Origin of the sequence: Bacillus sp. REN10 (assembly GCF_016820555.1) — a bacterium.
GTDB lineage: Bacteria > Bacillota > Bacilli > Bacillales > Domibacillaceae > Bacillus_CE.
Map to the genome: position 1 here is coordinate 574,280 of NZ_JADHDW010000001.1, position 47,988 is coordinate 622,267.

Sequence of the window (47,988 nt, forward strand, 5' to 3'; positions counted from 1 at the left end):
CTCCTCATATTTATCATGCGTTGCAGACAGGAAAAGCTCTTATGGAACAAGGAGAGAAGGACCCTGTACAAGTGACAAATACAACGATCGCCTATTTAAACGAGCATGCAGGGACTGAGGTTGACTATGTGGAGTTGCTATCGTTCCCAGATTTAACACCTGTTCAAACGATCGAGGGACAAGTGATTCTTGCAACAGCCGTTAAATATTCAAATGCACGCTTAATCGATAATATCATCTTTGAATGTAAATAAAGGGGAGACGAAAGATGTTTCGAACAATGATGAATGGCAAAATTCACCGAGCAACGGTGACAGAGGCGAACTTAAATTATGTAGGCAGTATTACGATAGATCAAGATTTAATTGATGCGGCTGGCATGGCGGTCAATGAAAAAGTGCAGATTGTCAATAATAACAATGGCGCGAGATTAGAAACGTATATCATTCCAGGAGAGCGGGGGAGTGGGGTGGTTTGCTTAAATGGAGCAGCTGCTAGACTTGTACAGCCTGGAGATATCGTCATCATTATCTCCTATGTGATGATGCCAGAAGAAAAAGTGAAAGATCATCAGCCGAAAGTAGTGATTGTTGGAGAGAATAACAAAATTGAACAATTACTTCATTATGAGCCAGCGGGAACGATCTTATAATTTATGGGGCTGTCCTTTGTACAAAGGACAGTTTTTTTGTGCAGTATTTGTGAAAAAAGATGTGGATTTTTTCCTATTCATGTACAATAAACAAAGAAATTTTATTCTATTCAAAGATCAAATATTTTAAGAGGGTATAAAAATGAATATTGAAGTAGCTAAAAGTATTCGAGCAAGCTTAACACCAGATTGTACGAATTGTTTTGGACTTTGTTGTACAGCGTTGAATATAGCGGCATCCAATGATTTTGCCATCAATAAAGCGGCAGGAACACCTTGTCCTAATTTGCAGGAAGATTATCGATGTAAGATTCATAAGAATCTAAGAGAAAAAGGCTTTAAAGGATGTACAGTGTTTGACTGCTTAGGAGCTGGTCAACAAGTGTCTCAAGTTACGTTCAATGGACAAAGTTGGCGAGAGCATCCAGAGATAGCTGAAGAGATGTTTCGTACATTTCCCATTATGGAGCAATTATATGAAATGATGGCCTTTCTCACTGAAGCATTAACTTATGAGCTGTCACATACATTGCGTGACAAATTACAGCAACAATTAGCTCATTTACAAAGCTTGACGGAGATGGATGCGGAGCGTTTATTGTCATTGGATATGAGCATGTGTCGGTTCCCTGTCAATGAATTGCTTTTAGAAACAAGTGAATATGTTCGAAGTGAATTAAGCTTAAAAGTGTTTGTCATTAAGAAGGGGAAAAGTTGTAGAGGTGTTGATTGGGTTGGAAAAAATTTAAAAGGAAAAGATTTACGAACAATGGATTTGCGAGGCGCTTATTTAATTGCAGCTGACTTGCGATATGCCGACTTGCGTGGTGTTGATTTTATTGGAGCGGATTTGCGTGACGCTAATTTAAGCGGAGCCGATCTTTCGACTAGTATGTTTTTAACTCAAATGCAAATTAATTCAGCTAGAGGTGACAATCGAACGATCTTACCTCCCCACTTGCAAAAGCCTGTTCATTGGCTCAGTTGATTTCGTTCCAGTCCATACGTCGCTAAACAGCGCCTTTCGCTTTTCTTTGTCCAGCTCCGCCTCCTAGACACTCGAGTCAATTGCCAGCCTGACTGCATGGCTGAAGAGCGCCATTCCGTCATTCTGTCATTTGCTTGTCGTGTCTAAACAGTCGGCTCCGCTTTTCGGTTGTCCAGCTACAGGCGCTAGCGACTAGTGTACTTCCACCAACCTCCTTACGATAAGTCAACATCGATTCACTGTCGTTCATCGTGTTTCCTTTATCTCATACGGCTGGTTCTAGTCCATACGTCGCTAAACAGCGCCTTTCGCTTTTCTTTGTCTGGCGGCATCAGAAGGTGATATGGTACACTTGAGAAAGATTTTACGAGAAAAAGGGTGTAAGCCGTGATGACATATCCACGTTTTGTCGTTACTGATTTGGAAACGACGGGTCATGCTGCCAAAGGCGGAGACCGAATGATTCAAGCTTCATTTGTGATTATTGAAAACGAACAAATTATTGATCAATATACAACTTTTATTAATCCGGAACGTTCGATTCCGGTTTTTATTGAGGAATTAACAGGCATTAATGATGAAATGGTGAAGGATGCGCCTTTTTTTCATGAAGTGGCGCCGAAAGTGTTGCCTTTATTAAAGGATGCGGTATTCGTTGCCCATAATGTTCAATTCGATCTTCAGTTTTTACAGGCGGAGCTAGAGGAGGCAGGATATCGGCCTTTTTCGGGGCCTTCGATTGACACTGTTGAACTAGCCCGCGTTTTACTGCCGACATCTGACAGCTATAAGCTTTTTGATTTGACGTCCAGTCTTGGCTTTGAACATGACCGGCCTCATCAAGCGGACAGTGATGCGTATGTGACGGCCCAATTGTTATTGATGATGATCGACAAGTTGAAAATGATGCCGCTAGTGACGTTAGAAAGTTTAGCGAAAATATCTACCCATTTAAAAAGTGATATTTACTTATTAATCCAGTCGGTGATTGCACAGAAACAGCTGCATATGGAGCAATTGCCTGAGCAGATTGAAGTGTATCGCGGATTGGGATTGCGCAAGAAAATGATTCAAAAAAGATGGACGGATCAAACTTCGTTAACTTATCCAGCAAGTAAAGAAGAAAAAATTCAGCTATTGGCCCAACTGCCTCATTTCGAACGAAGAGACAGTCAAATGGACATGATGGATCAAGTGTATCAGTCGATGCAACAATCCGTTCATTTAGCAATTGAAGCAGGGACGGGAACAGGAAAATCACTCGGTTATTTACTGCCAGCAGTATATCGGAGTAAACAAATAGGCGATCCGGTGATTGTGAGTACGCACACGATTGTTTTGCAGCAACAGCTATTAAATAAAGAAATTAAGCAGTTACGGAATATGCTTCCCTTCCCATTGTCTGTTATGGTATTAAAGGGAAGAAGCCATTATTTAGACCTGTATAAGTTTTTTCAAAGTTTGCGAGACACAAAGGATAATTACGATGTTGCTTTAGCGAAAATGCAAATATTGACTTGGCTATTAGAGACAGAAACCGGTGATGTCGATGAATTAAATTTATCATCTGGCGGCTCGCTCTTTTGGAATGAAGTCAAGCAAGATGGCGATTATATGAATAAAGGTCGAAAAGCATGGCTGGATAAAGACTTTTATTTATTTGCCAAAAAGCAAGCGAAGGAATCGGACCTTGTCATTACAAATCACTCCTTATTGGTGGCAGACTTAATGGCTGCATCGCCGTTATTGCCGCTATATACCAATGTAATTATTGATGAAGCACATCATTTCGAACAGGCAGCAAGAGATCGAATGGGTCTTTCGATCGATTTGTCTAATTTCAAATATTTAACCGCTAAATTAGCATGTGACCAAGCAGAAGGCTTATTTATCCAATGTGAACAACTGCATGAGAAATTCGAAGAAAATGAACAAGAGAATAAGCGGGAAGTGATTGAACGTACATTTAATGAACTGCTGTTTGAAGGAGAGGAATGGTTTAAAGTTCTTCAAACATTCTTTGAACAGCATACGAAAAAATGGTCAGGAAACGGCCATCGCCGACAGCTGCGCTTGACGGAACATGTTCGCCAGTTAAAAATATGGGAAGCGGTAGAATACGGAGCAGAACGGCTATATGAGAGAATGGAAGCGCTCAGTCGCCTATTGCAGCAACGAGTGGCTCAAATAAAGCCATACCGAGAGCAAATGGCGGCCAAGGAGCAACTGAAGATCGATGACTTGCAAGCGCTGATGGCTCAATGGGAATCTTTTTTATTTAGTATTGAACGGATCATTTTCCGCCCGGAGCAGGATGAAGTCATTTGGATGGAAGGAGATAGTCGCTCTTTTGCCAATACTTTTGTGATGAGGGCTCATCCTGTTTCAAGTGCAGAGTTGATTAAAGAAAAGCTATTAAATCAAAAGCAAGTAGTGTTTACTTCAGCGACATTAACGGTGAATCGCTCGTTTCGCTTTTTTGCTGAAGAAGTTGGTTTAACTTCGCAAACGTATCAACAAGTGATGCTTCCTTCTCCTTTTGATTATAAAGAAAACTGCCGAATGATCATTCCTAATGATGTGCCAGAGATTAACGAAGTAAAGACGGAGGAGTATATCGAAGCGTTAGCCAATCACTTAATGGCAGTAGCTGAGGCAGCGAAAGGACGGATGCTTGTGTTGTTTACGTCCTATGATATGATGAAGAAAACGCATGACTTAATGAAAGATAGCGGTCTGTTAGATGATTATGTCCTGCTAGCTCAAGGAATTACAAATGGGAGCCGCGCTCGCTTGACTCGCAATTTTCAAAAGTTTGATAAGGCTATTTTGTTTGGAACGAACAGCTTTTGGGAAGGGATTGACATACCAGGAGAGGATCTTTCTTGTTTAGTCATCGTTCGACTGCCGTTTTCTGCACCAGACGAACCTTTTACGCAGGCGAAAAATGAGCAGTATGCGAAAGAGGGAAAGAATGCGTTTTCAGCGTATTCTTTGCCACAAGCGGTTCTGCGCTTTAAGCAAGGGTTTGGGCGCTTAATTAGAAGCAATCGAGACAGGGGCATTATTATCGTCTTTGATCGTCGTATTCAAACGAGTATATACGGCAAAACTTTTTTAGCGTCTATTCCTCCAGTGACCGTGCAAGAAGCTTCACTAAGCGAGACAGTTTCTGTCATTGAAAACTGGCTGTGACAGCTGATTAATTTTAAGGCGAATAACATACTCTAACGGTAAAGAAGGGAGAAGCCAAAATGAGAATGTTATTCGCTGTTTGTTTGTCGCTTTCCATTGCTTGCAGCAGTTCTAATGTTCAAGCAGAAACGATTGATTTGAACTTAAAGGAAGATGAATTGGCGATCACTTTTTTGCCGTTGCCAGACGGGGAAGCCGCTTTTTTGCACACGGCAGATGGACATCATTATTTAATAAATACAGGTACGAGAAAGAGCCGTCCGCTTATTCTTTCGTATATGAAAAAGTTTGGAATTGATCAGCTTTCAGGAGTCATCATTACTGAAAAACAAGAAGAAGTTGATTCATTTATTGTCCGTTTAAAAAGCGGTTATGATTTGCGGCATGTTTACGGAGAGTACATGCGCGTGGGTGAGGTAAGACAGTTGCAGCCGGGATTAGAACTGAAAATTTTGTATAATGGCAGTGGACAAAAAGAAGGCATCGATTTTTCCCTCAAGCACTTTCATTCGCAATTTTTATGGATGTCATCAGCCTCCAAGCAAGCAGAGAAAAGTTTGTTAAAAGAAGAGTTAAAAGATATTAATATTGTTAAGATACCAAACTTTGCTCAAAATGATAGTATGTCCTATCGTTTACTAAAACATATCGATCCTCAAACCGCGCTTATTTTTACGAAAAAAGAAAGTCTCCCAGCATCGGAATTAATGGAAATGCTTCATCAGATGTGGATTGATGTATATTACACAAAGCAGCACGGGCTTGTGATGATCAAGTTTAACAAAATTGGCTATGAAGTATTTACAATTACTGATTGAAAGAATTCGCATTTTTCAACAAATTAATTGATGCGAATGTCGGATTTCTTGGTATAATAAGTGAGAATAGGAGGAGTAATAAATGGAAAGTAAGATCGAAGTATTATCTACCGTTACGGTTGACAACCATGCTGATTTGTATAAAATCGTCGATGCGTTAAACCGCACATTAAAACGGGAAAATTTAATGTTTGGACTGGCATTAGATCAAGAGGATCAAAATAAAGCCGTCTTTACGATTTATCGTACATAGGGCAGAAGATGAAGAAAAAATGGATATGGCTAGCAGTCACAGCAATCCCACTCCTGCTTATTTGTACATTATTGCTAAGTGTGTATAATCATGCACAAAAGCCGCATGAAAAAGCGAAAGAGTATGCTGTCTCGGTGGCTAAGCAAGAAAGCGCCATTACCTCTGTCGTAGATTTTAATATATATAATAGTAAAGAGACCTATTATGCGGTCATAGGGAAGACCGATAAGAACAAACAGCTCGCTGTATTTGTACCAAAAGAAACAAAGAAACAGCCGGTTACTAAAGATATTACAAAGGGAATTTCAAAAGAAGAGGCAGTGAAAAAGCTCGAAAATGACCCATTAGTCAAGAAGTTGCTTTCTGCGCGACTGGGTATTGAGAAGCCCGGCCCAGTATGGGAACTCGTGTTTTTGGATAAAAATGATCAGGTCAACTATTATTATCTTCGAGCGGACAACGGAGAATGGTGGAAGAAAATTAAACATATTTAAGAGTGGAGGAATTATTGATGGACATCGAATTAGCACAAAGAGTGAAGGCGCTAACTCCTTCAACGACTTTAGCAATTACAGCGAAAGCAAAAGAAATGAAAGCACAAGGCATTGATGTCATTGGCCTTGGTGCTGGAGAACCAGATTTTAATACACCAGAACATATTATTGAAGCGGCTTATGAGTCCATGAAAAAAGGACAAACAAAATATACGCCAGCTGGCGGACTACCTGAATTAAAAGATGCCATTATCGCTAAATTTCAAAAGGATCAAGGAATTACATATAAGCGCAGTGAAATTATCGTTACAATCGGAGCAAAGCATGCTTTATATACATTATTCCAAGTCATTTTGGATAAAGATGATGAAGTGATCATTCCAACTCCTTACTGGGTGAGCTATCCAGAACAAGTGAAACTAGCAGACGGAAAGCCTGTTTATATCGAAGGCAAGGAAGAAAACCAATTCAAAATTTCACCGGAGCAGCTTGAAGCAGCGATCACTGAGAAAACAAAAGCAGTGATCATTAACTCACCAAGCAACCCAACAGGTATGCTGTACACAGCTGAAGAGTTACAAGCATTAGGAAAAGTAGCTCTTCGCAAAAACATCTGGATCATTTCAGATGAAATTTATGAAAAGCTTGTATACGGGGACAACAAGCATGTATCCATTGCGGAGCTTTCCCCTGAATTAAAAGAGCAAACAATCATTATTAACGGAGTGTCCAAATCTCATTCCATGACTGGCTGGCGTATTGGTTACGCGGCTGGAAATGAGCAAGTAATTAAGGCGATGACGGACTTAGCGAGTCATTCTACTTCTAACCCGACAGCACCTTCTCAATATGGCTCCATCGCGGCATATGAAGGAACGCAAGAACCGGTAGAAGAAATGAAGAAGGCTTTTGAAGAGCGTTTAAATGTGATTCATGCGAAATTAAATGAAATTCCTGGTTTTTCTTGCTTAAAACCGCAAGGAGCGTTCTACTTGTTCCCGAACGTGAAGGAAGCAGCGAAATTAACAGGTTTTGCCGATGTTGATGCATTTGTAGCGGCTTTACTTGAAGAAGCGAAAGTGGCTGTCATTCCGGGAAGTGGCTTTGGTTCGCCTGATAACATTCGCTTATCTTATGCGACTTCTTTAGAAGCATTAGAAGCAGCCGTTGAACGTATGGCAACTTACGTAAAAGAACATATGTAATTTCTTTTTAACACCTTGACGATCGTCAAGGTGTTTTGTACTATGTTCCTTTCTTGCACTTATTTGCAAAAGACAGGTATAATATTAGACGATTAATAGAGGAAAGTTGTTGGAGGGAATCTCATATGAAAATAACAATTGCAGAAGTGGGCAAATTTGTTGGTCAAGAAGTAACGATTGGTGCTTGGTTAGCAAATAAACGTTCAAGTGGAAAAATTGCTTTTTTACAGCTTCGTGATGGAACGGGCTTTATTCAAGGAGTCGTTGTGAAAAGTGAAGTAGGGGAAGAATTGTTTCAACGGGCGAAATCATTGACACAAGAGTCTTCTATATATGTCACGGGGATGGTGCAGGAAGATGACCGCTCACCTTTTGGCTATGAGCTAACCGTCACTGGGCTCAAAGTGATTGCAGAAGCAGTGGATTATCCGATTACACCGAAAGAACACGGAACAGAGTTTTTAATGGATCACCGCCATTTATGGTTACGTTCTCGCCGTCAGCATGCGGTCATGAAAATCCGCAATGAAATTATTCGTGCCACATATGAGTTTTTTAATGAGAATGGCTTTACAAAAGTGGACCCTCCAATCTTAACAGGAAGTGCGCCAGAAGGAACGTCTGAACTATTCCATACACGTTACTTTGATGAGGATGCTTATTTATCTCAAAGCGGCCAGTTGTATATGGAAGCAGCAGCGATGGCACTTGGAAAGGTATTTTCTTTCGGTCCTACGTTCCGCGCGGAGAAGTCTAAAACACGCCGTCATTTAATTGAATTTTGGATGATTGAACCGGAAATGGCATTTTGTGAATTTGAAGAGAACTTACAAGTTCAAGAGCAGTATGTGTCTCACATCGTGCAATCTGTGCTGAAAAATTGTCGTCTTGAACTAGATCGCCTTGGTCGGGATACATCGAAGCTCGAAAACATTCAAGCCCCATTCCCGCGTATCACTTACGATGAAGCGATCAAGTTCCTTCATGAAAAGGGTTTCACTGATATTCAATGGGGGGATGACTTTGGTGCCCCGCATGAAACCGCGATCGCTGAAAGCTATGATAAACCGGTCTTTATTACGCATTATCCTACGACATTAAAGCCGTTTTATATGCAGCCAGCGAAAGATCGCGAAGAAGTGGTATTATGTGCGGACTTAATTGCACCAGAAGGTTATGGAGAAATCATCGGCGGCTCGGAGCGTATTCATGATCTTGAACTGCTCAATGAAAGAATAAAAGAACATCAATTAGACCCAGAAGCATATAAATGGTATGCGGAACTTCGTCAATATGGTTCTGTCCCTCACTCTGGTTTCGGTCTTGGCTTAGAGCGTACCGTAGCCTGGATTAGCGGCGTGGAGCACGTGCGTGAAACAATCCCATTCCCGCGCTTACTAAATCGCCTATATCCTTAATAGAAAAGCGTAGCCGACTGATCAGACACGACAAGCAAATGTTCTGGCGCTAGAAAGACGACAGTCTTGTAAGCGACAGGTTATTTGCCTCGAGTGTCTAGGAGGCGGAGCTGGACAATAAAAAAGCGTAGCCGACTGATCAGACACGACAAGCAAATGTTCTGGCGCTAGAAAGACGACAGTCTTGTAAGCGACAGGTTATTTGCCTCGAGTGTCTAGGAGGCGGAGCTGGACAATAAAAAAGCGTAGTCGACTGATTAGGGGATCGTTTCATGATATGGATAGAAAATCACCGCGCTGATGAAGCGCGGTATTTCTATGTTTGTAAATGTCAATTCTCATTTTTATCACGTTATCGTGATATACTAGCTATGAGGTGTACACAATGGAACAAAAAGAATTAGTAATGCAATGGATGGATGAAGGCATGATAAGTGTGCCTCAAGTGCTGCTCATGCATTATCGTAACTTAAATGTGTCTGAAATCGAACTGGTGTTGTTATTGCAAATTTTTGCTTTTAAGCAAAAAGGTCATCATTTTCCTACATTTGAAGAGTTAGCTAGTCAAATGACGATCTCTTCTAGCGAGTGTGCGGTTTTAATAAAAAAACTGATGCAGCATCAATTGATTACAATTGAACAAGGTAATTCGACGGGGTATGAGAGCTACTCGTTAAAGCCTTTATGGAAGAAGTTAGCTGAATCGATGTTGCAGCAGTCGAGACAATCAGCTTTACAGCAAACGATGAGCGATGAGCAAGACTTATACACGCTTTTTGAACAGGAGTTTGGTCGTCCTCTGTCGCCACTTGAATGTGAAACGCTAGCAATTTGGATTGATCAGGATCACCATGATCCAGTGATCATTAAAGCAGCTCTCCGAGAGGCAGTCATTTCTGGAAAGATGAACTTTCGTTATATTGACCGCATTTTATTTGAATGGAAAAAGCAAGGGATTGAAACGTTGGAACAAGCGAGAGATTATGGACAACGATTTCGAAAACAGCAGTCTTCTCCTGAACAAGTACAGCGCTCGAAAAAGGCTGTTCACTTTTATAACTGGCTAGAACAATAGAAGGGAGGAGAATCATTTTGTTAAATAAACAGCAAATTCGTTATTGTCTAGACCAAATAGCCGAAATGTTTCCGGACGCACATTGTGAGTTGCGGCATGCTAATCCGTTTGAGTTAGTGATTGCTGTCGCTTTATCCGCCCAATGTACAGATGCTTTAGTGAACAAGGTGACGAAGGAATTATTTCAAAAATATAAAACGCCACAAGACTACTTGGCTGTTCCGTTAGAAGAGCTGCAACAGGATATTCGCTCGATTGGACTTTATCGTAACAAAGCAAAAAATATTCAAAAATTAAGTAAGATGCTGATTGAAGAAATGGATGGAGAAGTGCCGCAAACACAAAGTGAATTAGTGAAACTTCCTGGTGTTGGTAGAAAAACAGCGAACGTTGTTGCATCTGTTGCTTTCGGTGTACCAGCCATTGCGGTCGATACCCATGTAGAGCGAGTTAGTAAACGATTAGGTATTTGCCGCTGGAAGGATTCTGTTACAGAAGTAGAAGAAACATTAATGAAAAAAATTCCGAAAGAAGAGTGGTCGGTGACGCATCATCGTCTCATTTTTTTCGGACGCTATCATTGCAAGGCACAATCTCCTAAATGTGAAGAATGTCCGTTACTGGATTTATGCCGTGAAGGAAAGAAACGGATGAAAAGGAAGGCTAGCTAATGAGCAAAGTGATTGTGCCAGCTAGCTTAAAGCATCCCTTGTTTTTTCCAGCGGAGACGGTCATCGTTCCTAGATCAGCTAGCTTAGAGACCCCTCCTTATTTTATATATGAACTTCAAGAAAATGAAGTTCCTTGGGAAAATCCTTCTCTTTATTTAAAAATGGTTGATGAGGCTTATCAATCCTTGCAGCCATTAATAGAGACGACATTTAAGGAGCAAGACCAAGCCGTACATTCCATGATGAAGGCATCACTGGCCTTATTTTTCATGAGTTTATTTTGGAGTAATCATAAGCCAGTTGTCTTAAATGGCTGGGAAGAAAAGGTGGCTTTATTCAACATTAAGCCGTTGAATGTGGAGGAGAGGCTTTCGTTTATCCTTGCTCGTCCTTTTTCTTATCAAGCTTATCGACAAATAGAGGCTTTAATGATTGAACAACAAAAACAATTGGCTAAACATAATTTGAGAAGGAACCATAAAAAATAAGTTTACAAACAAAAAAGGATGGTTAAATGACCATCCTTTTTTGTGTTTATGTTTCTGTTGGTTCCCCTTGCTGAGTATTTCCGCCAGAAGGAGGAGTACCGCCGCCGTTATTACCGCCACTGGTAGGAGGAGTACCGCCACCAGTGTTACCACCACTGGTAGGAGGAGTACCGCCGCCATTATTATTGCCACCGTCTGGAGGAGTACCACCACCGTTGTTGTTGCCACCGTCTGGAGGAGTACCGCCACCATTGTTGTTGTCGCCGTCTGGAGGAGTACCACCACCGTTGTTGTTGCCATCAGGATTTTCTCCATCAGGATTGTTTGGATCAACAGGTGGAGTTTCAGGCTCTTCTGGTTGTGCTTCACCTGGTACGGTGACAGAAGTAGAAGCTGTATCTACTACTTGGCCATTGACAGTCGCAGTCACACTAATATTATATGTTTGTCCCGGCTGTACATTGCTAATGACAGCGGATGTCCCATTTACTGCTTGTGAGCCGCCATTTGAAGAGACCGTAAAGCTTGGTGTGCCTTCTCCACTAAAGGACCAAGAGACAGAGATGCTCTGCGAGGCTGCATTATATGCGGCACTTAAGCCTGTGATTCCGCCTTTCGTCTCTTCTTTTTTCTCTTCTTCTTTTTCTTTGAAATCATTAAATACTTTTTTCGGTTCTTCTCCTTTAACGAACAGTTCATATACTTTTTCGCTATCAGGTGTCCCTTTTCCAGCAATAGCTGGCGGGTTCGAACCTTTTACAATTGGTAATTCGACGACACTTTTTGGCTTTTTGAAATTGTTCGTTTCAACGTCTGAAGACACTTCTTCCATTAAGTACTTAAAGAGCTCTTTTGAAATTTGCTGACTTTCCGTCGATAAATACTCTTTTTTACTTGGATAACCTGTCCAGATCGCCGCTGTGTAGTTCGTTGTATAACCGACGAACCAAGAGTCTGGTGAACCGCTATCCGGAATACCAAATTCGCTTTTCTCTTTCTCCGTATAGTTGGTCGTCCCTGTTTTTCCAGCAACAGGAAGCCCTGGAATATTCGCTTTTCTTCCCGTTCCTTCGTCTAATACATCTTTGAGCATATCTGTAATCATATAAGCCGTATAATCGCTCATTGCGGCTTTCGGCTTAATATTCGTTTTCACTTCTGTTTCCCCATCAGATAACACAATTTTCTTCACGGTATGCGGCTTATTGTATTGTCCTTCATTTCCAAATGCCGCATAGGCACCTGCTAAGTCTAGCGGAGAAATGCCGCTCATAGCACCGATGGAGTTTGACTCATTCTCAGACTCTTCTTTACTTAAACGAATGCCGACATTTCCTAAAAACTCATTTGCTTTTTCATGTCCAACTTCTTGATATGTTTGCAGAGCTGGTATATTGCGAGAGTAAGTAAGGGCTGTTCTCATAGAAATAGGCCCCATATATGATCCACCAGCATTGCGGATCGGTGCTCCGTTAGAATAGGAGTAAGGTCTGTCATCGAGCTGTTGATATGTAGACCATTTTAAATACTCAATAGCAGGACCGTAATCAATTAACGGTTTAATAACAGAACCAGGCTGACGCTGTTTTAAGTCGACCGCATAATTATATCCTCGTTCCACTGTTTGGTTGCGTCCGCCACCAATCGCGCGCACTTCACCTGTTTTCGTATCTGTCAGCGCAATTCCTGCTTGAAAATCATCGCTTGGATAGTTAATGATATCTTCTGTGTCTAACAGTTTATCCATGTAATCTTGAGCATCTTGATCTAGTGTCGTATAAATCTTTAAGCCATCTGAGTAAGGATTATACTCGCCCATTTCCTGTACTTCTTCGACAACCATATCAATGAAAGAGTTATATTTTTTATCCTCTGTTTCTTTTGGCTCCGTTAAGTAAGCGGTGATGGACTCTTGTTTAGCTGTTGCCATTTCTGAACTTGTAATTTTCTCATGCTGTTCCATTAGAGACAGAACCACATTTTTTCGCTTATCAGCGCGGTCAGGGTGCTTAAATGGATTATAATTATTTGGACTTTGTGGCATACCAGCGAGCAATGCCGCTTCGTTTAGCGTCAATTCATCTAACTCTTTATCAAAATAATAGTTAGATGCTGTTTTAATACCGTGGATACCGCCAGACATATACACTTTGTTAACATACATCTCAAAAATTTCTTCTTTGGAATATTTTCGTTCCAGCTGGAAAGCAAGCCAAGCTTCTTGTGCTTTCCTTTTTATCGTCTTCTCAGGTTTTAAGAAAGACATTTTGACTACTTGTTGGGTGATGGTGCTGGCTCCTTGAGAACCGAAGCCATTTGTAAAGTTACTGATCACTGCACCACCGATGCGGATGATATCAACGCCGTGGTGGTCGAAAAAGCGCACATCTTCTGTCGCTAAAATTGCGTCTCTGACCACTTGAGGGATATCTTCATATTTGACGTAGTCCCGTTTTTCTGAACCGACAGCTGTAATATATTTTCCATCTTTATCGTAAATTTTTGACGCAATTGGGTCTCTTAGCAACGCCTCATCTAAGTTAGGCGCATCTTTAACCATAAAAGCAAATGTGCCGACGCCAGCAGCAAGAGAAAGGAACATCAGAACGACAAGGGTAAAGAATATTTTCTTTACGATGGATCGTTTACTGCTTTTCGCTCCAGATGTTGCTGCTTGTTTCGGCCGTCTTGTTTTCTGTTGTTTTCGTCTTTCTGTACGTGATTTGTATTGATCAGACATTTGTCTAATATCCTCGCTTTCAAACGGAGTAAGCAATCAAACTTGCTCTCCTAAATTAATCTTTATTATCTAATTATTAAGGCAATGTGCTAACAGCGTGTCACAAAGCTAGCATTAAAAGTGCAGTTGATTAATAATAGATAAATAGGGAACCCGTGGATGAAGTCCTAATGGGATTTGAAAGGCGACACTTTCTAGTTCTGATTTTGAAATCGACTTTCTTCCACCGTTGTTCATCCGGTCCCAAAAGTGAAACAAGTGAGCAGCCGGAAGATAAAAGATTTCCTCTGACAAGGCAAAACGAAGAATAACAAAACTGATCCCATTTTGCTTTTCCACCATTTTCATATGCTCGATTTGATGGGCATGAAAATTTTTTAATGGAAAAGAGGTTACATTCCTTGTCTCCTTCGCTTCAAAGTCCAAATATTTTCCTCTATACACACCGTTGTAATCAGTTGTTGAGGCTTGCTTAAAATAAGCTTCTTTAATGACCGCTGCGCTTCTCTTTGGATAATCCACTTGAACAATCTGGACGGGGGTGGGCTTTTTGTGTACCACTGCCATCCCACGCTCTAAATAATACTTATTCGTTTCGTTTAAATCCTCCTCAAGCGTCATTCCTCTGTTACTATAGTTTTGTTGTTTCAATTTTGGGGGCATCGATAATGCCTGGGACTGTGGAGCATACTTTTTTCCATTTGGATATTTTATCACCATTGAATACACCTCACAAGATATTACATATCATAACAGAAAAATTTATTTATGGCGCATGAAAAACATTTGTTTTTGTGAAACATTCAAAGAGCGCACGAAAACAGCGATAGCTTCAGCACGTCTCATTTATTCTATTATACCCTCTTCTTTTAGATTCTGCATTTTTTCCAAAGGCTTTGTGGAATGGGGATGTTGATTTCAAGGCTTTTGGCTTCTTCATGTAAAGTAGGTATTTGGACTTTGTCGAAATACGGGATATTAGTTGTAAGCTAACTTCTTTCTTTGCCGAATGAGTACTAGTTTTGTCAGGTGTGAAGGAGATGGTGAATGGATGACCGAATATAGCTTACATAATTAAAAGTCCTGTCCTTAGAATGAAAGAACTATAAGAAAAGGAGTGGTGAACGTGACAAGAGAAGAGGTACTGCGTACTTTAATGGAGATTGAACAGGCAGTCGGGCAAATTGAGAAAGAAATGAAAAAGCGTGTGAGCATTTTGCATAAAGCTCATTGCAATCGTCTCTTAAGAAAAAAAGAACTCATTTTAGAACGACTGGAACACCTTGAAGAAGGTGCAGAGTATCTCTTGTCCGCTCCTTCTTCCTACCGAATGGTTCAGTCATTTAAAGTGACATATGAGCCTTTATGACTCCTTTACTTGAAGTCTCGAAAAAAAACTTATAGAATGTGTACATCTATAAGGAAAGCGCTGTAGCTAGAGGAGTATGTCTGATGGAGAAACTAAAAGTGTTCACAATAGAGTTGCTGAATATCGTCACAGAAGCAAATGATATTTATCTTCAAAAAAGAAAGACAAAAGAGAAAGGTGATTTTTATCAAGAAGTGAAGCCATTTGCTGATCGAGCAAGAGAAGTATGCATACAATGGCAACAAGAAATAGGTCCTTTTGTTCAACAGGGAGATTTTAAATATATCCATCCGCCGCAAGTGGAGGCAGTGGTTGAAAATATAGAGCTTGTATCTGTTCAGGCGTTCTTTCCAGAAACAAGTTATACTCGGTTTAAAAATTATATTGAATCGACGAGTTTTTTACTTGATAGTTTGTTGAATGAGTTGGGCTGATGCTCACTTTTTCCTTTGCTGTTTCATACGATAATATGAATAAACGGTAAAATAGGGGGAGAAAGAATGAATCCTTGGGAAGTGATGCCGCCTCGGCCTGATTATTATATGTATCACCCGTATAGTCCTTCTTATCCTGCTGTTCATCCACAAGCGCAAGCTTCATTTGCTGGTCAGTTATTTGATCATCCTTTGTATCAAGTACAAATGCCTGAACAAAAATACCCGCCTTATTCGCCAATGCCTGTTGCTCCATATCCTGCTTATGGCCAGCAAAAGAATACGGGTAACATGTTTATCCAATCATTTAAAAATGAAGATGGCTCCTTGAATATCAATAAAGCATTGGATACAGCGGGAATGATGATGAATACGGTTTCACAGTTAGGCAGCATTGTGAAAGGTGTCAGCGGATGGTTGAAAGTATAAGTGTGAAGAAAACCGCATGAGGATGCTCATCCTTTTGCGGTTTTCTTCATTTTCTACTGAGTGCGATTTCGAGCCAGCAGAGTCCTATTTTCATGTTATAAATTCCAACTGGCAAACCAAACGTTTATTCGCTAAACTATTACATAGATAAAAGGGGGCAGAAATATATGATCGGTAAGAAATCACTTTCAGAACTCATTCAAGAGCTGAAGCAGAATGAACATATTCTTCACTGGCATGAAATCGAACCTCAGGAGGCGAGGACGAGGCCGATACCTGAATGTATTGATGCCCGTATTAAGTTTGCTTTGCAAAAACGGGGGATTAGTGAGCTGTACAGTCATCAGCTGACTGCTTTTGAAACGGTACAAAAAGGAGAGAATATTGTCGCCGTTACACCGACTGCTTCAGGAAAAACGTTATGTTATAACTTGCCGGTTTTGCAATCGATTGTGGAAAGTGAGACGAATCGAGCTCTTTATATTTTTCCGACGAAAGCGTTAGCGCAAGACCAGAAAAGCGAAATGAATGAGCTGATCGATGAAATCGGTATGGATATTAAAAGTTATACATACGATGGAGATACTTCGCCTGCTATTCGGCAAGTCGTACGAAAAGCTGGACATATTGTTATTACGAATCCAGATATGCTACACTCGGCGATTTTGCCTCATCATACAAAATGGGTGAGTTTATTTGAAAACTTAAAGTATGTCGTGATTGATGAGCTTCATACGTATCGAGGGGTGTTTGGCAGTCATGTCGCTAATGTGATTCAGCGATTAAAAAGGATTTGCCGATTTTACGGAAGTGAGCCGATCTTTATTTGCACATCGGCAACGATCGCCAATCCGAGAGAATTAGCGGAGCAGCTGACAGGCAACTCCATGCGTTTAATTGATGATAATGGAGCACCGAGAGGAAGAAAGCATTTTGTCTTTTATAATCCGCCAGTCGTGAACAAACCATTAAACATTCGCAAAAGCGCCACTGTTGAAGTCAATCAATTAGCGAAGGAATTTCTTAAAAATCGTATTCAGACGATTGTTTTCGCTAGAAGCCGAGTGCGAGTGGAAATTATTTTAAGCCATATACAAGAGCTAGTGAAGCATCAAATCGCCACGAAATCGATTAGAGGATATCGCGGCGGCTATTTGCCAAAGCAGCGCCGAGAAATTGAAAAAGGTTTAAGAGAAGGAGACATTTTAGGTGTAGTGAGCACCAATGCCTTAGAGCTTGGAGTCGACATTGGACAGCTGCAAGTGTGCATCATGACCGGCTACCCAGGCAGTGTGGCCAGCACATGGCAACAAGCTGGGAGAGCAGGAAGGCGGCACGGGGAAGCATTGATTATTATGGTCGCGAGTTCAACACCGATTGATCAATATATTGTGCAGCATCCGTCTTACTTTTTTGAGCGTTCGCCTGAATCCGCTAGAATTAATCCCGATAATTTAATTATTTTAGTTGATCATTTAAAATGTGCGGCCTATGAGCTGCCATTTAAAAAAGGAGAGGCGTTTGGATCACTAGATGTTCATGATATTTTGGAATTTTTAGCGGAAGAACGCGTGATTTATCAAAATGGTGACACTTATTATTGGGCGAATCAGTCATTTCCGGCAGGAGAGATTAGCTTACGGTCGGCTTCTCAAGAGAATGTTGTCATTGTGGATCAGTCAGAAACAGGAAATGTGAAAATCATTGGTGAGATGGACCGTTTTAGTGCGATGACCTTATTACATGATGAAGCGATTTATTTACATGAAGGGGTTCAGTACCAGGTTGAAAAGCTAGATTGGGCACATAAAAAGGCATACGTTAGGGAAGTAGATGTTGAATATTTCACAGATGCGAATTTAGCGGTGCAGCTGAAATTGCTAGAAATCGATCAAACGAAAAAGAGAGAGCGGACAGCCGTTCACTATGGAGATGTGACGATCAATATACTCCCAACGATTTTCAAGAAAATCAAACTAACCACGTTTGAGAATATCGGATCAGGCCCTATTCATCTTCCAGAAGAAGAATTGCATACGAGTGCCATGTGGATCGAACTAACAGAAACAGATGATGAGATTGCAGAAAAAACGCTCGAGCAACTATTGTTAGGTATCGCTAATGTGTTGCAACACATCGTTCCCGTCTATGTGATGTGTGACCGCAAAGATATTCATGTCGTATCGCAAGTGAAAGCAACAAATTCAGGGTTGCCGACGATCTTTTTGTATGATCATTATCCGGGTGGCATCGGGCTAGCGGAAGAAGTATATAAACGCTTTGATGCTATTAAAGAAGCAGCGATCCATTTAATTCAACATTGCCCTTGTGAGGATGGATGTCCTTCCTGTATTGGAACGGAGATCGAAGGTATTCAGGCAAAACAAAGAAGTGTCCAATTGCTCGCTCAATGTTAAAGGTATCCTTTAAAACGGGAAGGAGGGAAGTAGATGAGTTTATCCAATAAGCTTCAGCGAATGAAGTCTCATTTAATTAAAGAAGAGCCTAAAGTGAATGTAGAAAAAGAAAGGACTATTTCGATAGAAGGATGGGGCGATGCTCATATCACTCCTTATGTGCTTGGAGAACAGCATTGTTTCATTCGGGAGGTTCGTTATCCGCTTAGTTATCAGCATGGTCGTTATTCTTTAATTGAAATAAAGAATGTGGTGAAAGATTGGAATGATTGGGACGGGAATCACCCTCTGTCCGCCAAAGGGATGCAAGCGGATGATTTGTTTTTCTTTGATACGGAGACGACCGGTCTTGGCGGAGGAGCAGGTAATACGGTTTTTTTGCTCGGTTATGCACGGCTAGCAGAAGATCAAGTAATCGTGCGCCAGCATTTTTTGCCGGAGCCAGGGAATGAGGTGGCGCTGTACGCCAGTTTTCTTGAACGCGTTGATTATACAACTCTTGTCACGTATAACGGAAAGGCTTTTGATTGGCCGCAAGTGAAAACGAGACATACGCTTGTTCGTGACCATGTGCCAAAGCTACCGACGTTTGGTCATTTTGATTTATTTCATGCATCTAGACGACTGTGGAAGCATACGATAGAATCGGTGAAGCTTGTGAATGTGGAGAAACATGTATTAAATATTGAGCGGCAAGAAGATGTTCCAGGGTTTTTAGCTCCGATGATCTACTTTGATTATTTAGAACGGAAAGATCCTCAAGGAATTTTGAAAGTGATGGAACATAATGAGAAAGATATTTTAACCTTGATTACGCTGTATACACATTTGAGCCATCAGATTTTGCAAAAAAGCGAAGAAAGCACAGAACGAGAGCGCATAGAAGTGGCGAAATGGCTAGATTATATTGGCGAGAAAGAAAAGTCGACACAAGCCTATGCACAGCTTGTACAGGATTCATCGGTCATCGGATTCGAAGCGAAACATGCCCTTGCTTTTCATTATAAAAGGAAGAAACAATGGCCAGAAGCGATCCCGTTATGGAGTGAAGTATGCCGTTATGGTTCGAACCGCTGTAAGAAAGAAGCTCACCTCGAATTAAGTAAATACTATGAACATCAAGCGAAAGATTATGACAAGGCGTTAAAGCATGCTCGACAAGCAGCGAATATGCTAGCTGAAACGAATGAAAAAGCCGCCAAAAGAATAAAACGCATCGAGAGAAAAATGGGTATCCAACCATAATCATCCTCTCGCTTTGCTTTTATACAAAAAATGAGTAATTTCTTATTAAATTCCCCAAATTCCAACTGTCTATTTATTGTATATCCGAAAAAAAGATAGTAATATGTAGAAGGATGTAGAAATATTAAGAAAATACTTTTGGGGTGGATTGACGGTGTATCGCGCAATATTTGTTCTGTTTTTTGTTTTTGTCTGTTTGACGGCCTTGGTGATGACGAATTTAAAAACAAGTTTTTATAGCTTTATGTAAAATAGGTGTTTGTAATAGTACATGTCCCCTTGTCCTGTCATACACTGCTTATGTAAACAGGAAAAGGAAAGGGGGAGCCGACATGTTTCCTTGCAGACCGCCTAGAGTGATGCCAGCTGTGGTTCATCCGCCAACATGCTGTGAAAACCACACGTTTGAGAATATTATTGTCCCACATATTCATCCAAGTCATACAACAAATGTGCATCATCAAATGTTTGAGCATCAGCATTATTTTCCGCATACAGAGTCCTTTGTTCAAAATGCCCAACATCAGCAACAGATGTGCGGAGGTCGTCCTAGACCGCCTTTTGGCTATTAATTGTAAATAAAAAGTAAGGGGCAGCCCTTACTTTTTATCATTGTATAGGGGGAAGATGTCTATGTCTGTTTGGGCGGTCACTGGCTATAAGCCTTATGAAATAGGCGTGTTTAAACAGCAAGATCCAGCTGTTGATTATATTAAGAAAGCGATTCGGCAGCAGCTGCTTCAGCTTGTAGATGAAGGGCTTGAGTGGGTGCTAATCAGCGGACAATTAGGTGTGGAATGTTGGACAGCAGAGGTGGTATTTGAGCTACAAGAGGAACAGAGAAACATTAAGCTAGCTGTTCTCACGCCTTTTCTTGATCAAGAGAAAAGCTGGAAAGAGGAAAACCGTACATATTATGAAACGATAATCAGTCGGGCGGATTTCGTCGCTGCTGTTTCTAAACAGCCGTATGTGAATCCGCAGCAATTTAGAAATAAAAATCAATTGATGCTGCAAAAGTCAGAAGGGCTTCTCGTGTTATACGATGAGGAAAAAGAAGGTTCGCCACAATACTTATATCGTATGGCCAAACAATGGAAAGAACAGCACTCCTATGAAATTTGGCAAATTGGCTTTTATGATCTTCAACTCATTGTTGAAGAAGAGCAATTAAATAATTTAGACTGGGAATAAGGACTGTTTCAATTGACAAAATAGGCTGTTTTTGAAAAAATGAATAAAACAGCTGCACTATATTGAGGTGATGACGAAGATGTTATCTGATAAAGTAAAATTAACGACAAAAGAAATTTTAGAAAAAGAATTTAAAACGTCCATGAGAGGCTATCATCCAGAGGAAGTCGATCAATTTCTTGACCTAATTATTAAAGACTATGAAGTGTTTCATCAAGCGATTGAAGAACTGCAACGAGAAAATCTGCGTTTAAAGAAGCAAAGTGAAACAACAACGACACGTTCACAGCCAGCTCCGGTTCCACAAACAACAGCCGGATCGACAAACTTTGATATTTTAAAACGTTTATCCAACTTAGAAAGACACGTTTTTGGGGACAAGCTATACAATGAATAAGCTTCCAAAAGAGGGAATTAAAATGAACCATTGCAATGAGTTTGATTTTCCTCTATAATGATTCAGGTGATAATAATAACGTTCGGGTAATCGCTGCAGCCGTTTGGCTGTAGAGGAAAGTCCATGCTCACACGGTGCTGAGATGCCCGTAGTGTTCGTGCCTAGTGAATAAATAAGCTAGGGCAGTTCGGTGAAAGTCCGATTGACGGCAGGGAAAATACCTAAGTCGGTCAGATATGGTATGAGTACCTTGAAAGTGCCACAGTGACGTAGCTTTATAAGAAATTATAAAGGTGGAACGAGGTAAACCCCACGAGTGAGCAACCCAAATTTAGGTAGGGGCACCTTCTTTAAGGAAATGAACAATAAGAAGGCCGGATGCTAATGGAAGCATCCGGAGATAGATGATTGCCACCGGAGTACAAGATCTCCCAGATCGCTTGTAGTACGATGGAACAAAACATGGCTTACAGAACGTTATTATTGGGAAACTAACTTCACATGCTCTCCTATTATAGGAGGGCTTTTATTCTATTTCGTACAATATTTAGTGGTGAAAGACTGTATACATAGGTGACATGTACCGAAAATAAAGGTAAATGGGAATTTACAAAGTGCAGGTGAAACGATGGCGACATATACATTAGTAGCTACAGCAGCCATGGGGCTAGAAGCGCTTGTAGCAAATGAAATAAAGCAACTTGGTTATGAAGGCCAAACAGAAAATGGTAAAGTGATTTTTAAGGGAGACGAAGAAGCGATTGCTCGCTGTAATTTATGGCTGCGCACAGCGGATCGCTTAAAGATTGTCGTTGGCGAATTTAAGGCAACCACTTTTGATCAATTGTTTGAAGCGACAAAAGCATTGCCTTGGGAGGAATATTTGCCGGTAGATGCAGAATTTCCGGTACAAGGTAAGTCTGTTAAATCGACGTTATTCAGCGTATCTGATTGTCAGGCAATCGTGAAAAAAGCGATTGTGGAACGGTTGAAATCGAAGTATAAAGTGCAAACATGGCTACAAGAATCAGGACCGCTCTGTAAAATTGAAGTGGCTTTATTAAAAGATAAAGCTACACTAACCATCGATACGAGCGGCGCGGGCTTGCATAAACGCGGATATCGGATTGCGCAAGGAGGCGCACCGTTAAAAGAAACTCTAGCTGCAGCGCTTGTTCAATTAACGAACTGGCATCCGGACCGTCCGTTTGTTGATCCGTTTTGCGGTTCAGGAACGATTCCGATTGAAGCGGCTTTAATTGGCCAAAACATTGCGCCAGGCTTCAATCGTGACTTTGTATCTGAAAGCTGGCCATGGATGAAACAAGCGGTATGGGATCAAGCAAGAATTGAAGTGGAAGACAAAGCGAATTATGATCAACCGCTCGATATCGCCGGTTATGATATCGATCATCGCATGGTTGAGATTGCTAGAGAGAATGCCTTTGAAGCAGGGCTTGGTGATTTGATTGAATTTAAACAAATGAATGTCGCTGATTTTACGACAGCAAAAGAGTATGGCGTGATCGTCGGGAATCCTCCATATGGAGAACGCTTAGGGGATCGTCCGGAAGTAGAGCAAATGTACAAAGCGATGGGGGCAGCTCTAGCACCATATGATACTTGGTCTGTGTACATGATGACCTCACATGAAGGATTTGAACAATTTTACGGCAAGCCGGCTACGAAAAAGCGGAAGTTGTTTAACGGTTTTATTCGAACAGACTATTATCAATATTGGGGTAAACGTCCACCGAGAAAAGAACAATAGAACAGAGGGATGGAGCGGAGTGATTAGTTGTCTTCGCTCTTTATCCTTTTGCTTCATAATAGGTCTATTTATTCGTGAAAAAGTTAGAATATTTTGTTATAGTGAATAATTAGGAAATGAATCGATTATTGTTTTGGTGAGGAGGTTATTTTTATAGTGAACGTCCATTTAATTTCTCACTACGGCTGGTTCAAATTTTGGGGCGTTGGCGTTTTTATCATACTTGTATTGGTATCGTTATTATATTTAAAATTAACGAGCAAATATAAAGTAACGAATCGGCAGCGCTTCTTTTTCTTCACGGCAGTTGTGCTATTTTATTTATTTAAAGGAAGTCCGATCGCTGTTGTGAGTGCTGACCAGCTATTTAGTGCCCATGTGTTGCAGCTAATGGTGATGTTATTCATTGTGCCGCCTCTTAGCATTATGAGTTTGCCTGTTGATTTTTTGCGTTCTTATTTTTGGTCCTATCAAAAAAGAAGAGTGATGAAGTGGCTCACTCATCCATTCTCATCTGCCTTATTATTTAATATTTCATTATCGGCTTATTTTGCTCCACCTATTTTTAATGGAATGATTGATCATTCATTCCTAGTGGTTGTTTGCCAAGGAGCATTGCTGGTGTTTGCTTTTATTATGTGGTGGACGATTATTACGCCGCTGCCGGAAATGACGAAGCTTTCAGAATCTGTTCGCGTGCTTTATATTTTTTTGGCATCGCTATTGCTTCTGCCAATTGGAATTTTTCTGCTCGCTTCAGGACACCCACATTACACATTATATCAAGAAGGCCAGCAAATTCTCCCGAGCCTATCTGCTTTAGGTGACCAGCAGCTAGGAGGCGGGCTTTTAAAGGGAATTCAATTAACGACGTATGGCATCGCTTTATTTGTGATTATGTCAAAATGGGCGAAGAAAGAAGAGGAGCCTGACGATCATTATCCGTATTACGCGAGAGAATCATTCAACGTACCGTATAAAAAGAAATAAAAGCTGTAGAGCATGTGCTCTACAGCTTTTATTTCTTTTGCTTGAAAGTTCAATAGATCTTTCCGCCTTTGAATATTACCAAAGTTTAAATCCTTTAGAACCGATTGGCCCGTATTGGAACATATCCATAACTGGGATGGTGTAAGCGATCAAAATTAATGCGACCGTTACTGTAATCCAAATTTTCCAGTTTTCGAAGACCATTGGTGTTTTTTCCGCACCTTCCGCTACTTCGCCGATCGGGAATTCTTCTTCTCCTTTTGGTGCAAACCAAGCAAGGTTCACGAAGATGATTAAGACTAAGATGATACCTAAGAATAGAATGGTTCCTCCAACTGCTTGAGCAATTTGATAAGGAATCCAATCTAGTGCTTGAGCCGCATCACCATAAGTGGAGAAGGATGAACGACGTGGTGCCCCTAGTAAGCCGGCCGCATGCATAGCCGCTGACATAATGGTCATACCTAGTGCCCATGTGAACGCTTGAACAATCGCTAATGTATTCATCGCAGGCGTTAGTACACGTCCTGTTAAATGAGGGATGAGCCAGTAAGCGATACCGAAAAATGTTAGTACAACAGAAGTAGCTAATGTTAAATGAAAATGTCCAGTGACCCAAATCGTGTTATGCACCACTTGGTTCATTTGGTTAGATGCGTTAACAATACCACCTGCTCCTGCAGGAATGAACGCGACCATACCGATAAATGGAACGGCGAAACGAGCATCTTTCCAAGGAAGCATTTTAAACCAGTCAAATAATCCTTTGGCTCCGCGAGAACGGCCATACAATTCAAATGTGGCAAATAAGCTAAACGCTGTCATGAGTGATGGAATAACAACCATCATTGTTAAAACAACTTGGAGGAACTTCCAGAATGGGCTGATTCCCGGCTCTGTCAACTGATGGTGGAAACCAACTGGTACAGAGAATAATAAGAATAAGATAAAAGACAAACGCGCTAATGAATCTGAGAAAATCTTTCCTCCAACGATTTTCGGAATGATCACATACCAGCACATATACGCTGGAAGTAACCAGAAGTAAACGAGTGGATGTCCGAAATACCAGAATAGTGTACGACTAACGAGCACATCTACACGCTCAACTAAACCTAAAGACCAAGGGAGTAATTGGAAGATGACTTCAACTGCTACTCCGAGCGTAGCTACGAACCAAAGAATCACATTGATCACAGCCATAAAGGTAAAGAGCGGTCCAGGTTGGCCAGGGTTTTGCTTGCGCCAAGAAATATATTTTGCCACTTGAGCAAAGCCAACTAACCAGCTACCAACGACAACAAAGGTTAAGCCAAGATAGAAAATCCAGTGAGCTTTTAATGGAGCATAAAATGTATATAAAACAGTGGCCTCGTTTAATAAAATCATCGCAGCCGCCATAGCTGTACCAATTAACATAACCCAAAATCCAATCCAGCCTGTTAACCGTTGTCCTTTAGATAAGGTACCGGCTGTACGGCTGACGCCAGCTGTTTGGAAACCAAGAATAAAGAATGTTGTTAATACAAGTCCGAGTAATACACCATGGGTCGTTAATACTTGATAATAGCCAATATTTAATGGTAATTCAAAGCGTCCAGAGCGGACTAACACTTGCAGTAAACCAGCGAGTCCACCTAGTGCAAGGGCTGCAAATGCCACATACATATGAGCCATTGCCAGCTTAGCATCGCGGCGATCAACTTTTGCTAATGGGCTGTTCATTCTTTTTCCACCACCTTAAACATCGATTTCATTGTGTGGTGACCAGTACCACAGTATTCATTACAAACAACAAGGTATTCGCCAGGCTTATCAAATGTGGTAACGATTTCATTGATATGACCAGGAACAAGCATCATATTAATATTCGTGCCAGCCACTTCAAATCCATGAACGACATCTTTTGTTGTAGCCATTACTTTCACTTTTGAACCGGCAGGAATTTCAACTTCGCCAGGGTTATAGAAGAAGGCTGATGCCAGAACGACTAATTCATAGTCCCAGTCTTTTCCTTCTACTTTCGTTAAACCTGGTTTATCAAAAGGTTTAATTTGTTCTACTTTCTCATGATTGATCACAGCATTAGCACTAGGTGGCTGATGGCCTTGGTGGAAGGCGCTAATCCCTAAAATGACAAGGAAGGCAACTAAGGACGAAATCCCAAAGGTTAGCCACCATTTTTCATAACGGTGAAGATGCATAATTTATAACTCCTCTCTTAATTGCGTTCTAAGAAAACAGAAAAAACAATAAGCCAAGTAATGATTAAGAAGATTCCTATTCCAAATACAGCATATAAAGTGCCTTTTAATGATGAAGAATCTTCTGGATTTACCTTGATTTCTGTCATTTCTTTCGTTTCAAGCTTTGCCATGGATCTCACTCCTTCTTTATGCTAGTGAATGACTTTCGTTACCCTTAGCATAAGGTCGAAACTGGATTTCCTCTGTGAGAATTATCACAAAAGAAGTCTGGATTTGTGAAAAAAGTGTGAAGAATGTATGAAGAGTCTATAAAGAAAAAATCAAGTGAATAAGAACCAAGAATGGAAAAATGTTCATTTTACGAATATTATTTCCGGAAATGTTTCTTAATGTTCGTGAATAAGCTTGAAATTCTTTGTTTTGCTGATATAATGTGAATACATTAAAAAATAGCATTCGCTCATATAATCGCGGGAATAGGGCCTGCAAGTTTCTACCGGATGACCGTAAATCATCTGACTATGAGTGAGCAGTGGCTGCCTTCATTATGAATGCGGCGAAAAACCCAAAGGGCATTGCTTCACTCTTTTTGAGGAATGTAATGATCTTTGGGCTTTTTCTATGCCCCAAAGATCAACTATTGTTGAGGGGGAAATATAGATGGATCGTTTAAAACAGAAAATTATCGAAGAAGGCAAGGTGCTTTCAAACGAAGTATTAAAAGTGGATGCCTTTTTAAATCACCAAATTGACCCGGTATTAATGAAAGAGATGGGACAAGAGTTTGCCCGTTTATTTGCTGAAGACGGCATTACAAAGATTTTGACGATTGAATCCAGTGGAATTGCGCCAAGTGTGATGGCGGGGCTAGAGCTGGGTGTACCGGTCATCTTTGCTAGAAAGCGTCAATCACTGACTTTAACGGAAGGGTTACTCACAGCGGATGTGTATTCCTTTACAAAACAGCAATCGAATCGCATTGCCGTTTCTAGTGTCTTTTTACATAAAGAGGATCGCGTCTTGATTATTGATGATTTTCTAGCGAATGGACAAGCCGCTTTAGGGTTATTAAACATTGCTGAGCAGGCAGGTGTGCACGTCGCTGGCATTGGAATTGTCATTGAAAAGTCGTTCCAAGAGGGAAGGAAGCTACTGGAAGAAAAGAATGTCCGCGTTGAGTCACTGGCTCGCGTGCAATCGCTTGAAAATGGCGAAGTGACCTTTGTCGAGGAGGCTCGCGTATGAAAACATCGGTGTTAAAAACCGCTTCACTCGGCTTGCAACATGTACTAGCGATGTATGCTGGAGCGGTCATTGTTCCGTTGATTGTCGGCGGAGCGTTAGGGTTAACAGCGGAGCAACTCACATACTTAGTATCAATTGATATTTTCATGTGCGGGATCGCTACCTTTTTGCAAGTGTGGAAGGGGCGTTTTCTAGGAATAGGTTTGCCAGTTGTATTAGGATGTACGTTTACTGCGGTCGTTCCGATGATTACCATTGGTGAATCATCTGGCATTTCAGCTGTATATGGGGCGATTATTGCTTCAGGCATTTTTGTTTTACTCGTGTCCTCTTTCTTTAGTAAGTTTGTTCGCTTTTTTCCTCCTGTTGTGACGGGCTCCGTTGTAACGATTATTGGGATTACATTAATTCCAGTCGCGATGAACAATATGGGTGGAGGCGTCGGCAGTGAAGATTTCGGCTCGTTATCGAATCTTGCTCTTGGCGGAGCGACATTATTATTAATCATTGTGTTATATCGTTTTTTTACTGGCTTTGTTCGCTCGATTTCCGTGTTGATTAGCTTGCTCGTTGGAACGGCGATTGCTTTCTTTATGGGCAAGGTCGATTTTTCACCTGTACAAGAAGCGTCTTACTTCCATATGGTACAGCCGTTTTATTTCGGTACACCTACATTTGAATGGACGGCGATTTTAACGATGATTTTAGTCGCGATGGTGAGCCTTGTAGAATCAACAGGTGTTTACTTTGCGGTAAGTGATATATGTGACAAGCACATCACAGAAAAAGATATTGCCAAAGGATATCGTGCAGAAGGATTTGCGATTATACTGGGCGGTCTCTTTAATGCTTTTCCTTACACCGCTTTCTCGCAAAATGTCGGTTTAATGCAACTGTCAGGTGTAAAATCGAAGCAAGTGATTTACTACACAGCGGGATTTTTAGTCGTGCTCGGACTCGTACCAAAAATTGCGGCGTTTACAACGATTATTCCGCTATCCGTTTTAGGTGGAGCAATGGTCGCTATGTTTGGGATGGTTGTTGCTCAAGGGATTAAAATGTTAAGCCAAGTCGATATGGCGAAACAAGAGAACTTATTAATTATTGCTTGTGCCGTTGGAATGGGGCTTGGTGTTACCGTTGTGCCGGACTTATTCGCGAACTTGCCGAAAGGCCTGCGAATTTTAACAGGAAACGGCATTGTGGCTGGTAGCATGACAGCGATCGTTTTGAATATCTTGTTTAATGAAATTGGTGGTAAACGCAAGCAAGTAGTGACGTTGAGTGGGGCTAAAGTGTCGTAATAACGGCAGGAATATACTAAAAATAGCATCAAAAACGAAAATCATCGTTTTTGATGCTATTTTTTATACTCAATCCTGATAGCGAGATTATTTATCTCCATAAATTACATGTTAAACAATGCTTGAAATAATAAAATAGTCCCGTTTTTATGATGCTAAGTCATTAAATAATTAAACAATTATTTGATTTTCTCTAAACATAATTAGCGCAGTTTTTTCTTTAAGTACATGGTTCAATTCATTAAAAAGATGTACTGCATCAGGTAAAGGTAATTTCTCGGCTAAAAAACGCCCTTTTTGAATAGACTTAGAAGCTTCTTCAAGTTTGTTTGCCTTTATTTGAGCATCGGCTAAACAATACCAATAAAACCAGGCATTCATTTTAGAGATTTTCTCTTTATAGAACTTTTTAATTGCTGGGTAGTATTTCAAATATAGTTCTTGATTGTAGACCAAACTTTCTCCATTCCACTTCGATACATCAACTAAATAACTATCACCAATGTACATATTCCAAGTAGCTATACCTATTTTTTTGTTTTTTATCACAATATCCATTATATGATAGGGAGCATCGGCAATTTTTTGGAGTGAATGATTGCTCCATTGGAAAATTTCAAGGTTACTTCCTATGGCAGCACCACGTGTAACACCAAATAAGTATTCTTTTGTACCGTCACCAGTTATATCAGCTAATCCTGAAAAATCTAAACCTACTCCTTGAGTTTTTATTTCCCTAACTTTTTTCCAACCGGTATTCTTTTTCTTTAATATCATTGCTCCGATTTGAGAAGGAGAGGGCTGTTCTTTGGCTTTTATTTCAAAAGTAAAAATGATTTCATTCTGTCCATCTTGATCAAAGTCATAAAGTTGAATTGATGAGGTAGAGGCAGGCTTTTCAGGGCTTATAAGTAGGGAGTTCGGTGGCTTAAACTTCTGAACAATTTTTGATAAGTCTTCTTTGGCCTGGACAAATACCGGAAAGAGGATTAAACCCCAAAATGTTAGTAAAGTAACTAGTGTGGTCCGCATTCCAATACACTCCTTTAAAATCGTGTCAAAAGTTATAGTCCCCTTTATCGTCGAAGCACTCTCGTTTTTCATGAATAAGTTAATGGCTAAATAGGTAAAATAAGCCTATCAATCAAAGTGGAGAGTTGACTATGTCAAAAATTATTGCGGTTCAAACGGCTTTACCTCATTATGTTGTTCATCAGCAAGAGGCGAAGGAGATGATTTATCAATTATTTCAGCCTACCTATCCGAAAATTGAGCGGTTGTTATCAGTGTTTGATAACGGAGGCATCGATACGAGATATTTGGCGAAACCGTTGGAATGGTATCAAGAGAAGCATAGCTTTGAAGAGAAAAACGAGTTATTTTTAGAGGCGGCGGTGGAGCTTGGAGAAGAGGCGATCAAGGGATGCGTAGACAAAGCTCAAGTGCGATATGAAGACATTGATGCCATCATTACCGTTTGCACGACAGGTTTGGCTGCTCCTAGCTTAGAAGCGCGCTGGATCAATCGCTTGCCTTTTTCCAAAAAAGTGACAAGGCTACCGATTTGGGGGCTAGGGTGTGCAGGTGGAGCGTCGGGGTTGGCCCGGGCGCATGATTATTGCTTAGCCCATCCGAAAGCGAATGTGTTAGTGGTGGCAGTAGAATTGTGCAGTCTTACTTTTCAAGTAGAGGACTTATCAAAAAGTAATTTAATCGGTACGTCTTTATTTGCCGATGGAGCGGCTTGTGTGCTTGTCACTGGTAAGGAAAGTTCGTTGTTTAAAAACGGATCACGCTCGCTCCCGGTGATTCAAAAAACCGAAACCGTTTTGATGGAAGATTCCGAGGAAGTAATGGGATGGGACATTAAGGACAACGGCTTTTATGTGATTTTTTCAAAAGATATTCCTGCGATTGTCCACCAGTGGTTGGAGCCGCAAGTGACAGAGTTTTTAGCGAGCCAACAAACAAAAATAGAAGAAATCGGTCATATCGTCGCTCATCCGGGTGGTAAAAAAGTATTAGAAGCGTATGAACAGAGTTTACGGCTAGCGCCGGATCAGTTGAATGTATCAAGGAGCGTGTTAAGCCAATATGGCAATATGTCATCCGCTACTGTGCTGTTTGTGTTGGAACAATATGTACAAAGAGATATACATACAAATAATTTAGGTTTGATGCTGGCTCTTGGGCCGGGGTTTAGTTCGGAAATGCTGTTAATGAGGTGGGAGTAGTGTTCTTTTATGCGTTTATTATATTGGTGGTGGCGCAACGGTTAGTGGAGCTTGTCCATGCGAAACGGAATGAAAAGTGGATGAAGGCAAAGGGAGCGGAGGAATTCGGGCAAGGGCATTATCCGTTTATGGTGCTGATGCATATGACGTTTTTTGTTGCTCTAGTGGTCGAAGTGAGCATAAAACAGCCAACGCTTCATTCATTATGGCCTGTTTTACTCATTCTTTTTCTTGGCTTACAGTGGATGCGGGTGTGGACGATTCGCACGCTCGGCCGCTACTGGAATACGAAAATTATTGTGTTAAAAGGTGAGGAAGTTGTTGTTAAAGGTCCATTCCGCTTTTTAAAACATCCTAACTATTTCGTTGTGACGGCTGAGCTGATCGTCATTCCGCTAATGTTTCAAGCATATTGGACATTGGTGGCTTATTTCTTTTTGAATCAGTTCATTTTAATGATTCGTTTAAACGAAGAAGAAAAAGCGCTAGAGCAACTGACCAACTATCAAGAGGCATTTGCCAAAAGGTGAATTTTTTATTAAAAAATAATTGACAGAAAATTGCGAGAGGGTTATAATTGTAACCAATAACAATAAGAACTGAAGCAGATATGCAAAGTCACTTCCTTAAAGACTTCCTCTTTTTGATCAAGTGAAAAAGCATGCTGCTAGAGATAAACCGAAACTGTCAAATCTGCTAAATTCTCTAGAAAAAGAGACCTGTGCGCAGATCGAGCCAGTGATACCTTCCTTGTTTGGAGTGGATATCACTGGCTTTTTCGTTTCCTAGCCCACCATAAAAAATTGGAGGAATGAAAGATGTGCAAAAAAACAGGTTGCGGGAAATGTTCAAATTGTCCACTTGCTAATACAAAAAAAGAAAAGTAAATAAGGAAAATCATGACCGGTATTGAAAATCATTATCGTTCATGATAAAGTAGAAGTGAAGATGAATATTATTATCAACCGAATGATAAATATATAAGGACTGAACAAAAAAGGACGGTGTGGAGATCATGGTATGGATGTTTGTTGGAGCCACAGTAGTGGTGTACGGTGGAGTCATGAAATATGTGGTCGATCACGTAAATAAAGCGCAGGCATAATTTGGAAAGAAGGCTGATAGAAAGCCTTCTTTTTTCTTTTTTACGATGGGCAATAAAGCGGAAATCAGATACAATAGAAAAAAAGAATCCGCTTCCTAACGTAAGGACAGTGTATAAGGAGTTTTGAGATCATGTCATTAGAAACACAGCAACAAACATTATCAGAAACCATTGCTAGAACTGCCTGGCTTCATGATTTATTTGAACAATATGGAGATGAAGAGCGGGCGAGAAAGGCCAAATTGTTTTTAAAGAAGTTGCACGACGAAGAGTTTATTGTGGCGTTTTGCGGACACTTTTCAGCCGGAAAATCGACGATGATCAATGAACTGACGGGTGAGAAGCTATTGCCGTCGAGTCCGATCCCAACGAGTGCGAATTTAGTGAAAATTCATAAAGCTCCTGAGGACTTTGCGAAAGTGTATTATAAAGACCGAAAACCGCTCCTTTTTCAAGCACCATACCGCTTTGAAAAAGTGAAAGAATATTGTAAAAACGGGGAAGAAGTCGAAGCGATTGAAATTGGTCACAGCGAATCTAGCTTGCCGCCGGAAGTGACGGTCATGGATACACCAGGAGTCGATTCTACAGACGATGCCCATCGTATTTCAACCGAATCAGCGCTTCATTTAGCGGATATGGTGTTTTATGTAATGGATTACAACCATGTGCAGTCGGAATTAAATTTCATCTACACGAAAGATTTGCTTTCTCACGGTGTGAAATTGAACTTGATTATTAATCAAATTGATAAACACCGCGACGAGGAGCTATCATTTGATGCCTTTAAGCAATCGGTCTATGACTCGTTTGCGTCTTGGAATGTGCATCCGGAGAAATTTTATTTCACGAGCTTGAGAGAGCCAGATCTTCCTTATAATGATTTTGCAGAAGTGAAAGAGTTGATTCATCAAAGCATGGCGAATCGGGAACAGTTAACGCTTCGTTCGGCGGAAACGATGATGAGTCTACTCGTCAGTGAGCATCTACAGTGGCTGCAAGACGGACAAGAAGAAGCACGAGAACAATTGCAAGCCATTCTTGGGGAAGCTTGGAAGGCGGAAGAAATCATCGCTAATGAACAAAAAACAAAGGCGGAGCTGGATAAGCGTGACGCGAACGCGTTAGTGAAATCCGTCGAAGAAGGCCGCGAAAAAGTGCTGCAAAATGCGTATTTAATGCCGGCCTCTACTCGGCAATTGGCGAAGGACTTTTTAGAAGCGATGCAGCCTGAATTTAAAGTCGGTCTATTCTTTAGTAAAAAGAAAACAGAGGAAGAGAGACAGCGCCGACTCGATGTATTAATGGTGGATTTAAAGGAGAAAACAGAAGCGCAGCTCGAGTGGCATCTTCGTCAATTGTTTGCTTCATGGTTAAAGTCAAGTGGGTTAATGAGTGATTCCTTGCAGCTAGAAGCGGAGGAGCTGTCCTTTCCGTTCGATGAATCGTTATTAAAGGATACGATCAAAACGGGGGCTAAAGTGACAGGGGACTATGTTCTTAATTATTGCGATGACGTTGCCAATCAATTAAAGAAAAAGGCGCGAATGGCAACAGAGGAGCTAAAGGTTCGTGCCGCGCAAGAAATGGCGGTTCAATTTGCGTCTGAACAAGCAGGATTGAAAGAAAAATGGCAAGCTTGGCATCGAAAACTAACAGCCATCCAGCAATTATCTAATTTTGATTCGACAATGGAAGAGCATCGAAATGCCTTGCATGAGCTGATGATTCGTTCGTTCCCTGATGCACCTGCGAGCTTCGATCAATTTGTTCAGGCATGGGAAAAAGAACGGGAACAAGTGGACATTTTTAGCGGAGAGTGGGAAGAAGAAGCGGCGGTCACGATTGAAAAAGTAGAACAAGAAGCAGAAGTCATTGTATCGAATGAAAGAACGGTAGCGGTTAGTGACACAGTCTCGAAACTAAGAAACATGAACCGTCAGCTAGATGGCATTCCGGGGTTCCAGCGTTTCATTGATGGGCTTCGTCAAAAAGCGGATCGTCTAGAGCAGCGCAAATACACGATTGCTTTATTCGGAGCGTTTAGTGCAGGGAAGTCCTCATTCGCGAATGCCATGCTCGGTGAAAAGGTGCTTCCGGTATCACCGAACCCAACAACTGCGGCAGTCAACCGCATTCATCCGCCTGATGAACAGCATCCGCACCGGACAGCGGCTGTTCATTTGAAAACAGAAAAAGATTTATTATTGGATTTGCAGCATTCCTTGCAATTATTTGACCGATCCGTTATGTCCCTTGCTGAAGCGGATCAAGTGATTCCGGAATTGTTAACAGCGAATGAAGGAGAAGGGCGCGAAAAAATTCATCTCTCCTTTTTGAAAGCTTTTCATGAAGGCTATCGTGAATATCAGGATCAGCTCGGCACGACGTTATTGGTTGATCTACAGGCGTTCCAAGGATTTGTGGCGAATGAGAAGCAAAGCTGTTTCGTTGAATCGATCGATCTGTATTATGATTGTGATTTCACGAGACAAGGGGTAACGCTCGTTGATACACCGGGGGCTGATTCGATTAATGCGCGTCATACGGGCGTGGCCTTTGAATACATTAAAAATTCCGATGCGATTCTGTTTGTGACGTACTATAATCACGCCTTTTCGAAAGCCGATCGTGAATTTTTAATTCAGCTCGGTCGGGTCAAGGATGCGTTTGAGCTCGATAAAATGTTCTTTATCGTTAATGCCATTGATTTAGCGAAAGATGAAGAAGAAGTACAAGAAGTGAAAAACTATGTGACGGAGCAACTATTGCAATACGGCATTCGCTTTCCGAGGTTATTTGGCGTTTCCAGCTTGCAGGCGATTCAAGAAATTGAGCGCGGCGAGACCAATCATCCAAACTCCAATATTTTGCCGTTTAAACAATCGTTTCACCAGTTCCTTGAGGGCGATTTAGCACAAATGGCGGTGCAATCAGCAGAGGCTGAGTGGGAGCGTGGAATAGAAAGACTACGTCAGCTGATTGCGACAGCGAAGGAAAATCGCGACAACCGGGAACAAAAGCAACAGGAGTTAAACGATCAGCAACAACAAGTGGCGACTCATTTAACCAATGAAACATCTCAATTATTAGAAAAACGATTATCGCAAGAAATTGATGAACTTGTGTACTATTTAAAACAGCGTGTATTTTACCGTTTTTCCGATTTCTTTAAAGAGTCATTTAACCCGGCGACACTCAACAGTAATCAAATAAAATCCGCTCTAAATCAAGCATTAAAAGAGCTCCTTGAAGCGGTCGGATATGACTTGGCTCAAGAAATGCGGGCAACAAGTTTGCGGACAGAAAATCACGTGCATGAACTCTTGACGGAAAAATATGCGAACCTGCAATTGCATTATCAAACGATTCAGCCGCAGCTGTCGTTTACGCCATTGGAGTGGTCGTCACAAGAAACGCCAGAGTTTCCAACGGCGTTTGCGAATGAACCGCTATCGACGTTCAGCCAAGCGCTCTCCTTGTTTAAAAATGCAAAATCATTCTTTGAGAAAAATGAAAAGCAGCAAATGCAGGAGCAATTAGAAGAGAAATTATCGATCCTGGCCGATGCCTATTTAGAAACGGAAAAAGACAAATTATGGACATGGGCTCATAATGAGCTAGATACGGGCATGGCTTTGATCCAAGCAACGATTGAGTCGGATGCGAAAGAACAATTTACTGCTTGGTTAGATGTACTAGATCATGCGGAAAATATTGATGAATGGGAGCGCATTTTAGTTGAGCTTCAACGAGCGTAAACAGGAGATTATCCGTCGTTTTCATACATGTGCTACTTGCTGTCACTTTCGGGCGATCAAAGGTGAATCAGGAATGAATTATATGTGTAGCCGGCTTGGATTTGCCACAAAGCCGGACTATACCTTTGATTGTTGGGACCCTAAAGAACAAGTGAAGCAACTGATGGAAAAAAGACTAAAAGCAGCGGAAAATAAGGGGGAGAACGGATGAATTTCATTAAATCGATTGATTGGCTAGCGAGTCATGTAAACGATCCGAATGTATGTGTGATTGACTGCCGTTTCAGTTTAGCCGACGCTCAAGCAGGGGAGAAAGCCTACATGGAAGGGCATATTCCAGGTGCTTTTTACGCTCATTTAGATCGCCACCTATCCGGGGAGAAAAAGCAGCATGGAGGCAGACATCCGCTACCGAATGTAGAAGATGTTCAAGCTGTGTTTCAATCGTTCGGAATTACCGAGGAGACAACCGTCGTTGTGTATGATCAAGGGGAAGCAATGTTTGCTGGCCGATGCTGGTGGTTATTATCTTATCTTGGTCATTCGCGTGTGTATTTGTTAGATGGAGGCTTTCAAGAATGGACAAACCGCAAGCTTCCGGTTACTCAAGAAATTCCAATGGCTACTCCTAGTTATTTCCCGGTAAATATTCAAACTGATTGGCTCGTTTCTATCGAGGAAGTGAAAGAAGCTGTCACAAGCGGGTCATCGGTACTGATCGACTCACGTGCACCGGAACGCTACAACGGCGAAGTAGAACCGCTCGATCGCGTACCCGGTCACATTCCGACTGCGGTCAATTATTTCTTCCAAGACGGACTGCAAGGAACGAACTGGAAAGAGCAGCAACAGCAAATCACTCGTTTTCGAGAGCTAGATGCTAATAAGTCAATTATTGTTTACTGCGGATCTGGCGTGTCAGCTACCCCGAATATTATTGCCTTAAAGGAAGCTGGATTTCGTGATGTAAAATTATACGCAGGAAGCTATAGTGACTGGTCTTCCTACGAGGATTTGCCGGTTGAGAAAAAGAACGAACGTTAACGCAATAGTGAAACGCTTTAGAAAATGATGTTTCTAAAGCGTTTTTTTGCGAATATGATAGAATAGCAGTTGAGGTGACAACATGAACAAACAAGAGCATATTTTGCTTGTCGATGGAATGGCTTTATTATTTCGTGCTTTTTACGCGACAGCGGTGAGCGGCCAATTTATGTACAATTCACAGGGGTTGCCAACAAATGGTGTCCAAGGATTTATGAAGCATTTATTATTGGCGGTCGATCACAAACGCCCGACCCATGTGGCTGTATGCTGGGATATGGGCAGTCAGACGTTCAGAAATGAGTTGTATTCAGGGTATAAAGCAAATCGATCCGCGCCGCCTGAAGAATTAATTCCGCAATTTGACTTGGCGAAAGAAGTCGCCAGTTCTTTTTTGCTTCCGAATATCGGTGTTGTCGGTTATGAAGCCGACGATTGCATTGGGACGATTGCGAAACGAGAAGAGCGCAAGGTGACGATTTTAAGTGGAGACAAAGATTTATTACAATTATTAGACGATCAAGTTGATGTAATGCTTTTGCAAAAAGGGTACGGCAATTATTTAACGCATACAGTAGGCAGTTTTTCTGAACTATACGGCATCACTCCGCAGCAATTTATCGATGTGAAGGCCTTAATGGGGGATACGAGCGACGGTTATCCAGGCGTGAAAGGCATCGGTGAAAAAACAGCCTTTAAGCTCGTGAAAGAATTTGGTTCGGTGGGAGAGATCATGAACAATATCGACAAGCTGACACCTTCGCAACGGAAGAAGATGACAGACGACATCGATATGCTCTATCTATCTCACAAACTTGCTCAAATTAATTGCGATGTGCCATTAGAGTGGAACGTGCAAGAAGCAAGCTGGGAAGGCATCTCGAAAGAAGCGGAACAAGTAGTGGAACAGCTGGAATTAAAAGTTCTCCGCCGTCATTTGGTAGAGGTCGTATCCAGCAATCCATGGGCCTAAAGGTGAGTGCGATGAAATGCGATTCATCGGTGGCGAATTATTTACTGCGATTAGAGGACAAAGGCTTTAAATTTTCAGATGATCGAATTGCCTTTATTTATTTTGGACAAAGGTCGACGGACGCTTCAGATCACTTAGTAAAGGCGGCTATTGAAATTACATTGAAGGCACAAAAAACATTCGATGGAAGCTTTTATCTATCGTTGCTGGAGCGGCTAAAAGAGAAAAAAATTACATCGAGAAACATGGCGCTGCAGTTTGCGAAAGAACGAGGGCTAATGAAGTAGGGTTGAGCAATTTGCTTGACCCTATTCTTTTTATACAAAATCAGTAGTGGTATATAAAAAGATCAAAAATAATTAGATTGAATATTCGGGATAACGAACTTCAGTCAAAAATCTATTCTAAAAGATTGTTTCTATTCACTTGTGTTTTTTGTATTTTTACCAAATTAAACTTGAAAATTTTGTTTTTTTGTTTACCTTTTAAAAAATCAATCGTTATATAAGTAGGAGGAGTGATATGAATGATACATTGGGAAACAAGCTACAGCAAAAATTACATTCGGTCTGCCTAACTCTAATAAAAATGGGAGCAAGTAAAGAAGATGCTGAAGATATTACGCAAGAAACAGTTATTCAGTTCCTTCAGTATATTGATGGGGTTGATATCGACTTTGCACAAGCGTGGCTATACCGAGTAGCAGTTAATAAATATTATGATTTGCTAAGGAAAAAGAAATCACATAAAAACTACATATTGGCCTTTGATATGAGCCAACTTTTTAATCATGACACACCAGAACATGTTTTGTTACGAAAAGAATTACAGAAAGATATCCAACGTGTTTTGAGACAAATGAAGCCAAAAGAGGCTGAACTACTCTTACTGAAATATAGTGCGAATTTTTCTTTGAAGGACATTGCCATATTATTTCATACAACGGATAAAACAATTAAAACACAGCTAGCAAGAGCAAAACAAAAATTGGTGAAATTACTAGAGGAGGATATCCTTAATGAAGAATAAATCAATATTTGAGCAAGATGATGCATTTTCAGATTTAGTGAAAAAGGCCAAACGTAAATCGATTAAGCGAAACATTATCATCTCCTTGCTTGTAACCATTAGTACATTAGTTTTTTTATGGATACTTTTGTATATCGGGCAATATTTTATGTATGAAAGAATGTATGAAGATACAGAAGAAACAAATGATGGTTATCGTATGTATGGTGCAAATGTATATCCTAGCGGGGCATCATACGATTATTTTTTCGTTGTAGGCCGCTCAAATGCCTCAGCATACAAAGAAGTTAATGGTCACTTGATTAATTGGGATTCGAGAAGCAGTTTTCATACGATTTTAGGAACAAAAGCTACCGTAAATACATCATCTTTTATCGATGAGAATGATAGTACCTATAAAAATGATTATAAGATGGTAAAATTTCATTTGCCTAATAAAGAAACGGTTCATGACGACTTGAGCTATTTAAAAACTTTACCTGGTTTTTATAGTGTAGAAATTGCTTTGTCTTTTCATAAAGAAATACCATTAAGGGACGTTGAACAAGCCTTTCCGACAGCCAGCTGGGTCTGGTTGTTGCAAGACCATCTATATGAAGATTCAGCTTCAACGGATCAAGCCAACTCTTTATCTGTTAAACAAGATTTTAGTGAGGTTGATGGAGATCAAGCACTTGGATTTCCTGTTGAACCCAACACACTATTTAAAGAAGGCGCTACACAATATACCACATTTCTTAAGGAAAAATCAGAGGATTTAGTAGATGCAAAAGACGTATCGCAGATGTTGAAACAGTATGATCCTGATCAAATTCCGATAGCAGGTGTTATTTTAACAGGAACTGTAGATGAAGTTTTACCTTATACCACTAAACCATCTGTAAGAGTTGTGCGCACAGGAGTGATTATTCCGTACTAGAAGTAATGTTAGTAAAAAACATATTGATTGTAATAGAATGGGTGAATAAATTGCGATGGAAATATCTTTTTCTCTTCTATATCAAACAAATAGCTAAAAGTAAGCTGTACATTGGAGCAAGTGTACTATTCTTCCTTCTGTTAATCAGTCGACTAATCTTGTTCTTCTCCAATCCATATGACATGGAGCAATATGGGCAACTTCCGAGTGAGGTAGCGATGATTGTCCAAATGGTATCGATTTTTTATATGATTTTTTTCTACCGTATCCATTCAAATGAACTACTTTATGGGATTCAGTCTTTCTTTGTAGATGGTTATCGAATTATGCTAGAGAAAATCTGTGCAATGTTTGTGGCGCATTTTATGTATCAGGGAATGATGTTAGTCGTTACATATACCATTTATACGGGGATTTATTTCAGTGTTGGTATAGAGCCTTCTAGCTTTTATTTGTCTTTGCTTCGTTTTTTGGTCATTTATATGTTCACCCCATTGATGTTAAGTATGTTGTATGGCTTGGTTGTAGCAATGATCTTTGGCACAAAAAAGAGTAGCTTTATTGTTATTTTATTGATGTGGATTGTGACTGGAAGTATGAGCACAGAATTATTTTTTGATTTCTTTCATACTGTTCATGCGGGTGAATGGCAGTCTTTACTTTTCATCGGAATGAATACGGTACAGCATGTATATAACTCCTATATTGGCTTCGATGTGCATTGGGGAAATGAATTAAAGCTGATCACATGGTTTCTGATTCTCACGGGAATGATTTTAATTCTGTCACTTCGTTGGACACGCAGAAAGAGGGAGCGAAGCCTTGTCATCAAAGTGCTGTTGGGGGTGTTATGTCTTTCTATGGTTACAACCTATGGAGTGGTTGAACTAAGTACAAAGGCTTTTAGTAGAGCAGATGATTCTACTGAAACAGACTACTATATAAATGTAAATGAAGCTGAAGCAGACTTGCGTTATGAGATTGAATCGTATTCGATTTCATTGGAAGGAAAAAAAGCAACTGTACAGGTGAAATTTTCTGAGATGAACACTCTTGAGCCAAGCTTTCAACTATATCATGCCTACCCAGTCAAGTCGATTCAAGCCGGTAGTGAAAAGATCAACTTTGAGCGTGATGGAGATATTCTTACGGTCCATCTGCCCATGAATCAGCCATCCCTGACTTTTCATTACGAAATAGTTGACTCGAGCTTTATCCCACATACTAATAATAGGATCGTACTTCTTGCAGATAAAGCTTGGTATCCCAAAAAGAGAGACTCACACATGTACGAGATAAATAAAGACATAGGAGAGATCGAGTTGAGTGAACGCTTCTCACCTGAAGAAAGTTATTTCTTTACGGTGAAGACAGAAGAAGTGCTATTCAGCAATTTGCCGAGGCATGGAGAGGTGTACAGCGGTGAGGCACAAGCTGTTACTCTTATAAAGGGGCAGGGGAATCGGCTAACATATGGCGATTACCAGATTGCGTATCCCGCAGACTGGCCCGAAATGAAAAAGAGAGTGCCAAAGGTGTTGTCACAATTAGAAAAGACGGTGCATGAAGTGCAGCAACTTGCTCCTACAACGATCCAATCATTACCTACATCTATTGTGTTTTCCAACTATGGACTGTCTTCCTTAGTGACGAAAGATCACCTTGTATATAACACAAATTATGGAGATGCGGTGGACTCATACGAGACGACCAAGGATTTCCAAGAAAATATGTTAAAGCTTGCCGTACAAAGAAAGGGTTCATACAAATTGTATAGAGAGTGGACAAATCTTTCCAGTCAATTTATTCGGCAAAAAAAGGACTGGAAAATTGAATCCAAAGAAAGAAGTGTTGAATCATTTTCTTTGCCGAAAGAAGAACAAGAATCAATCGAATTCATCTACCATCACTTTTATCAATTAAATCATGCTCAACAACAGCAGTTTCTGCGAGAATGGTATCAGAAAATGGACGAGAAGTGGACATGGGATCAGGTGCTGGATTTAGTAAAGGAGCGAAGATAGATTGGAAATTCACGTTCAAGAATTGACAAAGATCATCAAAAAGCAACGAATATTATCTAATGTCACCCTTTCTTTCTCTGGAATTTATGGGCTGTTAGGACCCAATGGTGCTGGTAAAACGACATTAATGAAAATATTGGCGAGTTTGACTGAGTTTAATACAGGAAGTGTAGAGATTGACGGGGAATTAATAAGTACCTCTACTTATGTTAAGCGAACAGCTCATATTGGGTATTTACCTCAAGATTTTATGATTTATCCTGAGCTCAAGATGTATGAAGTACTCGAACATATCGCTATTCTGCAAGGAAACAAGTCGTCCGCGTCGTATGGTACTCAAATTAAAGAAGTCGTAGAACAGGTTAATTTATCTGATCACTTATATAAAAAAATGCACGAATTATCTGGTGGAATGCGCCGGCGTGTAGGCATCGCACAACTTTTATTACGCAAGCCATCTATCCTACTTTTTGACGAACCAACGGCTGGGTTGGATATTGAAGAGCGTATACGTTTTCGCAATCTTTTGAAGCAGCTAGGAAAGCGACACACGGTCATTATTTCCTCTCATATTGTTGAAGATATTGAATTTCTTTGCACGAAAATCGGCGTTATCAAAAATGGAGAGGTGTTATTTGAAGGAAGTCCAGAAGAACTAAAACACAAAGCCGCTCACTGTACGTATGAAATGAACATTCCACTCGAAGATTTAGATGAAGTTATTGCGACAAAAGAAGTTGTCCAGATGAATGAAGAACCCTCCCACATTGTGGTGCGTGTACTATCAGGTGAGCCAATCGGTCAGTCTGTCAGTCCACGCTTAATGGATGGGTACCTGGCACTTCTAAAAGAGGCGATCCATGAATAAGCTCATTCATTTGTTTACATTCGATATTAAATTACTTCGGTATTTATACAGTTTTCCATTTGTGGCTTATGCTCTATGTATCTTGTTAATGTTAACAGTTGGAGCACGATCCGATTCTCCGTTTACATCATACATTTTTGTACAGGGTATTGCCGTGCCGATGGCTGGATTACATTTAGTTTTCCTTTACAACAGTTTGTATGAGGAAGGAGCAAGAGAGACGTTACTCGTTTATTACCGTAAAGTGCTAATCGTTGATATGATTCGCTATGCTCTTTTACATGGGGCCTTCATCTTGGCGCTTGTAGGCTTAACGATTTGGATGAATGGGACAGATTTCTTTACTAGTACTATCATTGTCCACCTAGTTATGCTGTTTATCTTCTATCACATGATAGGGCTCGCCGTTTTGAGCACTACAAATAGTTTAGATATTACCTTAGCCATCGTGGCAACATATACCTTTATGGAAGTAGCGACGCAAGGTACTTTTATGCCATGGCCACACTTATTTTTATTTGTGGAACCCATTGATGATATTTGGCTACGGCTTACCTTTTTATCATTAGGAATAGGCACTTTATTATCAGCAATTCAATTATGGCGAAAGTTTAAATAGGAGCCTGAAAAAGATAAGAGATAAATTATAGAGATATGGAAAGAATGGATTGGTTGAATGGAGAATCAAAAATGAAGATAAAGCATCTAAATTTATATTCAGCACTTGGAGCGACTATAGTATTTGCCTTAATCTATTCAGAACTTTTTTTGTTAGGAGGTTTTCATCCCTACTCCGACCCAAGTATTGTTCCGTATTTATTAACTACGTTCTTAATTATTTCTCTAGTCACTTCTTTATGTCTAATAGCTTATTTATTTGAAATATTTTTATTGAAAAACAAAAAACAATTAAGCGCTATTTTTTATTTTTTCATTGGGATACTTAGCGGTGGAACTGTTTCTCTAGTGTATATCAACTATGAGTTTTTCTATTTTTTTATAATTCTTACCACTTTAACTACAGCTGGCTCAATGATGTTTTATTTTATTAAAAGATCATTGAACTCTGTGATTCTGCAAAAAGTATTGGCTATTTCTCCATTAGTAGTGATCTCTTTAGTGTATTTGTTAAGTAAATTTCTTTATGCTATAAATTAGAATGCTTCATAGAAAATGGTGATGTAATGAATCCTGAGGGTAAAATGAGAAAAATAGAAGAGTGGCAAGCAGCTGACAAGACCGATCAAGTGCTTAGTGAAATTTTATTATATACGGATGACAAAGATTTTAGAGTAAAGCTTTCAGCAGTAGAAGCATTATCTGCTTTTAATTGTTACCCAAAAGCAAAGAATAAACTCATTCAATTAACAAATAGCTTCTCAAGTGAAGAGCGCATGTATGCACTCGAACAATTAGGGGAGTTTTCAGGAGAGGATGTAGGAGAGGCCGTACTTTCTAAATTGCAAGATCCTGATAGCTTAGTTCGGATTTCTGCTGTAGAAGTATTAGGTGTGATTGAATATAAAAAGGCGATTCCAGCTCTTTGTCATTGAATAACAGTAGACGTATAAAAGAAACCATCTAATTTACGCAAAAGGTATCTATGGAAAAATCATTTTTGCATGGATACCTTCAATTGTAAGTCCTCGTCAATAAAAAAGCATATCAAACGAAAGGAGCATTATATATGCTATTTGAAAAATTACTACGTTTTCAAAAGAAAAATAGTGAAGCTGAGTCCCTTTCAACACTGTTATATAGAGACCGATCAGATGATGAATGGGAGCAACAGAACTTTACAAAGGAAAATCTAGATTATTCTTTAGAAAGCTTATCTATCATAGACGAATACATTCATCGAATGGTCGGAACAGAGTTCTGTTCAAGACATTTAATTACCCTGTCTTCTCGTATTGGCATTTATGTTGGAGAAGTGATTCGTAAAGAGACCGGTTCATATTTTGATTGGTATGAATATGATGATGTATTTATATTCTTGAATGAAGAAGAACTTAACTCCCATGAAAATTATTATGATATCGTTCAATTCCAGGAACTTTTATATAATCGGAAAACACAGGTGTTATTATTGCCTTTATACTTAGTTTTTCAGTATCTTATCAAGGATTCTACCAGCTATCATTCGGTATACGAATATGGCGAGAAAATGATCCGGAAATATGGAAAAAAATAAGCTCTTTAAAAGGGTTTTTATTTTTTGTTTCAAAACTGAACACATCCTCTCGTTCATTTCATCACAATGACCTAATCGAGATATGTCCATACATCTATACTACATCCACCTAGAACAAAAAAAGTCAGACATTATCACTATGAGCATCAGAAGAAAAAGAAGAAAAAATGAAAGGAGTTACTAAATGATTACCCTAATGCAAGATAAGCATTGGAAAATAACTCTCGAAAATAGTAATGAGCAGTTTAGATTTAGAATTCATCACCTAGATATTGTTGAAATAAACACTACATTTATGACATTTGATAAAGAAATTCTTTTTATTGCTCAGACAGTATTAAAAAAAATTATTAAAGAACTTGATAAGAACAAAAACAAAAGTAAATATGATTCTCTTGAACTGTTAGGAGATGTTGATGGAGAATTTCTTGTAACGATAGATTTAAAGGAATACCATAATTTTGATTTGAAATTTATCAACTATTCTTCAGAATTTGAATTAGAATTATTTGGACATGCAAGTGACTTTTTTTATTTGGGTAAAGCAATTGACTCAATTGTTCGCATTGTGAGTGATAAAAACACTTTAATCGAATGATACAGGAAGGACTTACTTTAATATTTATTATTGAAGTAGGTTCTTCTTTAATTTTTTAGAGTCTCAAACTATTTCTTCTGCCAGCAGAAGGGCATTTTCCTCACAACAGATCCAGAAGGTGGAGACACAGACGATCCGAAGACACAGAATGGTTACGCTTATGCAAATAACAATCCTGTAATGATGGTTGATCCGGATGGTAATTGGGCTTGGATGGCTGTCGGAGGAGCACTAGGTGGATATAGTTCATACAAATGGGCTAAAAAGAAGAAACTTAAAGGTTGGAAAAAATGGGGTGCTGTAGCAGGAGGAGCTGCCTTGGGGGCAGTAGGTGGCGGCAGTTGGAGAACTGCTCCAGTATCCAGACACTGGTATAAAGGAACTTTTAAAACGGCAAAAGATTCTCTTAATTACCATCATGGCAAATACGTTATAAATAAAGGAAAGACTTACTCAAAACGACAGTATACAAAAATGGCAAAAAATTTTTACAAACAAAATAAAAGTCTTAGAGAAGAAGTAACTTTAAAGACTGGGAAAAAAGGATATAGAATCAAGAATGGCAAACAAGGTGGATTCTATACCAGAAACGATAAAATAGTATCATATTGGAATAATGGTTGGAAAAAAGTTAAAAAAATAAAAAATTGTGAACATTAAGTAAAAAGAGGGGTTTAAATGAAAAAAGATTTAAATGATAATCTAAAGAACAAATTAAAAGAAATTAATTTTCAAGTTGGGTTTCCGTATGAAGACCTTGAATTAATCCAAAAAAAATATGAGGAAAAAATTGGTTGTCCACAGGGTGAAAATAAGTTAATAGAAGACTTCAATGATTTTCTTATGGTTGTAGCCGGAAGTGCTGATTATATTCTTTCAGGAAAAAAAATCCCTAAGTATCAAAAAACACTTTTGGGAAAAGGGTTTTTTGAAAGATATCCTAACTATGCTTTTTTAGAAAAGGTGTTGGATAAGTATCCAGATTTCAGCGAGGAATTAAAAAGGCATGAATTAGCACGTGAAATATTAAATAGTCTGAAGGAATGAACATGCTATTCAATTATCCATCATCAAAATAAATACAATTAAATGTTCAGAAAAAATCTTCATTATTTTGCAAACAATGAACCTCACCCTAGAAGAAATTTAATTTTCAGACTGTTTAGATATTCTCGGCAGTCTTCTTTTTTTGATTATTAAAGAATATTTTCGCGATATAATCGTTTACTCCATTAAAATAGATCGTGTTGTTATGCCAAATCATTGTGATAGTTTCACATATTTATCAATTGCTGTTAACCAGAGTGTCAGAAAAATATTTTTTCACCCTTATAAGGAACCCTGCCGCATGCCCATCGAGCTAAGGATCTAAATGGCTAAATACGAAGCAATTCTTGTTTCCAAACGAGAGAGTTATGGAAAATAGGCATATCGACAGATGTTTTTATCAATGGTTATTTAAAATGGCACTATGATTATGATAAAAACGGCAACACAACAGCTGTGAAAAATGGAGAGAACAATGATACTTCCACGTTTACCTATGATAAAGCAGACAAGTTGAAAACAGCTTCTAACGGTAAACAGGTTGTTGAGTACAGTTACTCACCAACAGAAACGTTAACAGACATTAAAGGAACCTCAAATGGCAGCTCATTTGCTCAGAAATTTGCGTTTGACGATGCAGACCAGCTAAAAAACTGGTACCGAAATGGGGGTATACAGGGAGCATATGAATACTATCCAACAGGCGAGCCACAACAGCGCAGATATGTGAACGGTATTCACACTAACTATACGTATGACGACGACCAGCAAATGAAAACGCTAAAAGTGACTAAAGGTACAAGCGTCTTATTGGACGAAACCCTAGGCTATGACCTGAACGGAAATGTAAACTCGGTGACTAGTTCAACTGACAACAAAGCTTTTGCGTACGATAAAACCAATCAATTAGAATCTCAAACCATTTCTTCTGCTCAGTTAACTGAATCATATACTTACGATGCAGTAGGAAATCGTAAAACCAAAACAACAATAAAAGATGGAAAAACGACTAATACAACGTTCGACTATGATGCTAATAATCGTCTCACATCTGTAAATGGACAAACCTATTCTAACGGTAATCGGACAAAAGATAATAAGTACACATACGTGTATAATAAATTCGATCAGATAACCTCCATCAAAACCAATGCCGGAACCACCGTCGCCACCTTCACATACGATGACGAAGG

At 40.0% G+C, this 47,988-nt stretch carries 50 protein-coding genes, 1 other RNA gene and 1 riboswitch (1 of these 52 running past the window's edge); of the genes, 44 read left to right on the forward strand and 7 right to left on the reverse strand.

Features of this window, described 5'->3' with window-relative positions; genetic code table 11:
* The 3 genes from panC to IRB43_RS02955 form a co-directional block, all read left to right on the forward strand.
* Positions 1-254, forward strand: partial view of a pantoate--beta-alanine ligase gene (gene panC, locus IRB43_RS02945; protein ID WP_203361918.1) — the end only. Its footprint begins 595 nt before the window's first position; 254 of the gene's 849 nt are visible here — the last part of the coding sequence; its start codon lies off the left edge, out of view; it ends in the stop codon at positions 252-254.
* Between the two features lie 14 nt (positions 255-268).
* Entirely contained in the window at positions 269-652 is a 384-nt protein-coding gene (panD, locus tag IRB43_RS02950; protein WP_203361919.1) for an aspartate 1-decarboxylase, read from the forward strand.
* A 142-nt stretch (positions 653-794) separates the two neighbouring features.
* On the forward strand, positions 795-1,640 hold the full coding sequence (locus IRB43_RS02955) for a pentapeptide repeat-containing protein (RefSeq protein WP_203361920.1): 846 nt from the start codon (positions 795-797) through the stop codon (positions 1,638-1,640).
* A 118-nt stretch (positions 1,641-1,758) separates the two neighbouring features.
* Here IRB43_RS02955 and IRB43_RS17960 read toward each other — a convergent pair whose 3' ends face one another.
* Entirely contained in the window at positions 1,759-1,890 is a 132-nt protein-coding gene (locus IRB43_RS17960; RefSeq protein WP_275296743.1) for a hypothetical protein, read from the reverse strand.
* Between the two features lie 140 nt (positions 1,891-2,030).
* Between IRB43_RS17960 and dinG the strand changes: the two genes are divergently transcribed.
* From dinG to IRB43_RS03000, 9 genes are all read left to right on the forward strand, one after another.
* Positions 2,031-4,835, forward strand: coding sequence for an ATP-dependent DNA helicase DinG (dinG, locus tag IRB43_RS02960; RefSeq protein ID WP_203361921.1), 2,805 nt, complete (start codon positions 2,031-2,033; stop codon positions 4,833-4,835).
* Positions 4,836-4,894: 59 nt separating this feature from the next.
* Positions 4,895-5,653 (forward strand): ComEC/Rec2 family competence protein, encoded by a 759-nt coding sequence (locus IRB43_RS02965; protein ID WP_203361922.1) that lies wholly within the window; start codon positions 4,895-4,897, stop codon positions 5,651-5,653.
* 82 nt (positions 5,654-5,735) lie between these two features.
* Entirely contained in the window at positions 5,736-5,906 is a 171-nt protein-coding gene (locus IRB43_RS02970) for a YpmA family protein (RefSeq protein WP_203361923.1), read from the forward strand.
* 8 nt (positions 5,907-5,914) lie between these two features.
* Positions 5,915-6,400 carry a cell wall elongation regulator TseB-like domain-containing protein gene (locus IRB43_RS02975; protein ID WP_203361924.1) on the forward strand — a complete coding sequence of 162 codons (486 nt, stop codon included), beginning with the start codon at positions 5,915-5,917 and terminating at the stop codon, positions 6,398-6,400.
* Positions 6,401-6,423: 23 nt separating this feature from the next.
* Positions 6,424-7,605: an aminotransferase class I/II-fold pyridoxal phosphate-dependent enzyme gene (locus IRB43_RS02980; protein WP_203362004.1), complete on the forward strand. Its 1,182-nt coding sequence runs from the start codon at positions 6,424-6,426 to the stop codon at positions 7,603-7,605.
* Positions 7,606-7,730: 125 nt separating this feature from the next.
* On the forward strand, positions 7,731-9,023 hold the full coding sequence (gene asnS / locus IRB43_RS02985; protein ID WP_203361925.1) for an asparagine--tRNA ligase: 1,293 nt from the start codon (positions 7,731-7,733) through the stop codon (positions 9,021-9,023).
* A 385-nt stretch (positions 9,024-9,408) separates the two neighbouring features.
* Positions 9,409-10,098 (forward strand): DnaD domain-containing protein, encoded by a 690-nt coding sequence (locus IRB43_RS02990; protein ID WP_203361926.1) that lies wholly within the window; start codon positions 9,409-9,411, stop codon positions 10,096-10,098.
* A 17-nt stretch (positions 10,099-10,115) separates the two neighbouring features.
* Entirely contained in the window at positions 10,116-10,769 is a 654-nt protein-coding gene (gene nth / locus IRB43_RS02995; protein WP_203361927.1) for an endonuclease III, read from the forward strand.
* Positions 10,769-11,257, forward strand: a complete 489-nt coding sequence (locus tag IRB43_RS03000) for a YpoC family protein (protein WP_203361928.1) — start codon at positions 10,769-10,771, stop codon at positions 11,255-11,257. The genes nth and IRB43_RS03000 overlap by 1 nt, the downstream gene beginning before the upstream one ends.
* A 46-nt stretch (positions 11,258-11,303) precedes the next feature.
* Here the strand turns inward: IRB43_RS03000 and IRB43_RS03005 are convergent, their stop codons facing one another.
* Both IRB43_RS03005 and recU read right to left on the reverse strand, forming a co-directional pair.
* On the reverse strand, positions 11,304-14,033 hold the full coding sequence (locus tag IRB43_RS03005; RefSeq protein WP_238941749.1) for a PBP1A family penicillin-binding protein: 2,730 nt from the start codon (positions 14,031-14,033) through the stop codon (positions 11,304-11,306).
* Positions 14,034-14,111: 78 nt separating this feature from the next.
* Positions 14,112-14,717 carry a Holliday junction resolvase RecU gene (gene recU, locus IRB43_RS03010; protein WP_203361929.1) on the reverse strand — a complete coding sequence of 202 codons (606 nt, stop codon included), beginning with the start codon at positions 14,715-14,717 and terminating at the stop codon, positions 14,112-14,114.
* A 406-nt stretch (positions 14,718-15,123) separates the two neighbouring features.
* Between recU and IRB43_RS03015 the strand changes: the two genes are divergently transcribed.
* The 11 genes from IRB43_RS03015 to IRB43_RS03065 all read left to right on the forward strand — a co-directional run bounded on the left by IRB43_RS03015 (position 15,124) and on the right by IRB43_RS03065 (position 24,243).
* Positions 15,124-15,366, forward strand: a complete 243-nt coding sequence (locus IRB43_RS03015; RefSeq protein WP_203361930.1) for a hypothetical protein — start codon at positions 15,124-15,126, stop codon at positions 15,364-15,366.
* A gap of 83 nt (positions 15,367-15,449) precedes the next feature.
* Positions 15,450-15,800, forward strand: coding sequence for a DUF1798 family protein (locus tag IRB43_RS03020; RefSeq protein ID WP_203361931.1), 351 nt, complete (start codon positions 15,450-15,452; stop codon positions 15,798-15,800).
* Positions 15,801-15,866: 66 nt separating this feature from the next.
* Positions 15,867-16,229 (forward strand): YppG family protein, encoded by a 363-nt coding sequence (locus tag IRB43_RS03025; RefSeq protein WP_203361932.1) that lies wholly within the window; start codon positions 15,867-15,869, stop codon positions 16,227-16,229.
* A 170-nt stretch (positions 16,230-16,399) separates the two neighbouring features.
* Complete coding sequence (locus tag IRB43_RS03030) at positions 16,400-18,646, forward strand: DEAD/DEAH box helicase (RefSeq protein WP_203362006.1); 2,247 nt, start codon at positions 16,400-16,402, stop codon at positions 18,644-18,646.
* Positions 18,647-18,679: 33 nt separating this feature from the next.
* Positions 18,680-19,891, forward strand: coding sequence for a ribonuclease H-like domain-containing protein (locus IRB43_RS03035; RefSeq protein WP_203361933.1), 1,212 nt, complete (start codon positions 18,680-18,682; stop codon positions 19,889-19,891).
* A 332-nt stretch (positions 19,892-20,223) separates the two neighbouring features.
* Positions 20,224-20,463, forward strand: a complete 240-nt coding sequence (locus IRB43_RS03040; protein ID WP_203361934.1) for a CotD family spore coat protein — start codon at positions 20,224-20,226, stop codon at positions 20,461-20,463.
* 61 nt (positions 20,464-20,524) lie between these two features.
* Entirely contained in the window at positions 20,525-21,085 is a 561-nt protein-coding gene (locus IRB43_RS03045) for an SLOG family protein (protein ID WP_203361935.1), read from the forward strand.
* Between the two features lie 79 nt (positions 21,086-21,164).
* Complete coding sequence (gene gpsB, locus IRB43_RS03050) at positions 21,165-21,482, forward strand: cell division regulator GpsB (RefSeq protein WP_203361936.1); 318 nt, start codon at positions 21,165-21,167, stop codon at positions 21,480-21,482.
* A gap of 78 nt (positions 21,483-21,560) precedes the next feature.
* Positions 21,561-21,957, forward strand: an RNA gene (gene rnpB, locus IRB43_RS03055) — RNase P RNA component class B.
* A gap of 153 nt (positions 21,958-22,110) precedes the next feature.
* Complete coding sequence (locus IRB43_RS03060) at positions 22,111-23,253, forward strand: THUMP domain-containing class I SAM-dependent RNA methyltransferase (RefSeq protein ID WP_203361937.1); 1,143 nt, start codon at positions 22,111-22,113, stop codon at positions 23,251-23,253.
* A gap of 156 nt (positions 23,254-23,409) precedes the next feature.
* Complete coding sequence (locus IRB43_RS03065; RefSeq protein ID WP_203361938.1) at positions 23,410-24,243, forward strand: cytochrome c oxidase assembly protein; 834 nt, start codon at positions 23,410-23,412, stop codon at positions 24,241-24,243.
* Positions 24,244-24,318: 75 nt separating this feature from the next.
* Here the strand turns inward: IRB43_RS03065 and IRB43_RS03070 are convergent, their stop codons facing one another.
* Genes IRB43_RS03070 through IRB43_RS03080 form a run of 3 tightly spaced genes read right to left on the reverse strand, consistent with a single transcriptional unit; the run spans position 24,319 to position 26,620 of the window.
* Positions 24,319-25,968, reverse strand: coding sequence for a b(o/a)3-type cytochrome-c oxidase subunit 1 (locus tag IRB43_RS03070; protein ID WP_203361939.1), 1,650 nt, complete (start codon positions 25,966-25,968; stop codon positions 24,319-24,321).
* A complete protein-coding gene (locus IRB43_RS03075; protein WP_203361940.1) occupies positions 25,965-26,447 on the reverse strand; it encodes a cytochrome c oxidase subunit II in 483 nt (160 codons plus the stop codon). Before IRB43_RS03075 ends, IRB43_RS03070 begins: the two co-directional genes overlap by 4 nt.
* Before the next feature lie 17 nt (positions 26,448-26,464).
* Positions 26,465-26,620 carry a cytochrome c oxidase subunit 2A gene (locus tag IRB43_RS03080; RefSeq protein WP_203361941.1) on the reverse strand — a complete coding sequence of 52 codons (156 nt, stop codon included), beginning with the start codon at positions 26,618-26,620 and terminating at the stop codon, positions 26,465-26,467.
* A 270-nt stretch (positions 26,621-26,890) separates the two neighbouring features.
* A riboswitch (purine riboswitch) is annotated at positions 26,891-26,992 on the forward strand.
* 118 nt (positions 26,993-27,110) lie between these two features.
* Here IRB43_RS03080 and IRB43_RS03085 point away from each other — a divergent pair.
* Positions 27,111-27,695: a xanthine phosphoribosyltransferase gene (locus IRB43_RS03085; protein WP_203361942.1), complete on the forward strand. Its 585-nt coding sequence runs from the start codon at positions 27,111-27,113 to the stop codon at positions 27,693-27,695.
* Positions 27,692-28,999 carry a nucleobase:cation symporter-2 family protein gene (locus IRB43_RS03090; protein ID WP_203361943.1) on the forward strand — a complete coding sequence of 436 codons (1,308 nt, stop codon included), beginning with the start codon at positions 27,692-27,694 and terminating at the stop codon, positions 28,997-28,999. The genes IRB43_RS03085 and IRB43_RS03090 overlap by 4 nt, the downstream gene beginning before the upstream one ends.
* A gap of 171 nt (positions 29,000-29,170) precedes the next feature.
* On the opposite strand, the gene IRB43_RS03095 is transcribed toward IRB43_RS03090, so the two are convergent.
* The gene (locus IRB43_RS03095; RefSeq protein WP_203361944.1) at positions 29,171-30,031 is read right to left on the reverse strand and encodes a hypothetical protein; all 861 of its coding nucleotides are present in this window, start codon (positions 30,029-30,031) and stop codon (positions 29,171-29,173) included.
* Between the two features lie 131 nt (positions 30,032-30,162).
* Here IRB43_RS03095 and IRB43_RS03100 point away from each other — a divergent pair, with 131 nt between their 5' ends.
* From IRB43_RS03100 to IRB43_RS03190, 19 genes are all read left to right on the forward strand, one after another.
* Positions 30,163-31,233, forward strand: coding sequence for a type III polyketide synthase (locus IRB43_RS03100; protein ID WP_203361945.1), 1,071 nt, complete (start codon positions 30,163-30,165; stop codon positions 31,231-31,233).
* A complete protein-coding gene (locus IRB43_RS03105) occupies positions 31,233-31,763 on the forward strand; it encodes an isoprenylcysteine carboxylmethyltransferase family protein (protein WP_203361946.1) in 531 nt (176 codons plus the stop codon). Before IRB43_RS03100 ends, IRB43_RS03105 begins: the two co-directional genes overlap by 1 nt.
* A gap of 706 nt (positions 31,764-32,469) precedes the next feature.
* Entirely contained in the window at positions 32,470-36,099 is a 3,630-nt protein-coding gene (locus tag IRB43_RS03110) for a dynamin family protein (RefSeq protein WP_203361947.1), read from the forward strand.
* Positions 36,080-36,310 (forward strand): hypothetical protein, encoded by a 231-nt coding sequence (locus IRB43_RS03115; protein ID WP_238941751.1) that lies wholly within the window; start codon positions 36,080-36,082, stop codon positions 36,308-36,310. The genes IRB43_RS03110 and IRB43_RS03115 overlap by 20 nt, the downstream gene beginning before the upstream one ends.
* A complete protein-coding gene (locus IRB43_RS03120) occupies positions 36,307-37,143 on the forward strand; it encodes a sulfurtransferase (protein ID WP_203361948.1) in 837 nt (278 codons plus the stop codon). Before IRB43_RS03115 ends, IRB43_RS03120 begins: the two co-directional genes overlap by 4 nt.
* A gap of 82 nt (positions 37,144-37,225) precedes the next feature.
* Complete coding sequence (locus tag IRB43_RS03125; RefSeq protein ID WP_203361949.1) at positions 37,226-38,116, forward strand: 5'-3' exonuclease; 891 nt, start codon at positions 37,226-37,228, stop codon at positions 38,114-38,116.
* An 11-nt stretch (positions 38,117-38,127) separates the two neighbouring features.
* Positions 38,128-38,403 carry a DUF6123 family protein gene (locus IRB43_RS03130; RefSeq protein WP_203361950.1) on the forward strand — a complete coding sequence of 92 codons (276 nt, stop codon included), beginning with the start codon at positions 38,128-38,130 and terminating at the stop codon, positions 38,401-38,403.
* A 235-nt stretch (positions 38,404-38,638) separates the two neighbouring features.
* Complete coding sequence (locus IRB43_RS03135; protein WP_203361951.1) at positions 38,639-39,145, forward strand: RNA polymerase sigma factor; 507 nt, start codon at positions 38,639-38,641, stop codon at positions 39,143-39,145.
* Entirely contained in the window at positions 39,135-40,064 is a 930-nt protein-coding gene (locus tag IRB43_RS03140) for an anti sigma factor C-terminal domain-containing protein (protein ID WP_203361952.1), read from the forward strand. Before IRB43_RS03135 ends, IRB43_RS03140 begins: the two co-directional genes overlap by 11 nt.
* A 41-nt stretch (positions 40,065-40,105) precedes the next feature.
* Positions 40,106-42,088 carry an ABC transporter permease gene (locus IRB43_RS03145; protein WP_343070791.1) on the forward strand — a complete coding sequence of 661 codons (1,983 nt, stop codon included), beginning with the start codon at positions 40,106-40,108 and terminating at the stop codon, positions 42,086-42,088.
* Between the two features lies 1 nt (position 42,089).
* The gene (locus IRB43_RS03150) at positions 42,090-42,956 is read left to right on the forward strand and encodes an ATP-binding cassette domain-containing protein (protein WP_203361954.1); all 867 of its coding nucleotides are present in this window, start codon (positions 42,090-42,092) and stop codon (positions 42,954-42,956) included.
* On the forward strand, positions 42,949-43,575 hold the full coding sequence (locus IRB43_RS03155) for a hypothetical protein (RefSeq protein WP_203361955.1): 627 nt from the start codon (positions 42,949-42,951) through the stop codon (positions 43,573-43,575). Before IRB43_RS03150 ends, IRB43_RS03155 begins: the two co-directional genes overlap by 8 nt.
* A gap of 35 nt (positions 43,576-43,610) precedes the next feature.
* The gene (locus tag IRB43_RS03160) at positions 43,611-44,114 is read left to right on the forward strand and encodes a hypothetical protein (protein WP_203361956.1); all 504 of its coding nucleotides are present in this window, start codon (positions 43,611-43,613) and stop codon (positions 44,112-44,114) included.
* A 44-nt stretch (positions 44,115-44,158) separates the two neighbouring features.
* Entirely contained in the window at positions 44,159-44,509 is a 351-nt protein-coding gene (locus IRB43_RS03165; RefSeq protein ID WP_203361957.1) for a HEAT repeat domain-containing protein, read from the forward strand.
* Between the two features lie 134 nt (positions 44,510-44,643).
* A complete protein-coding gene (locus IRB43_RS03170) occupies positions 44,644-45,150 on the forward strand; it encodes a hypothetical protein (protein ID WP_203361958.1) in 507 nt (168 codons plus the stop codon).
* A gap of 184 nt (positions 45,151-45,334) precedes the next feature.
* On the forward strand, positions 45,335-45,748 hold the full coding sequence (locus IRB43_RS03175; RefSeq protein ID WP_203361959.1) for a hypothetical protein: 414 nt from the start codon (positions 45,335-45,337) through the stop codon (positions 45,746-45,748).
* Between the two features lie 180 nt (positions 45,749-45,928).
* The gene (locus tag IRB43_RS03180; protein ID WP_203361960.1) at positions 45,929-46,408 is read left to right on the forward strand and encodes a hypothetical protein; all 480 of its coding nucleotides are present in this window, start codon (positions 45,929-45,931) and stop codon (positions 46,406-46,408) included.
* An 18-nt stretch (positions 46,409-46,426) separates the two neighbouring features.
* Positions 46,427-46,795 carry a YxiJ family protein gene (locus IRB43_RS03185; protein ID WP_203361961.1) on the forward strand — a complete coding sequence of 123 codons (369 nt, stop codon included), beginning with the start codon at positions 46,427-46,429 and terminating at the stop codon, positions 46,793-46,795.
* A gap of 513 nt (positions 46,796-47,308) precedes the next feature.
* A partial coding sequence (locus IRB43_RS03190; RefSeq protein WP_203361962.1) for a hypothetical protein occupies positions 47,309-47,988 on the forward strand: 680 nt, incomplete at its 3' end.

Excerpts from the sequence above, each read along its gene's own strand:
- IRB43_RS03140 (WP_203361952.1), top strand. The coding sequence starts at position 39,135 with ATGAAGAATAAATCAATATTTGAGCAAGATGATGCATTTTCAGATTTA.
- IRB43_RS03045 (WP_203361935.1), top strand. The coding sequence starts at position 20,525 with ATGTCTGTTTGGGCGGTCACTGGCTATAAGCCTTATGAAATAGGCGTG.
- IRB43_RS03180 (WP_203361960.1), top strand. The coding sequence starts at position 45,929 with ATGATGGTTGATCCGGATGGTAATTGGGCTTGGATGGCTGTCGGAGGA.
- IRB43_RS02970 (WP_203361923.1), top strand. The coding sequence starts at position 5,736 with ATGGAAAGTAAGATCGAAGTATTATCTACCGTTACGGTTGACAACCAT.
- IRB43_RS03120 (WP_203361948.1), top strand. The coding sequence starts at position 36,307 with ATGAATTTCATTAAATCGATTGATTGGCTAGCGAGTCATGTAAACGAT.
- IRB43_RS03040 (WP_203361934.1), top strand. The coding sequence starts at position 20,224 with ATGTTTCCTTGCAGACCGCCTAGAGTGATGCCAGCTGTGGTTCATCCG.
- dinG (WP_203361921.1), top strand. The coding sequence starts at position 2,031 with ATGACATATCCACGTTTTGTCGTTACTGATTTGGAAACGACGGGTCAT.
- gpsB (WP_203361936.1), top strand. The coding sequence starts at position 21,165 with ATGTTATCTGATAAAGTAAAATTAACGACAAAAGAAATTTTAGAAAAA.
- IRB43_RS03000 (WP_203361928.1), top strand. The coding sequence starts at position 10,769 with ATGAGCAAAGTGATTGTGCCAGCTAGCTTAAAGCATCCCTTGTTTTTT.
- IRB43_RS03075 (WP_203361940.1), bottom strand. The coding sequence starts at position 26,447 with ATGCATCTTCACCGTTATGAAAAATGGTGGCTAACCTTTGGGATTTCG.
- IRB43_RS02965 (WP_203361922.1), top strand. The coding sequence starts at position 4,895 with ATGAGAATGTTATTCGCTGTTTGTTTGTCGCTTTCCATTGCTTGCAGC.
- IRB43_RS03130 (WP_203361950.1), top strand. The coding sequence starts at position 38,128 with ATGAAATGCGATTCATCGGTGGCGAATTATTTACTGCGATTAGAGGAC.
- IRB43_RS03135 (WP_203361951.1), top strand. The coding sequence starts at position 38,639 with ATGAATGATACATTGGGAAACAAGCTACAGCAAAAATTACATTCGGTC.
- IRB43_RS03170 (WP_203361958.1), top strand. The coding sequence starts at position 44,644 with ATGCTATTTGAAAAATTACTACGTTTTCAAAAGAAAAATAGTGAAGCT.
- IRB43_RS03160 (WP_203361956.1), top strand. The coding sequence starts at position 43,611 with ATGGAAAGAATGGATTGGTTGAATGGAGAATCAAAAATGAAGATAAAG.
- asnS (WP_203361925.1), top strand. The coding sequence starts at position 7,731 with ATGAAAATAACAATTGCAGAAGTGGGCAAATTTGTTGGTCAAGAAGTA.
- IRB43_RS03035 (WP_203361933.1), top strand. The coding sequence starts at position 18,680 with ATGAGTTTATCCAATAAGCTTCAGCGAATGAAGTCTCATTTAATTAAA.
- IRB43_RS03085 (WP_203361942.1), top strand. The coding sequence starts at position 27,111 with ATGGATCGTTTAAAACAGAAAATTATCGAAGAAGGCAAGGTGCTTTCA.
- IRB43_RS03020 (WP_203361931.1), top strand. The coding sequence starts at position 15,450 with ATGGAGAAACTAAAAGTGTTCACAATAGAGTTGCTGAATATCGTCACA.
- IRB43_RS02990 (WP_203361926.1), top strand. The coding sequence starts at position 9,409 with ATGGAACAAAAAGAATTAGTAATGCAATGGATGGATGAAGGCATGATA.
- IRB43_RS03175 (WP_203361959.1), top strand. The coding sequence starts at position 45,335 with ATGATTACCCTAATGCAAGATAAGCATTGGAAAATAACTCTCGAAAAT.
- IRB43_RS03155 (WP_203361955.1), top strand. The coding sequence starts at position 42,949 with ATGAATAAGCTCATTCATTTGTTTACATTCGATATTAAATTACTTCGG.
- IRB43_RS02955 (WP_203361920.1), top strand. The coding sequence starts at position 795 with ATGAATATTGAAGTAGCTAAAAGTATTCGAGCAAGCTTAACACCAGAT.
- IRB43_RS02975 (WP_203361924.1), top strand. The coding sequence starts at position 5,915 with ATGAAGAAAAAATGGATATGGCTAGCAGTCACAGCAATCCCACTCCTG.
- IRB43_RS03090 (WP_203361943.1), top strand. The coding sequence starts at position 27,692 with ATGAAAACATCGGTGTTAAAAACCGCTTCACTCGGCTTGCAACATGTA.
- IRB43_RS03095 (WP_203361944.1), bottom strand. The coding sequence starts at position 30,031 with ATGCGGACCACACTAGTTACTTTACTAACATTTTGGGGTTTAATCCTC.
- IRB43_RS17960 (WP_275296743.1), bottom strand. The coding sequence starts at position 1,890 with ATGAACGACAGTGAATCGATGTTGACTTATCGTAAGGAGGTTGGTGGA.
- IRB43_RS03025 (WP_203361932.1), top strand. The coding sequence starts at position 15,867 with ATGAATCCTTGGGAAGTGATGCCGCCTCGGCCTGATTATTATATGTAT.
- IRB43_RS03060 (WP_203361937.1), top strand. The coding sequence starts at position 22,111 with ATGGCGACATATACATTAGTAGCTACAGCAGCCATGGGGCTAGAAGCG.
- IRB43_RS03185 (WP_203361961.1), top strand. The coding sequence starts at position 46,427 with ATGAAAAAAGATTTAAATGATAATCTAAAGAACAAATTAAAAGAAATT.
- IRB43_RS03070 (WP_203361939.1), bottom strand. The coding sequence starts at position 25,968 with ATGAACAGCCCATTAGCAAAAGTTGATCGCCGCGATGCTAAGCTGGCA.
- IRB43_RS03110 (WP_203361947.1), top strand. The coding sequence starts at position 32,470 with ATGTCATTAGAAACACAGCAACAAACATTATCAGAAACCATTGCTAGA.
- panD (WP_203361919.1), top strand. The coding sequence starts at position 269 with ATGTTTCGAACAATGATGAATGGCAAAATTCACCGAGCAACGGTGACA.
- IRB43_RS03080 (WP_203361941.1), bottom strand. The coding sequence starts at position 26,620 with ATGGCAAAGCTTGAAACGAAAGAAATGACAGAAATCAAGGTAAATCCA.
- recU (WP_203361929.1), bottom strand. The coding sequence starts at position 14,717 with ATGGTGATAAAATATCCAAATGGAAAAAAGTATGCTCCACAGTCCCAG.
- IRB43_RS03125 (WP_203361949.1), top strand. The coding sequence starts at position 37,226 with ATGAACAAACAAGAGCATATTTTGCTTGTCGATGGAATGGCTTTATTA.
- IRB43_RS03165 (WP_203361957.1), top strand. The coding sequence starts at position 44,159 with ATGAGAAAAATAGAAGAGTGGCAAGCAGCTGACAAGACCGATCAAGTG.
- IRB43_RS03100 (WP_203361945.1), top strand. The coding sequence starts at position 30,163 with ATGTCAAAAATTATTGCGGTTCAAACGGCTTTACCTCATTATGTTGTT.